The organism is Antribacter sp. NEAU-D49, assembly GCF_057158775.1.
Genome location: NZ_JBXTSN010000005.1, coordinates 1 through 54,889, shown reverse-complemented (window position 1 = coordinate 54,889; position 54,889 = coordinate 1). Strand labels below are relative to the sequence as shown.

Below are 54,889 nucleotides of genomic sequence, written 5' to 3'. Positions count from 1 at the left end.
TGAACGTCTCGGCGATGTTCCTCTCCCCGCACGACGCCTCGGTGGTGCGCCTGGTGCTCGGCACGGCGTCGGTCCTCGCGGTCGTGCTCGCCCTGGCGCTCGGCCGGGACGTCGCGCGCGAGGTCCGGCTCCTCGTCGACGGCGCACGGCGGCTCGCGCACGGCACCGAGGACCCCGGCCCGACGTCGGCCCCCGCCACCGCCGAGCTGGCTCAGGTCGTGGCCGAGCTGGAGACCACCCGCGGCCGGCTGGCCGAGGCCCGCGACGCGGAGCGGCGGGCGCAGGACGCGCGCCGGGAGATCGTCGGCTTCGTGAGCCACGACCTGCTGTCCCCGCTGGCCGGCATCCGGGCGGCGACGGACGGCCTGCGGGCCGGGGTCTTCCCTGAGCCTGCGACCGCCCTCGACGGGATCGCGGCGGCGGTGGACCGCATGTCGCGCATGATCGCGGACCTGGGCGAGCTGTCCCGGTCCGATGCCCCGCCGGCGCGCCCGGAGGCTCAGCGGGTCGACGTCGGCGACGTGCTCCGCGGCGTCCTGGCGCACGCGACCCCCGCTGCGGCGGAGGGCGGCGTGGTCGTGGAGGCGCGCATCGAGGACGAGGTGACCGTCCAGGGCGACCCGGGCGAGCTGGGCCGGGTGCTCGACAACCTCGTCGCGAACGCGATCCGGTCCAGCGGGCGTGGCGGCCGGGTCGTGGTGGGCGTCGCCCGGGCCGACGGCGTCGCGCGCGTCACCGTCCAGGACACCTGCGGCGGCATTCCCGACGAGGATGTGCCGCACCTGTTCCGCCCCGGCTACCAGGGATCGGGCACCGGGGCCTCGAAGGGCGAGGCCGGGCTGGGTCTCGCGTTCGTGGACCGGGTCGTGGACGAGCACGGGGGCCGCGTCGCCGTGTCCAGCACGGACGCCGGCTGCAACGTGGAGGTCCGGCTCCCGGTCACCGACCCGGCCGATCGGTAGTTTGGTGCGTGATCGGCAACTCGAACTGCCGATCACGCACCGAATTGCCGATCACGCGCGCGGTGCCGGCCGATCACGTGCCGGCGGCTCCGGTCCCCAGCGTCGCCAGACCGTCCCGCAGCCTCGTGCGCGCCCGCCAGCCCAGCGCCGCGGCAGCCGCCTCGCTCGACGCCGTCACGTGCCGCACGTCGCCGAGCCGGAACTGCCCCGTCACCACAGGCTCGGGACCACCGAGCAGGCCGGACGTCACCCGCGCCATCTCGCCCACCGTCGTGACCACGCCCGACCCGACGTTGAGCGGGGTCACCACCCCGGCCCCCAGGGGCTGTTCGACGGCGGCCCGCACCGCCGCCGCGACGTCGGACACGTGCACGAAGTCGCGGCGCTGCCGCCCGTCCTCGAACACCCGCGGCGCCTCGCCTCGCAGCACCGCCGACCGGAACAGCGCCGCCACGCCCGCGTACGGGGTGTCGCGCGGCATGCCCGGCCCGTAGACGTTGTGGAAGCGCAGGGCAGTTGCCGTCGCACCGGTCTCCTGCGCCCACGCGCCGAGCAGCGCCTCACCGTGCGCCTTGGTCGCGGCGTAGACGTTCCGAGGGTCGAGCGGTGCATCCTCGCCCACCAGGCCGGGGTTCAGCGGAGCGCCGCACACCGGGCAGGGCGGTTCGAACCGGCCCGCGGCCAGGTCCTCCGCCCGTCGCGCGGGCGGCGCCACGCGCCCGTGCTCCGGGCAGTCGTACCGGCCCTCGCCGTAGACCACCATCGAGCTCGCGTACACCACGTGCCCCACCCGGCCCGCCGCCGCGCGCAGCAGCACCGCGGTCCCCAGGTCGTTCGACGAGACGTAGTCCTCCAGGTCGCCCAGGTCCACGCCCAGCCCCACCTTCGCCGCCAGATGCACGACGACGTCGCAGCCCGCCAGGGCGGTCGTCGTCGCCTCGGCGTCCCGGACGTCCGCGACGACCAGGCCGCCGGGGTGCACCCGGGCGAGCAGGCGGCGTCGGGCGCCCGAGGGGTCCGGGTGCACGTCCGCGCGGAGCGAGTCCAGGACCACCACCTCGTGGCCCGCCCCGGTGAGCTCGCCGAGGGTCGCCGAGCCGATGAACCCGGCACCGCCGGTGAGCAGGATGCGCATTCCCCCAGCATCGCCGGAGCCGGCCCTCCGGGGCGGGCGGCGCACCTGACCGGTGCCTGACGGTGCGGGCGAGCCGGTCCCGCCACGCCCAGCACCCTCGCTACCGTGCGGAGCATGAGCGAACCCATCGGGATCATCGGCGGCTCCGGCATGTACCGCCTGCTGGCGGACGCGGAGGCCGTGCCCGTCGAGACGCCGTACGGGCCGCCTTCGGAGGCGCCGGCCCGCGGGATGCTCGGCGGGCGCGAGGTCGTCTTCGTCCCCCGGCACGGCGCCGACCACAGGTTCCCGCCCCACCGCGTCCCCTCCCGCGCCAACCTGTGGGCGCTCCGGGCGCTCGGCGTGCGGCAGGTGGTGACCACCTGCGCCGTCGGCGGGCTCGTGCCCGAGACCCCCGCCGGCACGCTCGTGGTGCCCGACCAGGTGATCGACCGGACCTGGGGCCGCGAGCACACCTACTACGACGCGCCCGGCCCTGTGGTCCACGTGCCCTTCGCCGACCCCTACTGCCCCCGCGGCCGGGCCGTCGCGCTCGACGCCGCGCGGCCCGGGCCGCTCCCGGTCGTGGACGGCGGCACCATGGTGGTGATCCAGGGACCGCGGTTCTCGTCCCGTGCCGAGTCCGTCCGCAACGCCCGCGACGGCGGCACGATCGTCAACATGACGGCCATGCCCGAGACAGCCCTCGCCCGCGAGCTCGCGCTCTGCTGCACCACGCTCGCCCTGGTCACCGACGCCGACGCGGGGGTCGACGGCGGCGCCCACGTCACCCAGGAGGCCGTGTTCGCCGCGTTCGCGCGGAACGTCGCGGCGCTCGCCGGTATCGTCGAGGCGGCCGTCGCGGCCCTGCCCGACGACGACTGCGCATGCCGCCACGTCCTCGACGGGCTCACGCTGCCGATCGTGCTGCCGTAGCCGGAGGTCCCGGACCCTGAGGGCCGCCGCATGTGTCAAGGTGGAGCCGATGAGCGTCCCACCTGCACCCTCGCACCAGCACTCGCAGCGCCCGCACGTCGCGGCGGTCCTCGAGGACCGGTTCCTCACGGCGGCTGCCGTGCCGCTGCGTCGTGCGGGCTGGACCCCCCGGGTGGACCCGTACACGGGGTACGGCACCACCCGCAGCGTGCGGATCCTCGCGCGGATGCTGCTCGCGCCCCGTGACTACCGCCCCAGCGCCGCGGACCGTCGCGGGTTCCGCGCCTACCTGGGCTTCCCCGCTCCGGGTGAGCGCGTGCGGGTCACCGTGGGCTCGCTGACCACGGAGGTCGCCGCCGACCGCGCCGGCTACGTCGACACCGTTCTCGACGTCGCGCTCGAGCCGGGCGTCCACCAGGTCGTGTTCGAGCCCGCCGGCCCGCCGCCGGGCGGCGGACCCGAGCCGGGCCGCCCGGCCGCGACCCCGACCGTCGGCACCGTCCACGTCGTGGCCGACGACGTCACGTTCGGCGTCGTGAGCGACATCGACGACACGGTGATGATCACCGCCGTCCCGCGTCCGCTGCTGGCTGTGTGGAACACGTTCCTGCGCTCCACGAAGTCGCGTCGGGCCGTTCCCGGGATGCCCGAGCTGTACCAGCGCATCGCGGAGGAGCACCCGGAGTCGCCGTTCGTGTACGTGTCCACAGGCGCGTGGAACACGTCGTCGGTGCTCCAGCGGTTCCTCCGCCGGAACGGCTACCCGCCCGGCCCGATGCTGCTCACCGACTGGGGTCCCACCAACACCGGCTGGTTCCGCAGCGGCCCTGAGCACAAGGACACCTCGCTCGACCATCTCTTCGCGATGTTCCCGCACGTCAGGTGGCTGCTGATCGGCGACGACGGCCAGCACGACCCCGACATCTACCGGCGTGCCGACGCCCGGCACCCGGGCCGGATCGCGGCCGTCGCGATCCGGCAGCTCACGTTCGCCCAGCAGGTGCTGTCGCACGGCGGGCCCGTACCGCTGTCCGATCCCCGCGCGCCGGGCGAGGACGGCTACCGCGAGGTGCTGAGCGTGGGCGCGCCCACCGTCGTCGGACCGGACGGTGAGGCGCTCGCCGCCGAGCTGGAGCGGGTGCTGGACTGAGAGCCGCGACCTAGTCTGGGCGTATGGTCCGTCCCAGCTCCGAGGCCGTGGGTGACGACGCCGTCGTCGCAGCCACCGGGCAGCCGCGCCAGTACTGGTTCGAGCTCCTCGACGCGCACGATGCCGCGTCGTGGACCCACAAGCAGATCGCGGCCTGGCTCGTCGCCGAGCAGGGCATCGACGGGTGGTGGGCGCAGTCGCTCACCGTGGCGTACGAGCAGGCCCACGGGCGGCGCGAGCCGGGGCAGCGGGAGGACGGCACCTTCGAGGTGAGCCCGTCCAAGACGCTCGACTGCAGCCTGGTCCGGGCGTACGAGCTCGTGGCCGACGACGCGGAGCGCGCCCGCTGGCTCGACCCCGCCCTCGTCGAGGTGCGCGCGGGCGACCGCTCGGAGGTGCTGGGCGCCACGCCCTCGTCGTCGGTGCGCCTCGCCTGGCCGCCCGGGGCCCTGGGGGCGCCGGAGGGACGGAACGGCCGGGTGACGGTGACCTTCTACCAGCCCACCGACGGCACCGGTGCCCCGGCGGGGAAGGTGCGCGTGAGCGTCGCGCACGGCGGTCTCACCAGTCCCGAGGACGCCGAGACGCTGAGGTCGTTCTGGAAGGGACGGCTGGACGCCCTCGCCGAGGCCTGCCAGGACGGCTGAGGAATAGCCCACCCGCGGGTGGCGTTCTCGCCGCTATGACGCCGATCACTGGGCCGGCAACCCTGGTCGACTCACTGGACCGGGCCCTCGCCTCCATCGACTGGTCGCTGCTCGAGTCGCGCCGGGACCTGCTGGCCCCGGACGACCGGGTCGACCGCGACCCCGGCTCCGCGGGACTCGTCTACCTGGTGCGCGGGAGTGCCCAGCTCGTCATCGGCTCGGAACGGCAGGAGCTGGCCGCGGACGACGTCGTGTTCTTCCCCCGCGCCCAGCGGTACACCCTGCGGGCGCGCACGGACGTGGAGCTCAACAGCGTGGTCTTCGTCCCCGGCACGCGCAGCCGGGCGCTCGACGTGCTGCCGGCCTCGTTGCTGGTGCGGCGGTTCACCGAGCACGAGCCGAACATGACCAGCCTGGTCCGCAGCATCGGGTGCGGCGGGTCCGGCGCCCAGCCGTCGCAGCGCCCGGGCGACACCGTGGTGTGCGGCAGGATCGCCAGCGCGATCGTCACGGCCGCTGTCCGCTCGTGGAGCGAGCTCGGCTGCGCCCCGGACCTGTGGCTGCACCAGGTGGACGACCCGTACGTGGCCCAGGCGCTCGAGGCGCTGCACCAGGACCTGGCCTCCGCCTGGACCGTCGAGGACCTCGCCCGGGTCGCCGCCATGTCGCGCTCGGCGTTCGCCGAGCGCTTCCGCGCGGTGGTCGGTACGTCGCCGGCGAGCTACCTGACGGCTGTCCGCATGGACGCCGGGATGGAGCTGCTGGCCCGCGAGGGCGTGAGCGTGGCGGAGGCCGCGCGCCGCCTCGGCTACGAGTCCGAGGCGGGGTTCAGCCGGGCCTTCCGGCGGCACACGGGCTCGCCGCCGGCGCTGTGGCGGCGCGGTGCCTCGGAGTCGGGCGTACCCACGACGCCGAAGCACCGCGCGACCTCACCGCGTGCTGCCGGGCGCCGGGCTGCCGACGGGCGTGTCGCCGACCAGCGCGTCCTGCCGCTCCGGGGCGGAACCGAACAAGAGGCCGCCCGCCAGGGCTGACACCGCGGCGGCGACCAGGGTCACCTGGATGCCCACGGTGTCCACGAGGAGCCCGCCCACACCGGCACCCACCGTGATCGCGAGCTGGAAGCCGGCCACGAGCAGCCCGCCACCGGCCTCCATGCGCGTGGGGGCGAGCCGGCCCATCCAGGTGGTGACCACGATCAGCCAGGCGCCGAACGCGAATCCCCAGACGCCCACCGCCGTGTAGACCACCCCGAGGACGCCGGGGAACGCGGCGAGCAGCAGGATGCCGACCCCGGTCAGGAGGGGTACAGCGTAGCGCAGGGCGCGCAGGTGCTTGTCGATCGCGAGCCCGATCAGAGCGTTGCCGACCACGCCGCCCATCCCGAAGATCACCAGCATGACGGAGATTCCCGCGGCGTCCAGACCCGGCACCTCGCCGAGCGCGAGGCGGATGTAGGCGAACGCGGCGAAGTGGCCCACGATCGTGAGGACGTGTCCCGCCAGGCCGACCGCCATGCCGGGGACGCGGAAGGTCTCCAGGAGCGTCCGGACCCCGGTGACCGCTGCGGGCGCGACCGGCGGCAGCACCACGCGAAGGGTCACGGCGACCACCGCCGTGATCACGGCCACGCCCGCGAACACGAGCCGCCAGTCGAGGATCGACCCGAGGTAGGCGCCCAGGGGTACGCCCGCGACCGTGGCGACGGTCGTGCCCGTGTTGACCAGCATGAGTGCCCGGCCCAGGTGCTGCGGAGCGGCGAGGCGGGCGGCCACGGCGAGCGACATGGCCCAGAAGCCGCCGAGGGCGGCACCCAGCAGGAGACGTGCCAGGAGGAGAAGCCAGAGGCTGCCGGACACCGCCACGAGCAGGCTGGACACCGCTGCCGCGACCGTCAGGACGGAGAGCAGGGTGCGGCGGTCCAGCCGGGGGAACAGGAGCGCGATCGTCGGCGCGGTGAAGAACCCGGCGATCGCCGTGGCCGTGACGGCCTGGCCTGCCTGGCCCTCGGTGACGCCGAGCGTGCCCGCCATCAGGGTGAGGAGGCCGGGCGGGAGGAACTCGGCGAGGACCATGACAAAGCTGGTCGACATCATGACGGCGACGGCAGCCCACGCGGTGCGGGCGCCGGGAGCCGAGGGGGCGGGGGGCGGGGTCGTGGAGGGGCCGGCGGAGGAGGGCCCGGAGGAGGCCGGGTCCGCGGCGCCGGCCCCCGGAAGAAGATCTGTCGTCATGTCGCCGAGTCTCGCCGCCGCCCGGCGGCCGGATGTGACGGAACGTCCGGCATCCCTGACCGGTCGTCCAGAACTCTCAGCTGGCGAGCTCCTGGCCGCTCATCTCGTGGATCGACGACATGATCTCGTCGGTCAGCTCCCGCCGAGCCTGCGCGGGCTTGGTACCGGCCGTGAGCTGCCGGGACGGGTCGATCGGCGTGCCGAACTGCACCTCGACGCGGGCGAGGCGGGGCATCTTGCCGATCGGGTTCACCCTGTCCGTGCCCTTGAGGGCGACGGGGACCACGGGGACCCCGGCCGTGAGCGCCAGCCAGGCCACGCCGGTGTGGCCCTTGTGGAGCTTGCCGTCCCGGGACCGCGTGCCCTCGGGGTAGATGCCGAACGCCCCGCCGCGCCGGAGCACGACGAGCGCGTCCTCCAGCGAGCGCTGGCCGGCACGCGGGTCGTCGCGCTGCACGGGGATGTTGCCCATCGTGGTGAAGAACCACCGGGAGATGCGGCCCTTGATGCCCTTGCCGGTGAAGTACTCCGCCTTGGCGAGGAACGCGACGTGCCGCGGCGTGACGATCGGGATGATCAGCGAGTCGATGAATGACAGGTGGTTGCTCGCGAGGATGACCGGCCCGCGGACGGGGATGTTCTGCAGCCCGGTGATCCGCGGACGCAGGAGCACGAGGGCCACCAGCGAGAGCAGCAGCTTGAGGATGCGATACGTCACGAGGTCATTGTGCCCTGGTAGGGCGACGGCGTGGGAGTGTCGAACATCTCGCCCTGAAGCCCCAAGACCAGGGCAACGCAGACTTTCCAGGGCGCGTCGTCGGCGGGTCGTGGGCCGTCGCGGCTCCCGCCCGGCCCGTAGGGTGGCAGGCATGGACACCGAAGAACGCCTCGCAGTCTTCATCGACTACGAGAACCTGGCACTGGGCGCCCGGGAGCACCTGGGCGGCATGCAGTTCGACTTCGGGCCGGTCGCCGACGCCCTCGCCGCGCGCGGCCGGGTCGTCGCTCGTCGTGCGTACGCGGACTGGTCGTACTTCGACGAGGACCGCCGCATGCTGACGCGCCACCAGGTCGAGCTGATCGAGATGACGCAGCGCATGGGCGCGTCCCGCAAGAACGCCGCCGACATCAAGATGGTGGTCGACGCCATCGAGATGGCCTTCGAGCGCGACTACATCTCCACCTTCGTCATGTGCACCGGGGACAGCGACTTCTCGCCGCTCGTGCACAAGCTCCGCGAGCTGAACAAGCGCGTCATCGGGGTGGGCGTGGAGAAGTCGACCTCCCGCCTCCTGCCCGCGTCCTGCGACGAGTTCCTCTTCTACGACCGCCTCGAGGGCGTCGACGTCCCCGACGAGGCGGACCGTCCGGCACCGGTCCGCGGTCGGCGCGGCCGCGGCACGACGGCGGAGCGCACGCCCGCGCAGACCGCACCTGCCGTCGAGCTCCCCCCGGCCGAGCCGGCTCCCGCCCCGGGCGTGCCGGACGCGGAGGCGACCGTGCCGTCGTCGGGCACCAAGACCCCGCGCAGGCGCAAGCCGAAGGCCGAGCCCGAGCCCGTCGCCGAGGCGGTGGAGCCCGTCGAGGAGCCAGCCTTCGAGGACGACGCCCCCGGGGAGGAGAGCACCATGGAGGTTCGCGTCGCGCAGACGCTCGCCGACCTGGAGGCCTCCACGAGCGGGCCGGTCACCGCGTCCGCGCTCAAGCGGACGCTGCTCCGCAAGGACCCCACCTTCAGCGAGTCCGACTACGGCTTCCGCACGTTCGGCGAGTTCCTGCGGTTCCTGGCCGACCGCGACTTCGTGGTGCTGGCCGCGGGACCGTCGACCGGCGACCCCGAGGTCTCGCTCCCCGAGCAGGGCAGCACCGACACCGCGTTCGCGCTGCTGCAGTCCGTGGTGCAGGAGGCCGGCGGCTCCGCGGCCCTGTCCGGGCTGAAGAACGCCGTCCGCAAGAAGCGTCCGGACTTCTCCGAGAAGGCGCTCGGGTACCGGGGCTTCCTCCAGTTCTGCAAGGCGGCCAACGCGGCAGGCGCCGTGGCGCTCAACTGGGACGACGCGGCGGACGACTACCTGGTGTCGGTGGCCTGAGCCACCTCTTCAGGATGAGCGGTGCCCCTGTGGTGCGGGTCTTCGGCCCCCGCCACAGGGGCACCGTCGTGTGCGGGTACGGGCCGGGGTACGGGTGTGAGCAGGTACGGGCAGGGTATGGGCGCTGGCGCGCAGCACCCGCTCCCTAACTTTTCCGTCATGAGCCCGGGACAGTCCCGGGGCCTCGACGGAAGAAGTGATGAGATGTCCATCCCTCCCAGCATCCAGACCCGATGGAGCCGCCGGACGAACGGCGCGAGCCGTGCCGGGACCGTGGGCGTGGTGAGCGCCGTGCTGGCCGCCCTGCTCCTGGCCGGCACGTCGACCGCCGCCTCGGCGGTCGACACGCAGACCAACCCCGACGGGACCCTGTTCGCCTCCACACCGGCTCCCGAGGGCTACGTGCCGCAGGCGGCGACGGGGGCCACGGTCCAGTCGCTCTCCAGCAGCCTGTCGCTGACGCGAAGCCAGATCCTGGAGCGCGGCAAGTCGTGGGTCGACCCCAACATCAAGTACAACCGGGCCTACTCGCACACGAACACCCACGGGACGTACCGTCGTGACTGCTCGGGCTTCGTGTCGATGGCGTGGGGCCTGCAGCCTGACGGGCAGTCGGCACCGAGCACGCGCAGCATCGCGGACTGGACGGTCCCGATCTCCTACTCCGACCTGCGACCGGGCGACGCGCTGAACGCCTACGACAACCACGTCGTCCTCTTCCTCAAGTGGGGTGACGCCGCCCGCACGACCGTTGTCACCTATGAGATGAGGTCGAACGGTCCGGTGGCGGGTGGCTACGACCCCAACCCCGGGGCGATCGAGGGCACCTGGCGGGTCTCGACGCTGCAGTCCCAGGGATACCAGGCGCTCCGGTACAGGAACCTGGTGGCGAGCCCGGACCCGGCCCCGGAGCCCGAGCCCGAGCCGACGCACCTCCCGTTCGCGCGGCAGGCGGACGGCACCTCCGTGGCGTTCGTCAACCCGGACGGTGTCCTCGTGCACGACTTCCGCCAGGACGGTGAGTGGAAGGGCCCCCACACCCTGACCGACCACCCGGTGCGTGCCGACTCGCCGCTGGTGCACAACGACGGCCACGTCTTCTTCATCGACGCCGCCGGCTACGTGGGGAACGCGAGCTGGACCTCGGCCGGCGGCTGGCAGTATCACCGGATCGGCGGCAAGGCTCGGGCCGGTTCGGGCCTGTCCGCCAAGCCTGAGGGTGGGTCGGTGACCTACGTCAACACCAGCGGCAAGCTCGTGCGCGTCTACTACGCGGACGGTGCCTGGCAGGGCCCCAGCGTGCTGACCGACAAGGCGGTGCGCGCCGACTCCCCGCTGGTCCACCTGGACGGCAAGGTCTACTACATCGACGCCGCCGGCTACGTCTCCAGCGCCTACTGGACCTCGGGTGAGGGCTGGCAGGACGGCATGCCCGGCGGCGGCAAGGCGCGAGCCGGCTCCGACCTGGCCTACTACGACGGGCGGATCGCCTACGTGAACCCCAGCGGCAAGCTGGTGCGGTACATCTACCAGGACGGTGCCTGGCAGGGTCCCGCCGTGCTGACCGAGCACCCGGTGCGTGCCGACTCCCCGCTGGTCCACATCGACAAGCACGTCTTCTTCATCGACACCGAGGGTTACGTGGGGAACGCGAGCTGGACCTCGACGGGCGGCTGGGACTACCACCGGATCGGTGGCCGGGCCAAGGCCGGCTCCGGTCTGGGGGTTCCCGACGCCGGCGGGTCGGTGGCCTTCGTCGACCCCAGCTCCTGGGTTGTGCACGTCTACTACTCGAACGGTACGTGGAACGGCCCGGGTCGTCTCGGCGGGCAGGCCGGCTGAGACGCTCAGCCCCGTAGCCGATCCCTCCCCCTGCGCGATGCGGGGGGAGGGATCACCCGTTACCCGGGGGACACAGGTTGACCAGTCCCTGTGGTGTGCCGTACCTGTGCTCTACGATCCAGGGGTGCCCGGGACAGAGCGCGCCACCGTCGAAGCGTCCGGTCCCCTTCCAGGTCTCGGTGAGCTCGTGCGATGGCACAGGCGCCGTCTCGGCCTCACGCAGAGGGACCTTGCCACGCGCGCGGGTCTGAGCCTCGCGGCACTCCGGGACCTGGAGCAGGGCCGGAGCCGCCACCCCCGCCGGGACAGTCTCGATGCGCTCGCCGCGGCCCTCGAGCTCGATCCGGTCGAGTCCGCCGCGCTCCGCGACGTGGCTAACCCCCATCGGGACCGGCCAGCACCGGCGGTTGCCCGCGCAGCCGGCACGCTGAGCATCGACGTGCTGGGCCCGCTCGTCATCCGGCTCGATGACGTGCCGGTCGCGCTCCAGTCCGACGCGCAGCGCAAGATCCTTGCGCGGCTGGCGTTCGGGGCGGGGGACGTCGTCGGCGAGGAGGAGCTGTCGGAGCTGGTGTGGGGGTCGGAGCCCCCGGCGCGGGCGTCCCGGTTGCTGAGCACGCACGTGGGCCGCCTTCGTGGTGTGTGCCCGGACGAGCTCGACGAGGCCCTGCAGTTCGTCCCAGGGTTTCGCGGGTACCGCCTGAACCTGCCCACCGACCAGCTCGATCTCCTCAGGTTCCGGGACCGGGTCGCGGCGGCGCCTCACGCGGAACCCCAGGAGGTCGCACTGCTGCTCGAGGAGGCCGTCGGGCTCTGGCGCGGTGAGACCGACATCGACGAGCTGCGGGCGACCCCGGTCGTGGAGGCGGTCACCGAGGAGTACGTCACGGCCCTGCGCCAGTACGCGCACCTGTCGCGCGATCTCGGCCACCCGGACCGCCCGCTCCCGAGGCTGCGCGAGCTGACCGCGCGACTCGAGCTGCACGAGCCCCTGCACACGGACCTCGTCATCTCGCTCGCAGCCTCCGGACGGCAGGCCGAAGCGCTCTCGGCGTACGAACGGATCCGTGCCGCGCTCGACGACCAGCTCGGTCTCGATCCAGGGCCGGACCTCCGTGAGGCCCACCTCGGGGCTCTCCAGCAGCGCTGGCGGGCCCAGGGCCCCTCACGACTTACCGTGATCCAGCAGGTTCCCGCGCCCCCGGCGCCCTTCATCGGGCGGGCTGACGAGAGCCGGCAGCTGGCCGGCGCCCTGAGCCTGGGCAGCTCGCCCGACTCGGCCGACGGGTCGTCCGTCACCGTGCTGATCCACGGACCCGCCGGTTCAGGAAAGACGGCTCTGGCGCACTCCCTCGCCCTCCGGATGCGCACCGAGTACCCGGACGGGCAGCTCTATGCCGACCTGGGCGGTTCGAGCGGCGAGAAGGTCGAGCCCGTCCAGGTGCTGGAACGGTTCCTGCGCGCGCTGGGCGTCCCCCCGCACCAGATGGGGCTCGATCTCGCCGAGCTCTCCGGCCAGCTCCGGAGCGAGCTGGCCGACCGGAGGATGCTCCTGGTCATCGACAACGCGCGCGACCACACCCAGGTGCGTCCCCTGCTGCCGGGCGCGGGCACCAGCGACGTGCTCGTGACGAGCCGACGTCACCTCAGCGGGCTCCAGGCTGCCGTGTCCGTGGCGCTCGAGACCTTGGACACTGCGGAGGCGGTCGACCTGATCGCGGCGGCCGTCGGAGCCGACCGGGTGTCGGGCCACGAGGCCGATGCGCGCGAGATCGCCGAGCTGTGCGGGCATCTTCCGCTCGCCCTCCGCATCGTGTCGGCCCGGCTGCGGAGCAGACCGCTGTGGACGCTGCCCGACCTGCTCGACCGCCTCCGGGACGAGAACAGCCGGCTCAACCAGCTCCTGGACGGCGAGTCCAGCGTGCTCGCCAGCTTTCAGCTCAGCTACGACGCGCTCGGCGAGGAGGCCAGACGCGCGTTCCGGCTCTGCGGGCTCCATCCCGGCCTCGACTTCGGCGTCCCGGCCACGGCTGCCCTCCTCGGCGTGGACGAGGCCTCTGCGGAGGCGTATCTCGACGAGCTGCTCAACGCCCACATGCTGCTGCAGTACGACGTGGACCGGTTCCGGTTCCACGACCTCCTTCGGCTCTATGCCGCACGGCTCGTCGGTGCGGAACCCGAACGCGATGCTGCTCTTCTCCGCCTCCTGGAGTGGGCGTCGGACTGCACCACCGCGGCGATCGAGTGGATCTCGTCGCACCCCGTCCGACTGTCCGTGCACCCCGACCGCAGCCGGCACTTCCGGGACGAGGTGCAGGCGCTCGACTGGCTCGACACCGAGGTTCCCGGACTTCTCCCGCTGATCGAGCAGGTCGCCGACGACGCCGAGTACCACCGGTTCGCCTGGATCCTGGCCGACCAGCTCCGCGGCTACTTCTTCTACTACCGGCAGCATGCCGACGGATGGCTTCGCGCTGCGCGCGCCGGCCTTCGCGCCGCCGACTCGACGGACGACCGGCGAGCGCGGACCGCGATGTACATCTGTCGATCGCAGGCGCACGGGGCGATCGGTCACGAGGACGAGTCGTTCGACGACACCCTTGCCGGGATCGACGTCGCGGAGGACGCCGGCTGGCCGGTCGCAGCCTGCTACCTGGCGCACAACCTGGGATGGCACTTCTACGAGTGGGGCCGGTTCGACGACGCCGATCGTGCCTTCGAGCAGGCCCTCGGACTCAGCCGGGACCTGCCCGGTGGGCTGCTCCAGGCTGCCGCCCTGAACGGCCTCGGCATGACGTCCCTGGAGCGGGGGAGGTTCGACGCGTCGATCGACTACTTCGAGCGTGCACTGGCGATCAACCTCCAGGCCGGGCGACCGAATGCTGCCCTGACGAATCGCGGCAACCTGGCGAGCGCGCTCCGGCAGACGGGGCGACGCACCGAGGCCGGCGATCACCTCGCCGCCGCCCTCGCGGGCTACCAGAGCCGCGGTCATCTCCGGGCGGAGCTCTCCACCTTGGACGAGCTGAGCAAGCTGGAGCTCGACCACGGCCGGGTGTCGAGTGCGATCGACCTCGCCCGCCAGGCCCACGATCTCGCGGTCGGTGTCCGCGACCCCAGGGCGCGGGCGATGGTCAGCATCACGCTGGCGGAGTCGCTCCTCCAGGACGGCAGCGTGGCGGAGGCGACCGGACACCTGAGGACGGCCCTCGACATCGCAGACGAGCGGAAGTTCGCCTACCTGTCCGCGCGATCACGGCTCCGGCTCGCCTCGGCCCTGGAAGCCGCCGACCGCCTCGACGACGCAGCTGCTGAGGCGACGGAGGCTCTGCGTCTGGCGACCGACCTCGGCTATGAGGTGATTCGCGCCGAGGCCTCGACCGTGCTCGACCGGTGCGGAGCCCAGGTGCGCGAGCCCGCGTCAGGTGATCCCGCAGCGAAGGCACCCATCTAGGGGGGCTGCCCGGCCGGTGCCCGTCACCCCGACGCCGGTCCGAAGCGCTCCGTCCGGACCCGGGCGGGGTCGTGGCCCTGCGCGACGAGCATCCGGCTGATCGCCTCGACGAAGCCCGTCGGGCCGCACACGTACACCCGTGGCTCCAGCTCGGGCGGCCATCCCCACGCGGTCAGCTCGGCGGCGGTGAGCCGCCGCGGGCCCCGGAGGGCGCTCAGCTGGACGGCTCGGGTGTAGACCGTCTGTACGTCGAGGCCGTCGATGCCGCGCGCGAGGGCCTCGAGCTCGTCGACATAGAGCCGGTCCTCCCCTGTGCGGACCGAGTAGATCAGCCGTGCCGGGGTACGGTCACCGGCGGCCCGGCGGGCGCGCACCATCGACATGAGGGGTACCAGGCCGGAGCCGCCCGCGACGAGGAGGACCGGCGTGCCGGTGTCCTGCTCCGGGGACCAGACGAACCAGCCGCCCACGGGACCTCGCACCTCGACGGCGGTGCCGACCGGGAAGCCGTCGACCAGGTAGGGGGACACCTCGCCGTCGGGCACGCGCTGGACGGTGATCTCGACGCGGGTGGCGGAGCCGTCGAGTCCCGGGCCCGGGGCGCTGGCGATCGAGTAGGACCGCTCGGCGGTGTAGCCGTCCGGCGCGGTGAGCCGGAGGTCCACGTGCTGGCCGGCGACGTGGCCGGGCCAGCCGGCCACGTCCAGCACGAGCGTCGCGGCCGACGCGCTCTCCGCTCGTCGGGCGACGAGCGTCGCGAGCTGCCATCCGGACGGGACTGCGTACCGCGAGCCGAGGCGTGCGCCCTGCGTCGCCTCAGTCACCCTGGTACCGCTGCTCGCGCCACGGGTCGCCCAGGTCGTGGTAGCCGAGCTTCTCCCAGAAGCCCGGCCGGTCCACCGGCATCAGGGTGATCGACCGGACCCACTTGGCCGACTTCCAGAAGTACAGGTGGGGCACGAGCAGCCGCGCGGGCCCGCCGTGCTCGGGGTGCAGGGGCTTGCCGTCGAAGGTGTGGGCGACCCACGCCTTCCCGCCCAGGAGGTCGGCGACGGGCACGTTCGTGGTGTAGCCGCCGTAGGAGCCGATCATCGCGTAGTCGGCGGCGGACTCGACGTCGGCCAGGAGCGTGTCGAGCGAGACGCCGCGCCACCGCGTGCCGAACTTGGACCAGCGGGTGACGCAGTGGATGTCCACCTCCGGCTCGTCCTGCGGCAGGGCCATCAGCTGGTCCCACGTCCACGAGGTCGTCACTCCCGCCTCGGTCGTCAGGTCGAGGCGCCAGGTGCGCGAGTCCACGTTGGGTGTCGGCCCGGCCGAGAGCACGGGGAAGCCTTCTTCCACGTACTGCCCCGGCGGGAGGTTCACGCCCTCGGGCCGTGGCCGGCCACGGAAGCCGGGGGTGAGGGGTGGTCGCTCGGTGGTCATGGCTCACCGTAGGACTGCACAGGTGCCCGCGTCATCTGTCGGGTGGCGCGGGATGGTCGACGGGTGTGCGCGCCCCCATAGGATGCTCCGCATGGTCGCGCCCGGGGGTCCCCACGACGACGACACCACCCGCGCCCGGATCCTGGCTTCGGCTGCCCGCCTCACGTGCGCCGACGGTTGGTCCAAGGTCACGATGGCACGCCTCGCGGCCGAGGCGGGGGTCAGCCGGCAGACGGTCTACAACGCGGTGGGCAGCAGGTCCGAGCTCGCCGAGGCGATGGTGCTCACCGAGGTGGCCCACTTCCTCCTCCGGGTCGTCGACGCGTTCGACACCCATCCCGGGGACCTCCGCGCGGCCGTCCGGGAAGCCGCCCGGGGAGTGCTCGAGCTCGCCCAGGAGAACGCGCTGCTCCGGGCGGTCGTGTCGGCGACGCACGGCGCGGACACCGAGCTGCTGCCCCTGCTCACCACGCACGCGGAGCCGCTGCTCAGCACTGTGAAGACCGTCGTCGCCGAGCGCGTCCTCACGTACGAGACGGGCCTGGCCCCTGAGCAGGTCGCCGTCGCGGTCGACGTCGTGGTGCGTACGGTGCTCAGCCACGTCATGCAGCCCACGGGCACCCCGGCCGAGACGGCGGAGGCGGTCGTCTGGCTCGTCGGCCGGATCCTGGGCGACGACCAGGTCAGCGTTCGCTGACCGACCGCCGGATGTCACCGGTGGCCCGTGGCCACCGCCGGGCAGGTCGCGAGGTGGTCGTCCACCACGCCGCACGCCTGCATCGCGGCGTACATCGTCGTGGGGCCCACGAACCGGAAGCCCGCCTTCTTGAGCGCCTTGCTGAGCGCGAGCGACTCGGGGCTCGTGGCCGGGACGTCGGCCCACACGGTCGGCCGTGCGTGCGGCCGTGCGGCGGGGGCGAACGACCAGAACAGGTCGTCGAGGGTGCGGCCGTCCTCGTGGAGCGCCAGCAGCGCACGGGCGTTGCCGATGGTGGCCTCGATCTTCATCCGGTTCCGGATGATCCGCGCATCGCCGAGCAGGCGCTCCACGTCCGCCTCGCCGAACGCCGCCACGGCTTCCGGGTCGAAGCCCGCGAACGCCTCGCGGAACGCGGGCCGCTTGCGCAGCACGGTGATCCAGGAGAGCCCCGACTGGAACCCTTCGAGGGCGATGCGCTCGAACAGCTCGGTGTCGCCGTGGACGGCGACGCCCCACTCGGTGTCGTGGTAGGCCTCGTACAGCGGGTCGCCGTCGCCGAAGCACCGGAGGCCGGTGCTCGCGCTGGTGATGGTCGTCATGCCCACACTCTCCCCTGCGTCTCCCACACCGTGCCGCCCTTCCCCGGGTGCCTGTGGACAACCCGCCGCGAACGGGTTGTGTGGTCGTCCTCGCGACGGCGGGGCGCCGTCAGCCGCGACCCTGGCGGGCGAGGTACGCCTCGACGCCGTCGAGGAGGACCTCGATCCCGAAGAAGACGTCGTCGTCGCTGGCGACGCCCGGCAACGGTGCCTCCGGCTCCCAGGTCGACAAGGCCTCGAAGAGGTGCGGGTAGGTGTCGGGGCGTGCGTACCTCGCCAGCACCGTCTCGAACTCGGCGAAGGGCTCGGCCTGGGCGAGGGCGGTGGGGTCCAGGTCGGACGCAGGGGTGTCTGCCGCGACGCCGGTCTCGCGCCGCACCCTGTCAGCGGCCGCGCGCCGGCTCTCCACCCACACCCGGGACACGCCGAGCACGTGCTGGGCCAGCAGCCCGATCACATTCAGCTTGGTCTCGACGGACACGTCGAGCGACCGCATGACCCCGAACGCCTGGTCCAGCCACCGGACCCGGTTGGGGCCCACCGGCACGGCGGAGAGTGGCAGGTCGAGCATCCACGGCCGCGCGAGCGCCAGGTCGACCTGGGCACGGGTCCAGATCCGCAGCCCGGTACGCCAGTCGCTGTCGGGGTCGATGGCAGGGAGGTCTGCGGAGATGGCGTCGGCCATGAGTGACAGCAGCTCGTCCTTGCTCTCGACATGCCGGTACAAGGCCATCGCCGAGAAGCCGAGGTGCTTTCCGACGCGCGCCATCGACACGGCGGCGAGCCCGTCCTCGTCGGCCAGCTCGATCGCTGCGCGCACGATCCGCGCCACGGTCAGCGCAGGCTTGGGACCCCGCTTGCCGGGCGTGGTCCCTTCCCACAACCGCTGCACGGTCGTGGGCAGGGCGCTGGGGTTCTCGGTGCTCATCGGTCCCATCCTGCCCTGTCGACGGACGGGTCGTCGCAGTCGGCCCTAGTCAGGACCACCGAACTGCGTATAGCGTCAGCAGTGCGTACTTCATAAACAGTATTCGTCATAAACACTATCCGTACAGAGAGCGGAGCGACGCATGGACGCCATCGTGACCGCCGAAGGGCTGCGCAAGTCCTACGGCAGACGGGCCAGGTCCGTACCGGTCCTCGACGGGCTCGACCTCACCCTCCACCGAGGCGAGGTCCTGGCCCTCCTCGGCCCCAACGGGGCCGGCAAGACCACCACGGTCCGGATCCTCACCACGTTGCTCACCCCCGACGCCGGGCGTGCCACCGTGGCGGGCTTCGACGTCGCCCGCGAACCGCGCCGCGTCCGAGAGGTCATCAGCCTCACCGGGCAGCAGGCCGCCGTCGACCACCGGCTGACCGGCCGCGAGAACCTGACGATGATGGGCGCCCTCGCGCACCTGCCGCGCCGGGTGGTGCGGTCCAGGGTGGCCGAGCTCCTCGCCGCGTTCGAGCTGGAGCAGGCGGCAGGCCGCCAGGCCGGGACGTACTCCGGCGGCATGCGCCGCCGTCTCGACCTGGCCGCCGGGCTCCTCGTCCGACCCCAGGTGATGTTCCTCGACGAGCCCACCACCGGCCTCGACCCCCGGTCGAGGCAGGCCCTCTGGGAGGTCATCCGCGGCGTCGTCGCCGACGGCACCAGCCTCTTCCTCACCACGCAGTACCTGGAGGAGGCCGACCGGCTCGCCGACCGCGTCGCCCTGGTCGACGGTGGCCGCGTCGTCGCCGACGGTACGCCGTCGGCCCTCAAGGCCCGCATCGGTGACGCGGGCATCGAGCTCACCCTCACCACGGTGGCCGACGCCGGGCTGGTCGCCACCGCGCTCGGCGTCACCCCCGACGGGACGCACCTGCGGGTACCGACCGACGGGTCCGTGGCCCACGTCAGCTCCGTGCTCCGGGCCGTCGAAGACACAGGCGTCACCGTGGAGAGCTGGGTCGTGCGCGCGCCCACCCTCGACGACGTCTTTCTCACGCTCACCGGCCACTCCGCCCGCCCCACCCGAACCGAGGAGGTGGCGGCATGAGCGCCGTCGCTCTGACCAAGGACGCCACCACGATGGTGGGGCGGTCCCTCCGGCTCGTCACGCGCGACGTCGACGCGATGATCACCGCCGTGGTGCTGCCCGTCATGATCCTCGTGCTGTTCACGTACGTCTTCGGCGGCGCCATGTCCGTGGGCACCACCTACATCACCTACATCACCCCCGGCGTCATCCTGCTCTGCGCAGGGTTCGGGGCCGGCAACACCGCGCTCTCCGTCGAGCACGACATGTCGAGCGGGATGGTCGAGCGGTTCCGCTCCATGCCCGTCGCGGCGTGGACGGTGCTCACGGGCCACGTCGTCGCGAGCCTCGCCAAGACACTCGTGACCACCGCCATCGTCTTCGGGCTGGCGCTGCTCATGGGCTTCCGGCCCACGGCGTCGCTGCTCGACTGGCTCGCGGCCGTCGGCATCATCCTCCTGTTCGTGCACTGGGTGACGTGGCTCGCCACGCTCGTGGGCGTCCTCGTGAGGTCGCCCGACGCGGCCGGCGGGTTCTCCTTCTTCGTGATGTTCCTGCCGTACGTGTCCAGCGCGTTCGTGCCCGTGGAGACCATGCCCACCTGGATGCGCGGCTTCGCCGAGCACCAGCCGGTCACCCCGGTGATCGAGACCGTCCGCGGGCTGCTCGTCGGCGGCACTCCCGGCGCGCCTACCGGTGACGCCCTCGCAGGCTCCGCGTTGGCAGCGGTCGTGTGGTGCGTGGCGCTCGCGGCGGTCTTCGCCACGGCGGCCGGTCTCGCGTTCCGGGTGCGGCGATAAGGCCTCGCCCGTGTCGGCGGCCGCGGGGAGACTGGCCTGCATGACCCTCGACCCGGATCACAAGACCATCCTCAAGTCCTACCTCCAGCGCCCGCGCGAGTCGCTGCTCTGGAAGCTGGACGGACTGTCGGAGCGGGAGGCGCGACTCCCGCGCACGCCCACCGGCACCAGCCTCCTCGGGATCGTCAAGCACGCGGCCACGGTGGAGATCGGATACCTCGGCGAGACGTTCGGCCGGCCCTGGCCCACGCCCGAGGAGATCGGTTGGTACGACTCCGAGGACCCGCAGGCGGACTGGTACGCCACCCCCGACGAGTCCATGGAGGGGATCGTCGACCTGTACCGGCGCGTCTGGGAGTTCGGGGACGCGACCATCGACGAGCTGCCGCTCGACGCGCCGGGCCACGTCCCGTGGTGGGGCGAGGACGTCACGCTGTTCCGGATCATCGTGCACCTCACCTCGGACCTCACCCAGCACGCCGGGCACGCTGACATCCTGCGGGAGCTGGCGGACGGCACCGCGGGGCTCAGCCCCCGCGCGATGAACCTGCCGGGCTGGGACGACGCGGAACAGCGCGCGTATGTGGCAAAGCTGACGGCGATCGCCGACGGCTTCGTCGAGCGGTGAGTGCGGGCGGCCGGTGTGATGCTGGACGACGGAGGTGATGCCCATGTCGCAGTCCGAGTCCGGTGTCTCGCCGGTCCCCCGCATCCGCCAGGTCGTCCTCGACACCACCGACGCCCGGGGTCTGGCGGAGTTCTACCGCCAGCTGTTCGACCTCGGGTACCGGCCGGGCGACGAGCCGCCGGCGCCCGGCGAGCCCGACCCGAAGGGTGTGGACTGGCTCGTGCTCACCGGCCCCGTCCCGCTCGCGTTCCAGCAGGTCGAGGACCTGCCGGCCAGCACCTGGCCCGACGCGGAGGTGCCCCAGCAGCTGCACCTGGACTGCACGGTCCCCGACCGGGAGGCGCTCGACGCCGGCCACGAGAAGGCACTCGATCTGGGCGCGCGTCTCCTGCTCGACCGCTCCGACGACGAGGACGAGCCGCTGCGCGTCTACGCCGACCCGTCAGGGCACCCGTTCTGCCTGTTCGTGGGCTGAGGTACCGCGGCACGGGGTGACCCACGTCGCTGCTCCGTCCCGGGCGCCCGGGAGACAATAGAGCGTGCAGTGCCACCACTTCGACGCCGGCCGCTGTCACTCCTGTACCCTCCTGGCGATCCCGTACCCCACCCAGGTGCTCGACAAGGAGGGGCACGTCGCGGCGCTCCTCGCCTCCTACGCCGACACCCTGTCCTGGCTCCCGCCCGTCACCGGCGCCGAGTCCGCCTTCCGCAACAAGGCGAAGATGGTGGTGAGCGGCACCGTCGACGCGCCCGTCCTCGGCATCCTCGACCGGGAGGGGCACGGGATCGACCTGACGGACTGCGGCCTCTACCCCGACGAGCTCCAGGCGGCCCTCCCCGTCCTCGCCGAGTTCGTCACGCGGGCGCGGGTGGAGCCCTATGCGGTGTCGCTGCCGGGGCCCGCCGTCGAGACTGAGTCCGAGTCCGAGTCCGAGTCCGAGTCCGAGTCCGCGGCCGCCCAGGCGCCCGCCGTCCGGCGGACGAAGAAGCGCGCGCCCTACCGCGGCGAGCTGAAGTACCTGCTGGTCACGCTCTCGCCCGACGGCGACCTGATGGTGCGGTTCGTGCTGCGGTCGCAGGAACCGATCGCCCGGCTCCGGAAGCACCTGCCCTGGCTGATCGACGCCCTGCCCCGGCTGGTCGTCGCCACAGCCAACATCCAGCCCGCGCACGCCGCCGTCCTGGAGGGCGACCTGGAGATCCCGCTGACGGACCGCACCGCGCTGCCCATGCGGATCGACGGCATCACGCTGAACCTCCGCCCGCAGAGCTTCTTCCAGACCAACACCGAGGTGGCTGCCGCGCTGTACCGGCAGGCGCGCGAGTGGGTGGATGCCGTCGACCCCGCCTCGCTGTGGGACCTCTACTGCGGGGTCGGCGGGTTCGCGCTGCACTGCGCGGCCCCCGGACGGTCCGTGACCGGGGTGGAGCTCAGCGCGGAGGCCATCGCGGCAGCGGAGGAGTCCCGCGACGCTCTCGTCGCCTCCGGCCCGGACGGCGCCGCCCGGTTCGGCGGGGTGCGCTTCGCGGCAGGGGACGCGACAGCGGTCGGCATGCCCGCGCTCGCGGGCGACGACCCCGACATGGTCATCGTGAACCCGCCGCGGCGCGGGATCGGGCCCGACCTGGCTCGGCGGCTCGAAGGGGCCACCGGTGTGCGGCACGTCCTGTACTCGAGCTGCAACGCCACCACGTTGGCGAAGGACCTGGCGGAGATGCCGTCGTTCGTGCCGCGCCGCGCCCGCCTCCTGGACATGTTCCCGCAGACGTCCCACTACGAGGTGCTGGTCCTCCTCGAGCGAGGTACGCCCGAGGAGGACCGGCCGGGTTAGTTCTTGCCCGTCAGCGCGTCCGTCAGCTCGCCCACCGTGTCGGTGGTGCCGGTCACGGTGTCGGTGACCCCGCCGACGACGCCGTCCAGGGTCTCCTCGGTGCCGTCAAGGAGACCGCCGACCCCGCCGAGCAGGCCGCCCTGGCCGTCGGGCGACCCGAGCAGCGTCGTGATGAGGTCGAGCAGGCCGAGCTGCTCGGCCTCGCTCGGGGAGACCGCCGACAGGTCCACTCCAGCGCCGTCGGGGCCGATCAGCGTGACCGTCGCCGCGACGTCGCCCGGCACGACGACGCCCTTGAGCGGGATCACGTAGTAGAAGCCGCCCACCTTGGTGATGACCGCGAGGTCCTCGTTCACCTTGACGGCCTTCACCACCGCGTCGTCGAGCGGCACGATCTTGTATGCCAGGGCAAGGACGCTGCCGTCCGCGTGGACGGTCACGTTCGCCTCGATTGAGCCGTCGTTGATCCCGACGTCGACGCCCGCGTCCACGTCGACGAGCTCCGTGCCCAGCTCCACGCCGAGCGACGCCGCGACGGACGGGAGCGGCAGCGGTGCCTGCAGGGACTCCTCGGGCTCCGGTTCCGGATCCTGCGGCACGGCGCCGGGGTCGGTCGCCGGCTCGGCGGCCTGGGCGGCGGGATCCGGCGAGCCCGGTGCAGCCTCCGGACGGCTCTCGGGTGCAGGCCTCACCACCGCGGCCGGCTGCTCGAGGAACGGCAGAGTCAGCGCGTCCGCCTGGTAGGCAACTCCCGTCACACCCGCCGAGGTGACCACGAGACCGCTCACCACGGCTGCGGTGACGCCGACCGGGTCGGTCGCGACCGACCGCACCACGACCGCCACCTTCTGGGCGACGTCGGCGACCAGGCCGCTCAGCCCAGCACCGCCCGCCTTCCCGGCCGCACCGCCCAGGGCGGCGGCACCGGTCGCGGCCCCGGCGCCCGCGACGAGGGCCCCGGTCTTCCCGGCTGCAGCGGTACCGAGGAGCAGGACCGGGGCGGCGGCACGCAGCATCCAGTAGGACTCGCGCACGTCCACGAACGCCCGGGTGCACCCGGAGCAGCTCGTCAGGTGGTCCTCGAACCGCCTCTGGCGCCGCGGCAGGAGCCGGTGCCGGATGTAGTCGTGCATCGCGGCGCGCGTGCTGCGGCAGAGCTGGTCCTCCGCGCTGAGCGCGTGCGCCTCGGCGAAGCCCGCCGCCAGCCGGTTCTCGGCCCGCCGCAGCCGGCGCCGCGCGGCGTACGGCAGCACGCCCACCCGGCGTGCGATCTGCTCGACCGGCGTGTCCTGGACGTGCCGGTCCCACAGGAGCTCCTGCTCCTGGGTGGGGAGCTTCTCCATGGCGGTCTGCAACCGCTCGAAGTCCAGCGCCCGCGCCACCGGCGCGGTGAGCGTCCTGCGATGGCCGGCGCCCCGTGCCCCGGCGCGCTCGGCGCCGGCCCGTGCCCCGGCCGCCGCCGCGAGGCTCGGGCTGACGGTGGCCGGAAGGCTGAAGCGTGGCGCGGCCGACGCCTCCTTCACCATGGCCAGTGCGGCGTCCACCGCCGCGTGGCTCCAGAACGCCACCGGCTCGTCCACCGCCCCGTGCGCCACGATCTCGCGGCACAGCGCCTCCAGGCCGCGGCTCGCGGCCAGCTCCGGGTCGACGCCCGGTACCCTCCGGGACACCGTGAACACCACGGCACGCCGGTGTGCAGCCCATTCGCTCAGGTCCGTGCTGAGTGCGGCCACCCTGTCCTCCTCCTGCACGTGGCCGACGGCCCGTGCCCTGCCTGATGCGGCGCCTGCACATGCTCGCACTCGCTGCGAAGGCATGGAAGCGTCCTGACCATCACGTCTGTGAACCCTGGGCACCCGCCCAGACGAGTTATGCGCACGCCCAGAGACGGGCGGCGCGGAGGGGCGTCAGAGCCCGAAGACCTGGCCGAGAGGCGTCAGGATGCCGTCGAGGAGCCCGCCCACGCTGTCCACCGGTGGGGTGCCACCGAGGTCGGACTTCTTGAGCTTGGCGTGCGCGGTGGGCGGACCCTCGAGGGTGACCGGGACCGACACCTTCTCGTTGCGGTCCGCGGCGACCGGGATCACGTACCAGGTGCCGCTCATCTGGAAGGCGTAGCCCGTCTCGCTGGAGCCGACGTCGACGATCGTGGCGCCCTGGGTGGCCTCGACCTCGAACCACCTGCCCCCGCTCGAGCTGTTGGGAGCCGTCGCCGTGACCACCCTGGTCTCGGCCGGCGGAGGCGTGCTCGGGGCCGGGCTGGGGGCCGGCGCCGGGGCAGGCGTGACGGGGGCCGGCGGGGCTACGGGTGCCGGCGCCGGGGCCGGTTCGGCCTGGACGGGCGGTGCGGGCGCGGGGGCAGGGGGCGCCGGTGCCGGCTCCGTGCGGGGTGCGGGCGGTTCGACCGGTTCGGGCGCGGGTGCGACGGGCTCGGGGGCCGGCTCGTCCACGGGCGTGGCCGGTGCGGGGGTGGGTGCGGCGGGTGCGGGCGCCGCGGGCGGAGGTGCTGCGGGGGCGTTCGCCGGCTGCTGGGAGTGGTCGGCGCGTGCCTGGTTGTTGTCGGCCGGCTGGTTGAGGACGAAGGCCGCTGCCGCACCTGCCAGCGCGACGGCGGCGACGACCCCGGCGGTGATCGCTGTCTGCTTGCCCGGGGACTTGGGCTTGGGAGCCAGGCCGGCGCCCGCGAGGGCCGCACCGCCACCAGCGGCACCCGCGACGTATCCGCCGGCGATGAGGTGCTGTCCTGCCTCGCGCAGCATCCACGAGACCTCGCGGACGTCGATGAACGCCCGTGTGCAGTCGCCGCAGCCGTCCATGTGGAGCTCGACGCGCTTCTGCCGGCGAGGCAGCAGGCGACCCTTGAGGTAGTCGTGCATCGCGCCACGCGTGGTGCGGCACTCCGGCTCGTTGACCTCGCGCGCGTGCGCGGCGGCGAAGCCGGCGGCCAGCCGCTCCTCGGCCCGCCGCAGGCGCATGGTCACGGCGTGGGGACGCACGCCGAGGTCGTCGGCGATATCGCTGACGGCGCGGTCGTGCACGTGCCGCTCGAAGAGGATCTTGCGGTCGTCGTCGGCCAGCGTCGCCAGGGCGGAGCGGAGCATCTTGACGTCCTCGGTGCGCTCCGCCGTGAGCTCGGCACCGTCCACGGACGGGGCGAGCTCGACGAGGGCGACGTCCTCGACCGGCTGGGCCCGCCCGGCCTCGCGCGTCATCGAGATCGCCTCGTTCACGGCCGCCCGGCGCCAGTACGGAGCCGGGTCGTCGATGGTGCCGCCGGACGAGACCAGGCGGATCATCTTCTCGAGGGCGCGGCTCGTGGCCTCCTCGGCGTCGATGCCGGGCACGCGGGCCGCCACGGAGCGCACGACGTTGGGTCGATGAATGACCCAGTCGTCGAGGCGGACATCCGTCACCGACACGCGAGCTCCCCTTGACATCCGACCCCCTCGTGTCGACAGACACGCCGCCCCATGATTCCACCCTGGGAACAGGATTGCGCAAGCTGTCGCCCGTGATGTCGGTCGAGATCGTCTGCTGAGACATGGTGGCGGTCACCTCCGGGACCGGTTGAACGCGTCGGACACGGCGTCGAGGCCGCGCGGCCCGACCGTCGAGTGGATGACCGCCAGGGCGACCTCGCAGGTGGCGGCGCACAGGTCGCTCGCCCCCCAGGCGTCGGCCAGGCGGTAGAGATTGACGGCGTCCCCCTCGGCGTAAGCGCGCAGGTACTGGGCGCCGAGGCGGACGAGCTCGGGGTGCTCCGTATGGGTCATGCCTCCTACACGCGCGAGGACCCCGGATGTCACAGCACTTCGGAGGGAAATTTTGGGGAATTGGGACAAGTTCCTCCGAAGTCGCGGCTGACCGGTCGAGGGCCGTCCGGACTGTGACCCAGGTCACACGAGTTTGCGGCGGGAACCGCTGTGACCTTTCGCCGCCTGGGGCGTCAAAGGTGCGACGCGAGCGGCAGCTCGGACCGCGCTGGGGGCGGGCCGATCGCCGTCGGGTCAGGGGCACGGAGTCGTTCGGAGCGCGCTGGGGGCGCGCCGAGCGCTCCGTGTCCCGTCACGGCAGACGCCGGTTCGGACTGCGCTGGGGGCAGGCCGAACCGGCGTCGTCGTGTCCCGGACCTGGACCGGGACCTCGGCCCGCTGTTACCGTCGATCTATGCGCTGTGCACGCTCGCTCCTTATCGGGCCGCGTCGGCCCCGCCCCTGATCGGGCACGAACCGACGCGGCGGCCCCTCGGTGTCCGAGGGGCTTTTTCGTGCCCGGAACCGATCACCCCGGCGGCCACGTGCCCCGGGCGAGACCAGGAGCCGAGCCATGCGCACCCCAGCACACCAGCACGACCGGACCGCAGAGCACGACGAGACCGCACCCCGCGACGACCCCGCCCAGCGCCGGGAGGCCGCGGAGGAGGGGGTCCGCCGGCTCTGGGAGACCCGGCGCTCCTTCGAGGCCCGCGACGACGGCACCCGCCCGAGGCGCTATCTGCTGACGATGTTCCCGTACCCCTCGGGCGACCTGCACATGGGCCATGCCGAGGTGCTCGCCCTGGAGGACGTCGTCGCGCGCTGGTGGCGCGCCAAGGGCTTCGACGTGCTGAACCCGGTGGGGTGGGACAGCTTCGGGCTGCCGGCCGAGAACGCCGCGATCCGGCGTGACGAGCACCCGGCGCGCTACACGGAGGCGAACATCGCCACGCAGGCGGCCTCGATCCGCCGGTACGGCGTCTCGTTCGACTGGTCGCGCCGCCTGCACACGCACGACCCGGGGTACTACCGCTGGACGCAGTGGCTGTTCCTGCGGCTGCACGCCCACGGCCTGGCGTACCGCGCGGCGGCCGAGGTGAACTGGTGCCCGCAGGACGCGACGGTCCTGGCGAACGAGCAGGTCGTGGACGGCCGGTGCGAGCGCTGCGGCGCGGAGGTCACCCGCCGCACCCTCACCCAGTGGTTCGTCCGCACCACCGCCTACGCCGACCGCCTGCTGGACGACATGGCCCTGATCGAGGACGGCTGGCCCGCCCACGTGCTGCAGATGCAGCGGAACTGGGTGGGCCGTGAGGCCGGTCCCGACGGCCCGCGCTACCGCCTGCACGACTGGCTGGTCTCCCGGCAGCGGTACTGGGGAGCGCCGGTCCCGATCGTGCACTGCTCCGCCTGTGGCGAGGTTCCGGTTCCCGACGCCCAGCTCCCCGTGACGCTGCCGCACCTGGAGGGTCAGGAGCTGCGGCCGCGCGGCACCTCGCCCCTGGCGGGCGCCCGCGAGTGGGTCGAGACGGCGTGCCCGCGGTGCGGTGGGCCCGCAGAGCGGGACACCGACACGCTGGACACGTTCGTGGACTCGAGCTGGTACCACCTGCGCTACCTGTCCCCGGGGTTCGCCGGTGGCCCCTTCCGCCCGGAGGACGCCGACCGGTGGACGCCCGTGTCCCTGTACGTGGGCGGGGTGGAGCACGCGACGATGCACCTGCTCTACGTGCGCTTCGTCCACAAGTTCCTGTTCGACCTGGGGATGGTGCCTACGCCCGAGCCGTTCGCCGCGCTCCTCAACCAGGGGCAGGTGGTCAACCAGGGCCGCGCGATGAGCAAGTCCCTCGGCAACGGCGTGGACCTGGGCGCGGAGCTGGACCGCTACGGCGTCGACGCGGTCCGGCTCGCCATGGTCTTCGCCGGCCCGCCCGAGGACGACGTGGACTGGGCGGACGTGTCGCCCGCCGCCATGCGGCGGTTCCTCTCCCGCGCGCTCCGGCTGGCAGACCTGGTGCCCGACGGCGCCTCGGCCGCCCCGGGCGGTGACGCCCCGAAGGCCACGGGGCAGTCCGGGCTGCGGGCCGCTGTCCACAGGGTTGTGCACGAGTGCGACGAGCTGCTGGAGGCCCGGCGGTTCAACGTGGTGGTGGCCCGGTTGATGGCGCTCGTCACGACGATCCGGCGTGCGGCGGAGGCGGGTGCCGCGGAGGTGGCCCCCGCGGACGCGACCCCCGTGGAGGCGAGCGGCGCGCCCGGCCCGGGCTCCGTCGTCGGGCCGCGGGAGGTGCGTGAGGCCGTGGAGGTCGTGGCCGTGCTGCTGAGCCTGTTCGCGCCGTACACCGCGGAGGAGCTGTGGGCCCGGCTGGGCCATAGGACGCCCGTCGCCGAGACCCCCTGGCCCGAGGTGGATCCCGGGCTGCTCGGCGCGGAGGCGGTCGAGGCGGTGGTGCAGGTCGGGGGCAAGGTGCGGGCGCGGCTCGAGGTGGACCCGGACGTGTCGGCGGCGGAGCTGGAGGCGGCGGCGCTCGCGCTGCCCGAGGTGGTCCGGGCGCTGGGCGGACGCCCGGTGCGGCGCGCCGTCGTGCGGCCGCCGCACCTGGTCAGCCTGGTGCCGGGCTAGGTACCTCGTCCCGGGCCTCGGCACCCGGGGCCTCGGCTCCCGAGATCTCAGGGCTCGAGGTCTCGGGGCTCGAGGTCGCGGCGCGTAGTGCGGCGAGCTCGGCCCGGATCGCCCGGAGCTCGTCGAGCATGACGGCGTCGGTGCTGGCCTCGTGCTCGGCGAGCTCGCCCACGCCCTCCATGCCGCTCACGATCACGGCGATGAAGAGGTTCAGCACCGCGAAGCCGACCACGAGGATGTAGACGACGAAGAAGACCCACGCCATGGGCTGCTCGGCCATGACGTCGCGGGCGACGTCGGGCCAGGCCTCGCCCGTCATGGTCTGGAACAGGGTGAACAGCGTGGCGCCCAGGTTGCCGAAGTGCTCGGGCGACGTCTCGCCGTACAGGTTGGTGCCGATCACCGCCGACACGTAGATCACGAGTGCCAGGAGGGCTCCCACCGAGGCCATGCCGGGCACCGCCGCGAGGAGGCCGTCCACCACGCGACGCATCGACGGAACGGCGGAGACGAGCCGGAGCACGCGCAGGATCCGGAGGGCGCGGAGCACGGCGATCTCGCCCGTGGCGGGGACGAGGGAGATGCTCACCACCAGCAGGTCGAACACGTTCCAGGCGTTCAGGAAGAACCGCCAGCCGTACGCGTAGAGGCGCAGGCCGAGCTCGACCACGAAGAACGCGAGCATCGCGCGGTCGAGCGCGTGCAGCGCCGGGCCGGCCGCGCCGGTCAGCGTCTCGGACGTCTCCAGGCCCAGCAGCACCGCGTTGGCCGTGATGACCCAGATGACCACGCGCTGGAACCGGTCGTTCTCGACGAACGCACGGACCAGCGCACGGGCCCCCGGACGGACGCTCGATGGGGCATCCACAGGCGCATACCTCCTCTTCGGGATGAACGAGTCGGAGCGTAGCGCGTGGTTCGACAGGCGAAGCGAGCCGATCAGTGACAACGTAGTAAGGGTCAGATCCGGACAGAACCACCGACAGGAGGAAATCCCATGGGGTTCTTCGCCTTCATCGTTCTCGGTCTCATCGCAGGTGCTATCGCTCGAGCGATCCTGCCCGGCCGGCAGCCCGGGGGCTGGTTCGTGACCCTCATCCTCGGCGTCCTCGGCGCTTTCCTGGGTGGGTGGCTCGGCGGGCTCCTGTTCAACGCCGACTTCAACGAGTTCTTCTCGCTCGTGACGTGGCTCTGGGCCATCATCGGCGCCCTCATCGTCGTCTTCATCTACCAGGCGATCCGTAACCGTTCGCGCGCCTGACGGCGCCGCGCCCGCACCCGTCGAGGCCGTGGTCTCCCCGTGAGGGGAGGCCGCGGCCTCGCCGCGCCTGCACCGGTGCCGCGCCTGCACCGGTGCCGCGCCTGTACCGGTGCCGTACCTGCACCGGTCTCGGCCGGCGCCTAACCGATGATCGGGGCACTCTCCGGTAGCCGGTAGAAACGGCTCCGGTTCCGCAGGGCGAGCGACGTGCCGAGCGTGATGGGACCGAGCCGGCCGATGAACATCAGCACCACGAGGATGAGCTGGTGGTACCACTCCAGGCCTGCCGTGATGCCGGTGGACAGCCCTGTGGTGGAGAAGGCCGAGACCACCTCGAAGAGCACCTCGTCGGAGGTGTAGGGCGAGCTCGTGGTGATGTAGAGCGTCGGGAGGATGACGATCGCGACGCCGAGCAGGGCCACAGTGAGCGCCTGGCGCTGCGTGGCCAGGGAGATCCTCCGGTCGAAGACCGAGGCGTCCGGGTCGCCGCGCAGCTCGGACCAGATGACGATCGCGAGGATGGCGAACGTCGTCACCTTGATGCCGCCGGCCGTGCCGGCGGACCCCGCGCCGATGAACATGAGGACGTCCGTGCCCAGCCAGGTCTCCGTGTTCATCTGCGACGTGTCGAGCGAGTTGAAGCCCGCGGTACGCGCCATCACGGACTGCGTGAACGCCGACAGCAGCTTGCCCGGCAGGTCCATCGGCCCGAGGGTGGCCGGGTTTCCCCACTCGGTCGCGAGGAAGAAGGGCGTGCCGACGAGCACCAGCGCCGTCGTCATCCACAGGGTGATCTTGGTGTGCAGGCTCCACCGGCTGGGCCGGCGGTGCTGCCGCAGCAGCTCCATGATCACGGGAAAGCCGATCCCGCCCAGGACCACGGCGGCACAGAGGGGCACGCAGATCCACGGATCGGTGCCGAGACTGATCAGCGAGTCGCTGAAGAGGGCGAAGCCGGCGTTGTTGAACGCTGAGACCGCGTGGAAGACGCCGAGCCACAGCGCCCGGCCGGGCGGCTCCCCGTAGCCGACGGCGAACCGTGCGGCGAGAGCCAGCGCCGTCACCGCCTCGATGACGAGCGAGATGCAGATGGCACCCAGCAGGACGGCCCGCAGGTCGCCGAGCCCCACGGCACGGGTCGAGGCCGCCGCAACGAGGCGGGTGCTCAGGTCGAGCCGGCGCGACAGCAGCAGGCCGAGGGTGGAGGCGACGGCCATGACGCCGAGCCCGCCCACCTGGATCAGGACCAGGATCACGACGTGCCCGAACGTGGTCCAGAAGACCGGGGTGTCGGTGACGATCAGCCCGGTCACGCAGACGGCGGACGTGGCGGTGAAGAGCGCCTCGACGAAGCTCGCGTTGCGGTCCGTCGAGGCGACGGGCAGCGACAGGAGGGCCGTACCGGCGGCGATGGCGGCGAGGAACCCGAGCACCACGAGCTGCCCGGGCCGACGGCGGAGAGACGCAGCGCTCGTCACCTTCTGCTCGGTACGCGTGCTGTACCGCATGTTCCTCCCGGGCCGGCTCGACGGCCGGGTGCTGTTGTGGACACCTGGCGTCAGCGCCGACGAGTACGGTACTCGCGCGCACGACGAAGGGCCCGCCCGGGGTAGGGCGAGCCCTTCGTCAGTACGCCGCCGCGGTGGGGCCGCGGGGAGGTCAGGTGACGCGGATGAACGTAGCGGACGACCAGTTCAGCTCGACGTACCGGACGGGTACGCCCGGCTGGCTCGCCTCGACGATCATGCCGTTGCCTGCGTAGAGGGCGACGTGCCCGGATCGCCAGACGATGTCGCCCGGGCGCGGGTTCGACACGACGGTGCCCGCGTACCGCAGCTGCGACGACGTGCGCGGCAGGTCCACGCCCAGCTGGTCGTAGACGTAGTTGATGAGGCCGGAGCAGTCGAAGCCGGTCGAGGGCTTGGTGCCGCCCCAGGTGTACCGGATGCCCACGTATTCCAGGGCGATGGAGACGGCCTGGTTGCCGATCGGCACCGCCTTGCGCTCGGCGGTCACCGAGACGGGCGCGTGCTCCACGGTGAACCCGGCGTCGGCGGGCACGCTGACCGTGGGGGCCAGGGCGAGCGACGAGCGCGCCTGAGAGGTGATGGCCTCGAGGTCGAGGGTCTTGATGGCCCCTCCGACGTCGTTGGCCACCGGGGCGGCGGAGGCCGTCGGGGCGAACGTCGAGACGAGGACTCCGGCGCCGGCTGCGGCCATCGCGCCCTTGCGGGCGAGGGCTCCGGCGTTCTCGGCCGCCGCGCGGGCGACGATCGTGATGGGCGTCGTAACGGGGCGGTCCGCACGATGGCGGCCGCGAGGGGTGGCTGTCGTCACCTGATGGTCTCCTGTGACCGCCTGCGAGGTGAGCTGTCGGGTTCGGGTGGGAGATGCTGCACCCGGCCGGACGGTCGCTGAGCTCCCGTTCGGCTTCACCCCGAGGACGCCTCCGGCGCCCGAAGGTGGTTCCCCCGTCCCCGTCATGTTCTTCCTGGTCGTGGGGCGGTTGACAGGGCTCGGCGGCCCGTCCCACGGCTCCACCGGGCGGCGGAGCGATTCAGACCGTACACCTGGACCTCGCAAAAGTCACGATCGTGTCACGGCGGGCAACCATCCCCGGTGGTCCGGCACGTGGGCCCACCCCCTGCCGCGACCCCCTGTCGCGACCCCCTGCGGGGCGGCCGCGTACGCTGCCTGATCATGGAATCTCCCCGCTCCGCGGCCGGTGCGCCCGTCTTCCGGTGCCCCGCCTGCGAGGAACCCCTCCCGCGACAGGGGCCGGGATACCGCTGCTCTGAGGGTCACACCTACGACGTGGCCAAGGAGGGGTACGTCAACCTGCTCCTCGCCCAGCACCGCAGCTCGAAGGATCCCGGGTACAGCAAGGAGATGATCGCCGGACGGCGGGACTTCTTCGACGCCGGCCACTACGAGCCGCTCGCCGACGGCGTGGCCGAGGTGTTCGCCGGGCACCTCCCGGACGGCTCGGCGACGGTCCTGGACGCCGGCTGCGGCGAGGGGTACTACCTCCGCCGGCTGCGGGAGCACCTGGGCGGGCTGCCGCAGGGTCGCGACCACCTGCTCGTGGGCACCGACGTGTCCAAGCACGCCGTGCGGGTCGCGGCCAAGCGGGACCCCCTCGGCACGTACGCCGTGGCGGGGACGTTCCGGATGCCCGTCCTCGCGGACCGGGTCGACGTGCTGCTCACCCACTTCTCCCCGGTGTCACCCGCCGACTTCCGGCGCGTCGTCCGGCCGGGCGGCGTGGTGCTCGTCGGGGGACCCGGCGAGGGCCACCTGTACTCCTTCAAGGAGCTGCTCTACGACCGGGCGGTGACGCACGAGCCGGGGGACGCCCTGGCCGGTGAGCCGGGCTTCGAGCCGCTGGGCGTTCACCACGTGCGCTACCCGCTCCGCCTGCGCGGGCCAGGTCAGGTGGCGAACCTGCTCCTGATGACGCCCTACAACTGGTCGGTCCCCGCGGACCTGCGCGAACGCCTGACCGGGCTCGACAGCCTCGACACCGACGTCGACGTGCTGGTCCGGGCGTACCGGGTGGTGTGACGCCGACGGGTCGCCTCCTGGGGGAGGCGACCCGTTCGCCGTCGGCCGGCCTGGCGTGTCAGTAGACGCGCAGGTAGACCGGGTTGTCCTGCCAGATCGGCGCGTAGCGCGAGGGGGTGCCCGCGTACACGGCCTCCACCTGCATGCCGTCGCCCATGTAGATCGAGATGTGCCCGGGAGACCAGATGAGGTCGCCGGGCCGGGCCTGGGCGGCCGAGACGACCTGTCCGACGTTCCTGATGCTCGATGACGAGTGCGGCAGCGAGATGCCGACCTGGGCGTACGCGTACGACACGAGGCCCGAGCAGTCCAGGCCGGACGACGGCGTGGAGCCGCCGCTGACGTAGCGGATGCCGGTGAGACCGCGCGCGATCGAGGCCACGCGGGCACCGATCGAGCCGTCGGAAGCGGGGGCCGCGGCCGGGGCAGCTGCCTCGGTCCCGGCCTCCGTGGCGGTCGTGGTCGTGGTGGCGGCGCGGGTGGTGGTCCGCGACGTGGTCTCCGTGCGGGTGGCCCGCTCGGGCTCGGGTTCCGGCACGGGCTCCGGCTTCGGAGCCGGCGTGACGGCGATGGTCCCCGTCTCGACGGTGAGCGTCGAGTCCGCGGCGACCGTGACGGCCGGCGACGTGGCGAGCTGGGCGCGGGCCGCGGCGGTCAGCGCGTCGACATCGACGGTGCTGATCCGGGCGGCGGGCTTGTCGGCGGCGTGCGCGCTGGGAGCCAGCGCGGAGACGAGGAGCCCGGAGGCGGCGGCGACGAACGCACCCTTGCGGGCGAGGCCGGTCGCGCTGCGGGACAGCTCGGTCAGAGGCGTGATGGTGCGGCGGTCAGCGCGATGTCGACCGCGCCGTTCGGACGTGCTCACCCATGGTCTCCAGTTGCCTGTGAGGGTTCGAGGAGCGCCTGGCCGTGTCCGGCCCGAGGCCCCTCGACCGCGTCACGGGCCGACGCGGCGGTGTCGACGGTAACAACATTCCGACGGTCGTGTCACAACCAGATAACGATTGTTGGTGATTGTCTTGACGGACGCCGCCCTTGCAAGTTGAGAACTCGCCGCGAACCGGGCATCTGACCGGTCGGGCGCGGTGAGCCGAAGGGCGAGCGCCGAGGCACGGGCACATGCTGTATCGCATGTCAGGCGCCCCTGGACGGGCGGAACGGTTCGAGGCCCACGGCCTCACGACCGTCGCCCACATGACGACCTCCCTCGGGGAGGCGCGTCGCGCCGTCGTGCTGGTGCACGGCGTGGGCTCGTCGTCCCGGGCGTTCCGCACCGTCGTCCCTCGTCTCGCCCCGCACGGCGACGTCCACGCGCTGGACCTGCCGGGGTTCGGATCTGCTCCCTGGCCCCGCCGGGACGTCACCGTCGCGGACCATGCCGCCGTGGTCGCGGCCTACGTGCGCGAGCGGATCCTCGGCGCCGGGCTGCCCGCCCCAATCCTCGTGGGTCACTCCATGGGGACGCAGGTGGTGGGCCAGGTCCTGGCCGAGAACCCCGGCGCCGCGAGCGCCGGCATCCTCATCGGCCCGACGGCGGAGCCCGGCTCCCGCTCCATCGCCCGCCAGGCGGTCCGGCTGGCCCGGGACGCCGTCGGTGAACGGCCGTCGGCGATGGCGGTCCTGCTCGTGGACGCCCTGGTCCGCTGCGGGTTCCCGTACTACCTGGCCCAGCTGCGGCACGTCGTCGGGCACCGGCTGGAGCACGTGCTGCCGCTCGCGGACGCGCCGCTCCTCGTGGTGCGGGGGCACCGGGACCCGGTGGCCGGCGACGCGTGGGTGGGGGAGCTCGCCCGGCTGGCCCCGCGGGGTGAGCCTCGCACGCTGCGCGGGCGGCACCACGCGATGGACTCGGACCCGGACGGTCTGGTGGCGCTCGTCCTCGAGGCGTGGCAGGCGGCCGGACGAGGGGCCCGATGACGGGGAGTCGCCGGTCTCGCGCCCGCAGGGCAGGGCGTGGCGCGAGCGGTCTCGCCGCCCGGCTGCGCGCCTGGGCCGCGGACTACGCCTACGCCACCGATCAGCAGGTGCGGCACCTGGTGCGGCGCTCACCCGTGCCGACAGCGCCCGGGGGCCGCGCGCCCGTCGTGCTCCTGCCGGGCATCTACGAGACGTGGGAGTTCCTCGCCCCGGTCGCGACGGCGCTCGCCCGGGCGGGGCACCCGGTCCGCGTGGTCCCCGGGCTCGGGTACAACCGGCGGCCGGTGCTGGAGGGCGCCGACCTCACCGCGCGCTACCTGGACGGGGCCGGCCTGGACGGCGTCGTCCTCGTGGCGCACAGCAAGGGCGGCCTCATCGGCAAGCACGTCATGCTGTCCCCCGCAGGCGAGCGGGTGGCGGGGATGGTCGCGATCGCGACGCCGTTCGCGGGGTCGCGCTGGGCGCGATACCTGGCGGGACGGTCCCTCCGGTCGTTCCGGCCGGACGACCCGGTGCTCCTCGCCCTCGCGGGGGAGCTGCTCGTCAACGAGCGCATCACCGCCGTCTACCCGGCGTTCGACCCGCACATCCCCGAGACCGGTCATCTGGTGGGCGCCACCAACATCGAGCTCCCGCTGTCGGGCCACTTCCGCCCGCTCGGAGACCCGGTGCTGGTGGACTGCGTGGTCGGCGAGGTGGCCCGGATCGCCGCTGCCGCCGACACGACCGGCTGATACTCAACCTCCGCGCACCGGCCGATCGTGCCGCCGAGTTCACGATCCGGGAGGTGCGCGCCAGACTGCCTCCAGGTCCGTCTACGGTGTCGCAGGCGCACCTGGAAGCAGTCTGGCGCGCACACCTCGCGCGCTGGGCGGTCGTCGCCCCGCGTAGCCTCGGGACCATGGCTCCCCTGCGGCTGTCCGTCGAGCAGGCCCGGCGGCTGGCGGCGCGCGCCCAGCTGCTCGACGCGCGCCGCCCCACCGACCTGCTGCCGATGGTCGAGCACCTGACGTACCTTCCGGTGGACCCCACCTCGGCGGTGGCGCCGGCCGTCGACCTGATCTCCTGGTCGCGGCTCGGCGATGCCTACTGGCAGGGCGCGGTCGACGACGCCGTCCGCGACCGCATGATGCTTCAGCTGGTGGGGACGGTGCGATCCATGGCCGACATCGGGCTGTACCTCGCCGAGATGGCGGCGTGGCCCCCGCCGGGGCCGTACGGGCAGTCGTGGGTGGAGGCCAACGACGCGTTCCGCCGGGACGTCCTGGCGCTCCTGCGCGACGACGGCCCGCTCCTCGCCCGCGAGATCCCCGACACGAGCCAGGTCCCCTGGCAGTCGACCGGCTGGACCGGGAACCGGAACGTGAACCAGATGCTCGAGCTGCTCAGCCGCCGGGGTCAGGTGGCGATCGCCGGCCGGGAGGGCCGCGAGCGGCTGTGGGACCTCGCGGAGCGGGTCTACCCGCCCGTCGACCCGGTCCCGTTCGACGAGGCGCGGGCCGAACGGGAGCGCCGCCGCATCCGGGCGGCCGGGATCAGCCGGCTGCGGCAGCCGGGCGTGGCGGGCGACCCCTGGTACGTCGAGGTCGGCGGGGTGCCGGCCGTCGTGGACGGCGTCGACGGCGAGTGGCGGGTGGACGCCGAGGCGCTGGAGACCCTCGGCGACTTCGAGGGCCGCACGGCCCTGCTCTCGCCGTTCGACCGCCTCGTGGCCGACCGCGACCGGCTCCTTCAGCTCTTCGACTTCGAGTACCTGGTCGAGATGTTCAAGCCGCGCGCCAAACGGCGCTGGGGCTACTTCGCGCTCCCAGTGCTGCACCACGACCGGTTCGTCGGGAAGGTCGACGTCACGGCCGACCGCAAGGCTGGGCTCCTACGCGTGAACGCCATCCACGAGGACCTCCCGTTCTCGGCGGAGGTGGAGGCCGCCGTGGACGCCGAGCTGGAGTCGCTCGCCCGGTGGTTGCGCCTGGAGCTCGTGAGCGTCTGAACACGCCGTGCCGGGTGCGACCCGCCGGTCCGGTGCGTTCTCACCTGGCAGGATGCGCGCCATGACGATTGACGCGCCTGCGTCTGACGGCGGGATGACGCCCGGCCTGGCCTCGGTCGGACGGGTCTATGCCGGCTGGCTGCAGCGCGTGGCCGCCTCGGTCCTGGACAGTGCCGTCCTGATGGGGACCGCCTGGGTCACCGCGGACCCGGCGAACTACCAGGCACCGGAGCTGCTTCGCGGCTGGGTGCTAGGCGTGTTTGCCGTCCTGGTGGGGCTGCAGGCGTGGACCGGCTACACCCCGGGAAAAGTCCTCATGGGGATCGCCGTCGTCCGCGAGGACACCGGTCGGCCGCTGGGACTCCTTGGAACTCTTCTGCGGCTTCTCGCTCACACGCTCGACGCGGTCCTGCTGATCGGCTTTGCCCGTCCCCTCTGGGAGTCCCGCCGCCGGACCTTCGCCGACTCGCTCCTCGGCACCGTCGTGGTGCTGCGGCGACCCGCCCTGCCCCCGGCCCGGCGGAGGCTGGTCACCACGTCCGCGCTCGCCACGTGCGTGTTCGGGCTCTGCTTTGGCTTCCTGCCCTGGAACAGCGTCGGGGCGGTGGAGGGCGAGACCGTGCGGTGCGTGCCGGCGACCGACGACGACGGCGTCGCGACGGGGCACGGATTTTCCCTTACCCCGTCCCGCCATCAGTTCTGGGAGAGGCGGCTGTGGGTCCGTCGGGCCGCCCCTGACACATTGTGGCTGGACGCCGAGTGGAACTGGACGACCGGGCGCGGACCGGACCAGGGATACGACGTCGAGGTCGCCGTCGCGGAGACAGGGGGCGACGACGTCCTGGGGTCGCCCTGGACGGCGGGCCTCCATGAGATCCCGTACGGCGCGATGGGCCTCGAGGAGACCGAGGACTTCGGTGACGGGAGGCTCGTGGGCCAGCACGACGTCCAGGACTCGGCGGCCGGGACGCTCCACACCGTCACGCTCCAGCTCGCGCTCGTTCCCATCCCCGACGGTGTGGAGGCTGTGGACGTCACGGTCCGCGTAGTGCCCCACGATGAGCGCACCCGCGGGCGGACGGTGGCGTCCTGCTCCACCACCGTCCGCCTCGCCGAGCTGCAGGCCGCGCCCTGACCCGTCAGGGCACCAGGATCACCTTGCCGCCCGCACGCCCGGAGTCCACCAGCCGGTGGGCCTCGGGAGCCTCCTCGAACGGGAGGACCTTCGTCACGGGGACGGTGACCGCTCCGCTGCCGACGAGGTCGATCAGCTCGGCAAGGTCCTCCGCGGACGGCGACGCCTGCTCGGAGAACTCGACGCCGAGCTCGAACGCCGCGTTGTCGGCAAGGGTGAGGATCCGGTCGGTGCCTCCGCGCAGCTCGATGCTCTCGGGCAGCGCACCGCGCCCGGCAGCGTCCAGGACGGCGTCCACCCCCTGCGGGGCCGCCGCACGCACGCGCTCCACGAGCCGTTCGCCGTACTCGACGGCGGTGGCCCCGTACTTCTCGACCCGGTCGAGGCGCTCCGCGGAGGCGGTGCCGATCACCGTGACGCTCGCGGCGACGGCGAGCTGGACGGCGATGCCGCCCACGGCGCCGCTCGCCCCGTGCACCAGCAGGGTCTCGCCCGGCTGAATGCCCAGGGCGCGCAGCCCGCGTCGCGCGGCCTCGCCGACCGACGGCAGGCCCGCGGCCTGGGTCACGTCGAACCCGTCCGGTACCACCGTCCAGTGGCTGAGGACGGCGAGCTCGGCGTAGCCGCCGCCGCTCCAGCCGACCACCCGCGTGCCGGGCTCCACGTCGGCACCCTCCCCGGCGGCGACGACGGCCCCGGCCGCCTCGAGCCCCAGGACCTTCGGCAGCGGGGTGCGGAAGAACGGCTCCATCCGGCCGGAGCGGATCTTCCCGTCGAACGGGTTGACGCCCGCTGCCTCCACCCGGACCAGGACCTGCCCGGGACCGGGCTCCGGGTCGGGGACCTCGGCGACGTGCAGGACCTCGGGTCCGCCGAACTGCTCGATGACGATGGCGCGCATGGACGTGTCCTCTCAGAAAGGCACTTGCTGTTCGAGACAGGTAACTGCGGCTGACCCGTCGGCATTCCCGCTCGCACACGCGGACGAACGTGCCGGTCGTACGCTGAGAGCATGACACTTGACCCGAGCAGCGATCTCCCCAGGGCGCAGCACGCCGGCCCGGTGAGCCTCGCAGTCTTCCGGCTCGCGCGCGCCCACAAGGCGTTCGCGGCCGACCTCCTGCGCATGGTGGGACTCCACCCGGGTCAGGAGCTGCTCCTCATGTACCTGTGGGAGAACGGGCCGCAGCGGCAGACAGACCTCGCCCGCCTCGTCGACACGGACTCCGCATCGATGACGAGGACGGTGCAGCGGCTGGAACGCTCGGGCTTCGTGCGCCGGATCCCGTGCCCGGGCGACCGCCGCGTCACCCTCGTCGAGCCCACCCCCGCGAGCCTCGCCCTCCGGCCCCGCGTCGAGGAGCTGTGGGCCCGTCTCGAGGACGCGACAGCCGGCGGCCTGGGCCTCGCGGAGCGCCGGTCGACCGTGGAGCTGCTCGCCCGGCTCGAACGGAACGTCGCCGAGGCGGCCTGCGCGTGGGGTGACGCGGTGCACCCGGGTGACACGCCGGCGTCGGGCACCCCGGGCGGGCACCGTCCTGCGAGTGGCGGCGGCGTTTCCTAGCGTCGGGAGGGAACCCGCCCCGGCCCCCGGGGCGCTCACCACCGGAGGTCGACCATGAACACGACAGAGATCCTCGAGGCCTATCCCACCGAGGTCGAGACCGACGTGGCGCTCATCGCCGACGCGATCGACGCACTCCAGCAGTGCGCGCTCGCCTGTACGGCCTGTGCCGACGCCTGCCTGGCCGAGGACATGATCGGCGACCTCCGCCTCTGCATCCGCACCGACCTCGACTGCGCCGACAGCTGTGCCGCGCTCGCCCGCATCCTCACCCGCAGGCTCGGCTACCCGGGCGCGGTGATCCGGGCGCACCTGCAGGCCTGCATCATCGCCTGCAGCACCTGCGGTGACGAGTGCGCCCAGCATGCCGACATGCACGAGCACTGCCGCCTCTGCGCCGAGGCGTGCCGGGCCTGCGAGGCCGCGTGCCGGGCACTGCTGTCGGCCGCGGAGACCTCCGAGAAGGCCATGCCGGCCTGACCGTCGTCGCCGTCGTCCCGTCGCGCCGGCCGCACCGGAGGGTCAGCCCTCAGCCCACCTGCAGGACCGCCTCGACCGCACCGTCGGACCCCGGGGTGAGCGTGAAGCCTGCCGCCGTCAGCAGCCCCACGGCGGGGGTGTTGTCCGCCGTGGTGCGCGCGAGCAGCCGCTCCGCCTCCATCACGCGCGCCGACACGGCGGCGCGCACCAGCACCTGCGCCGCCACCCCCCGACCGCGGAACCTGCGCCCCAGCCAGAGCCCCACCTCCCGGGCCGCCGGGTCGCCGTCGACCTGCGCGAGCCGGGCCGATCCCGCGACCTCGCCGCCCGCCAGCACCCCGAACGTGACCTCCGTGGTGGTGGTGTCCCGGGTGAGCTGCCGGGCCCGGTGGTAGGCGCGGAAGGCATCGCGGCGCTCCTCCGTCCAGCCCGGATCACCGGCCAGCGGTGGCATGACCTCGCCCGGCTCGGCCTCGGTCTCGGCGAGAGCGAGGAGCTGGACGAGGACGTGGTCGTCCACCGGCACCAGGTCGACGGTGAGCTGGGTCGTCATGGCGCCGCATCGTAACGGTGCCGGGCGACGCTCAAGGTGCCGACGACGACGCGCTGTCGAGGAGCGCGGCGACCGGCCCCACGAGGATCAGGTAGAAGATCGCCAGGAACGCCGTGTGCAGCAGGCAGAACGCCGCCGCGGTGAGGCGGTTGCGGCGCTCGCGAAAGTGCGAGAAGAGCTTGCTCGCGAACGACCGCGGGTGCAGCAGGTCCCAGCTGTTGAAGCGCACGTAGCGGCCCAGGTAGATGCCCAGGGTTACGAGCAGCAGGGTGGCCAGCGCGAGGAGCCACGAGTCCACGTGGTCCAGGGGCGCGTCGTCGTTCGGCCGCACCACCAGGACGTACCCCACCTGCACCACGAGCACGTTGACCAGTGTGTTCACCACGCCGGACAGGGCGAGGGTCAGCACGGCGACGATGTCGTACCAGAGGGGCACGGGGTCGTCCTCGCGCCGGTGCGAGAAGTTCAGCTCGGTGATGAGGTAGCCGGCGTTGGGCAGCAGCAGCACCCAGACCAGGCCGCCCACGACGAGGACGGCGAACAGCAGGAGCGGGCTGGGCGCGAGCGTCACCACCCCGTAGGCGGCGACCGCGGTCACGAGCACGACCACAGCGGGCGCGACCGAGAGCCCGATGTTGAGCAGCATGGGCCGGTACACAGGCACGCGGAACATCGCGGCACGCAGCAGCACGAGCATGAGCGCGTACGCGTTGAGCAGGACCACGCCCAGTGGCAGGAGGAGGGTCATCGCGCCCCATGCTGCCCGGGCGGCCGACGTGGCGCGCGGCGAGCATCGTCCGAAAGTCGGACGCCGGCGGCGTCCCGGGGGGAACCATCGTCCGAAAGGTGGACTCGCGCCGCGGGGTCGCCCTGCGACGATGCCTTACATGGATCTTGCCTCGGCCGACCTGGGGACCGCCGCGCTGCTCGGGCCCCTCGTCCTCCTCGCCCTCGTGGACTCCACGAGCTTCGGCACCTTGCTCATCCCGGTGTGGCTGCTCATGGCGCCGGGGCGCCCACGGGCGGGCCGGATGCTGGTCTACCTGGGTACGGTCGCCGTCTTCTACCTGGCGGTGGGGATCGCCGTGATGTTCGGGGCGGGGTTCGTCCTCGACCGGTTCGGTGACGCGCTCGAGAGCCAGGCCGCGTACGTGGTCCAGCTGGTCCTCGGCGTGGGTCTCTTCGTGCTGAGCTTCCGGTTCGACCGCAAGCGGTCCGAGGCGCGGCGGGCGCGCCAGCAGGCGGCGGGCGAGCAGGGCCGCCTCTCCCGCTGGCGCGAGCGGGCGCTCGGGGCCGACGGCGGCCCTGCCTCCAGCTCCGCGCTCCCGCTCATGGGGCTGGCCCTGGGCGCCGTGTCGCTCGAGGTGGCGACGATGCTGCCGTACCTCGCGGCGATCGGGATCCTGGCGACGTCGGGCCTGACGCCGGGGGTGTCGGTGGCCGTCCTGGCGGGCTACTGCGTGGTGATGGTGCTGCCCGCGCTCCTGCTGCTGGTGGGGCGGCTGGCGGCGGCCCGCGCGGTGGACCCGCTGCTCCGCCGGCTCGACGGGTGGCTGACGAAGAACGCGGAGGAGATGACCGGCTGGGTGCTGGCCATCCTGGGCGTGCTGCTCACGCTCGACGCGGCGGGGAACCTCGGCCTGACGGACGTGATGGTCCGGCTCTGACCGCTCGGTCGGCTGTCATGAGCGACAGTGTGGCAGCGCTGCTAGCGTCGGGACGGAAGACGCCGGGGCAGGGGAGCCGACGATCCGTCCCGGGAAGTGCTGTGACATCCGGGGGGGTCTGCGCGTCTGTGCTACATGACCATGACGCACCTTCACTTTGCGCCCGTCCGTCACGACGCCGGCGCACGGTCCGCACACTGTGCAAACGCATGAACGGCCGCCGAGTTCACGGTACATTTCGGGCTGATCCACTGGATGTAGGGCGATCCTCCGTGCAGACGCGGGGGGAAGAGCGAGGTGAGCCGATGTTGTCGGACGAACAGCTGGTCCCGGCCCGGGTGCGCACCGCGCCGCCCGCGCTCGTGGCGCTGGACATCGACGGCACGCTCTTCGACCGCGACATGCGGCTCCCCATCGTGACCGTCGACGCCGTCGACCGGGTGCGCGCCGCCGGGCACCATGTCGTCCTGGCGTCCGGACGGTCCCTCGTCGGGATCCTCCCGGTCGCTGCGGGGCTCGGGATCCTGGACGGGTGGGTCGTCGCCTCGAACGGTGCCGTCACCGCACGTCTGAGCAGCACGCGCCCCGGAGGTTACGCGCTCCAGGACGTCCGGACGTTCGACGTCGGCCCGGTGGTCAAGCTCGCGCAGACCGTGCTGCCGCGCGTGCAGGTGGCGGTCGAGGTGATCGGCTGGGGCTACCGCGTCTCCTCGCTCTTCGGGGACGACGAGGTCAACGGCGAGCAGCGCGTCGTGCCCGCCGACGAGCTGGGCGACGTCCCGGTGTCCCGCGCCATCCTGCGGGGAGCAGGGGTGCTCTCCCTGCTGGAGCCGCTGCGGGCCCTCGGCGTCACCGCCACGCCGGCCGGCCCCGACTGGATCGACGTCACGGCAGTGCGGCTGAGCAAGGCGACGGCACTGGAGAACGTGCGTCGTGCGCTGGGCGTGGACGCGGCGCGCACCGTCGCCGTGGGCGACGGCGTCAACGACCTCGAGATGATCACCTGGTCCGCGCGCGGCGTCGCGATGGGCCACGCACCGGGCGTCGTCAAGGAGGCCGCCGACGAGGTCACCGGGACCATCACCGAGCACGGCGTGGTGGCGGTGCTGAACTCGCTCCTCTGACCTGCCCGTCCGCTGTGGGTACACGAATGGTCGCCTCTCACGCCCGAGAGGCGACCATTCGCGTACCCACAGCGGGAGGGCGGGTCAGCGGGTGCGCAGCACCTCGGCGACGAACCGGGCGGACCGCTCACGCAGCCCGGCGATCCGCCGCTCGACCATCAGCTCGCGGACCGACGGGTCGTTGCCCGCCTCGGAGTACGTCGGGGGCCGGCGGACGTTCCGTGAGCACAGGAAGTCGGTGCAGATCAGCGTGCCGACGGTGTTGCCGTTCTTGCCGGAGGCGCCGCCACGGCGGGCGACGTACAGGCTGACGTCGTCGGTCACGACCACGTCCTCGCACCAGGCGCACACGCCCTTGCGGCGGGCACGGCCCGCCTTCTCGTCGCCGGCGCGCAGCAGCACGCCGACGGGCTCGTCGTCGATCTCCAGCACCACGTACGCCGACAGCGGTGCCTTGCGGTCGCGCCAGCCCAGGTACTCGAGGCGGTCCCACGGGACGGTCTCGAGGTCGGGCAGGGTCGCCTGGGCGGCTTCACGCTTGGACGCGTTCACGAAGGACGCGCGGATCTGCTTCTCGGTCAGGGGGTTCATCAGGGTTCTCGGCTTCCGGTGGGTTCGGAGGCCGCCGCTCGACGCCGGGCACGGTGCGGCAGGCACGGTGCACGACGACGCCACGGTCACCCGAGCGGTCGGGGCACCGGAGCGAGGCGGCGGCAGGGCAGGGGACGTGCAGGCATGCCCGAGCAAGCCGAGACGGCCACCCCGCATCCTGCGATGCCCTGCATCCGCGTGCTCCTCGTCGCTCTGTGTGGGCCGGCCCGCTGCGTTCCGCGCGGTCACCGGCCCTTCGATGCTACGCCCGCTGGGCCCCCGGGTCAGCGTGATTCTGGGCACGGTGGTTGCCTCGGGCGTCGTCAGATCGACGTGACCTCGGCCTCGAGCGAGGCGATCGCCTCGGTGGCTTCCAGGTCGCCCACGAGCACCCGGAGGGTCAGGCCGTCCGCGAGGGCCAGGAGGCGACGAGCCTGCTGGTGAGCCTCGTCGGCGCCGGCCGGGCGTGCGGCGAGGACGAGGCGGGCGCACTCGTCCTCCGCGCCTCGCCGGGCCTCGGCCAGGAGTCGCCGGATCTCGGGGTGGCTGATCGCCTTGGCGACGTAGGAGTACCAGACGCTCACGCCGATCCGTCCCGCCTCGTCGTGGGGCACCTGCTGCGTGACGACGCGCAGCAGCCGGTCGCGCGGGGGCGCGCCCTCCGTCTCGAGGTGGCCGGCGTAGGCGCCGTTGATGAGTGCCTCGCAGCCGGCGATCACCAGGGTCTCCTTGGTGCCGAAGTAGTGCTGGATCCGCCCGGCGGACACCCCGGCCGCGGCGGCCACATGGCGCAGGCTGACGCCCTCGATGCCGTGCCCGGCGATCACGGACCAGAGGGCATGGACGATCTCGGTGCGGCGCTCTTGGTGGTCGACGACTCGGGGCATGCGGACACTGTAGCAATACGATCGCATCGCATCTGTTACGATGCGATCGTATTGTCAAACGCCCTCACTGTGGGAGTCCTCATGAGCAAGCGCACTGCGACCGGCACCAAGCGCCGGCGCTGGCCGACAGTCCTGCTGGCCGCCGCCGCGCTGGCCTCGACCTGCGCGGCGGTGCTCCTGGCGTCGGGCGGCCCCGGCGTCGGGCACTTCCGCACCCTCGAAGGCCGCGAGGCCTACGAAACTGCCTATGCCGATGCGCTCGCCCGCCTGCCCGTGCCCACAGAGGTGCACGACGTCGAGACGAGCTTCGGTACCGTTCGCGCCTACGCCTGGGTCCGCGAGGGCAGGCCGGGCTCGGCCCCGGTGGTCCTGCTGCCCGGCCGGTCCGCTGCTGTGCCGATGTGGGCCGACAACCTGACGCACTATGCCGAGGACCGGACGGTGTACGCGTTCGACACCCTGGGTGACACCGGGCTGTCGGTGCAGACCGTCCCGATGCGCGACATCGCCGACTCGGCGCGCTGGGTCGAGGAGACCATGGCCGGGCTGGGCATCGACAGGGCGCACCTCGTGGGCCACTCCCAGGGCGGAGGTCTCGCGGCCTCCGTCGCAGTCCATCACCCCGAGCGGCTGGCGAGCCTCACGCTCGTCGAGCCGATCCTCACCCTCGGGATGCTGCCGCTGTCTGCCGTCCTCGCCTCGATCCCCGCTTCTCTGCCGTGGGTGCCGGAGTCCTGGCGCACGGCGGCGCTGAACAGCATCGGAGGGGTCGAGCCCGCAGAGGTCGACCCGGACGACCCGCTGGCCCGGATGATCGCCGTCGGGTCGCGCCAGTTCAGCTCGTCGTCGCTGCCCAACCCGGTGCAGCTCGACGACTCCCAGCTCCAGGGCCTGGGGATGCCGGTGTACGTGGCGATCGCCGAGCGCTCGCTCGCGGGTGGCGACGGCGCGGCGGAGCGGGCCGGTCTCATCCCTGGCGCCGAGGTCCGGGTCTGGCCCGGCACCACCCACTCGCTCCCGATGCAGGTCGCACCGGAGCTGGATGCGGAGCTGGACGCCTTCTGGTCGAGGAGCGAGCGGCCGGCCGGCTGACCGGAGTCAGTCTGGGCCGGGTGCCACCAAGGACTCGTCGTGGCCGGCACGGCGGAGCGACTCCGCCACGAGCCCGCCCGCACGGCACTCCTCGACGACCCGGCTCAGCCAGGCGAGGGCAGGCCCCGACCGGTCCCTGCTGACGCCGACCGCCTGCCGGATCTGCATGAACGCCTCGTCGAGGACCCGCCGGTCGTCGCGGCCCACCGCGTAGGCCTCGACGGGCTGCCGGATACCGGCGCCGACGTCGAGGCACTGCTCGTCGAACACCGTGACGCCCTCCGCGCCGCGTACCACCTCGGCGTGCTCCAGCGTGCGGCTCAGGTGCAGGTCGTACGCCGAACCGGTCTTGACGCCGACGCGCACGCCCGGGCGGTCGACGTCGGCCACCGAGCGGATCGGGGAGCCCGCCGGGACGACGTACGCCCCCTCGATGACGACGTACGGCGCAGTGAAGGCGACGTCGGCCTCCCGGGCCGGGTCGACGGCCAGGAAGCCGAGGTCGGCACGACCGTCGACCAACGCCTGGAGGGACTTCCGGGCGGCGTCGAAGCACAGCAGCTCCGCGGGCACCCCGAGCCTGCGGGCCACCTCGCGCGCCAGGTCGACGGTGACGCCGGCCGGATCCTCCGGCGTGCCGTGCGCCAGCACGGCGTTGCCGAGGTTGATGGAGGCGCGCAGAGGGCCGGCCGGGGCGAGCGCGGCACGGAGGTCGGCGAGGTCCATCCGAGGATGCTCTCGCGCCGCGCCGCGTGGGCGCCACCCCCGCCGTGCGCTTTCGCGCCGCGGTGGGAGGCTGAGGTGATCGGCACGCCTCACGAAGGAGCGGACAGCGATGGTCACCATTGGGCGCGGGTTCTCCAGCTTCTCTGTGGACAACCTCGACGCGGCGCGCGCGTTCTACACCGACACCCTCGGCCTGGTCACGACCGTCCCGGACGACGTCGGCGGCCTCGAGCTGCACCTGCCCGGAGGCGGTGAGGTGTTCGTCTACCCGAAGGACGACCACACCCCGGCGACGTTCACGGTGATGCACCTGGTCGTGGACGACCTCGACGCCGCGGTCGACGAGCTCGTCCGGAAGGGCGTGACCTTCGAGCGGTACGAGGGCTTCCGCCAGGACGAGAAGGGCGTCGCCCGCGGGGTCATGGGACGCGGGGGCGACGGGGCCTGGCTCCAGGACCCGGCGGGGAACATCATCGGCCTGCTGAGCGGCCAGAGCTAGACGAGCCGGTCTCCATCCTGCGAATTACGCCGGAATGCGCCACTGTGTACGGAGTCGCCGTCTGCGCGGCCCGACGGAGGTGCGTGTGTCTGCCAAGTCCTTCTCACCCGGCGCTGCACGGCGTGCCCAGCACAGCGGAGCCGTCCGCGCCCTCGCCCGAGGAGGCTACGTCGCCTCCGGGATGCTGCACCTGCTGATCGCCTGGCTCGCCGCTCAGCTTGCGCTCGGCCGTCCGGCCGACCAGGCCGACGGCGCAGGCGCGTTCCGTACGCTCGCTCAGCTACCCGGTGGTGAGGCGCTGCTCTGGGCGGTCGCCGTCGGATTCGCGGCGCTCGCGGTGTGGCAGCTCGCCACGGCTGTCCTGGGCGTGCCGAGCGCGGAGAACCAGGCGGGCGCGCGGGCGAAGAGCGCGGCCAAGGGCGTGCTCTACGGAGTCCTGGCCGCCATGAGCGTCCGGTACGCGTCCGGCGCAGAGGGCGGGGGCGGCAGCGAGGAGAGCATGACGGCCGGGGTCCTGAGCGTCCCGGGTGGCACCTGGCTCGTCGGTGCGGTCGGCCTGGTGATCGTCGCTGTCGGCGGCTACCACGTGGTCAAGGGAGCGCGGAAGAAGTTCCTGGACGACCTTGCAGGGGGGAGCGGTGGTTCCGTCGGGCCCGTGGTGGTGCGGCTCGGTCAGGCCGGGTACATCGCCAAGGGGATCGCGCTCGGCGTCGTCGGCGGACTGGTCGTGGCCGCCGCGGTGACCGCGGACGCCACGCGCGCGGGCGGGCTCGACGAGGCGCTGCGCACGATCCGGGACCAGCCGTTCGGCATGGCGCTGCTCCTGGTCACGGGTCTGGGCATCGCCGCCTTCGGTGCGTACTCCTTCGCGCGCGCCCGTTTTGCGCGACTCTGAGGTGGCCTGCTCGGATGGTCTGCGGAGAATGCCGCCGGCCCGGCCGTCGAACGCTTGGGGGTGGCTCGACGGCCAGGCCGACGGGTGCTGCTCAGTGCGTCAGGAGCTCGTGCACGTGAGGGCCGGTGCGGGCGCCGTGCCGCTGCCGACCAGGCCGAAGGTCGCGGTGCCGCCGGCCGCGAGACGGCCGTTCCAGTCCACGCTCCGGACGACGAAGAGGTCACCCTGGGTCGTCAGCGTGCCGTTCCAGACCTGGTCCACGCGCTCGCCCGACGAGCGCCAGGCCACGCTCCACGACGTCGACGGGGAGCCGGCCCTGACCGTGACCTCACCCTGGAAGCCGCCGGGCCACGAGTTCACGGTGCGGTAGGTCGCCGTGCAGGCCCCGGCGGGGGGCGGGGTCACCGTGGGCGTGGGGGTCGGGGTGGGGGTCGGGGTCGGGGTCGGGGTGGGAGTCGGCGTGGGCGTGGGGGTCGGCGTGGGGGTCGGCGTCGTCGACGTCAACGACGAGAAGAACCGCCAGACCTCGCCGGGCACCCACGACTGCGACTGGCCGCGGTCCTTGGCGTCCCACTGGTGGCCGCTGTCGGACGCGATCCACACGACCGGGTAGCCGTCGCGGCACGTGTAGTCGGTGCGCGTGTGGGTGCCGCTGCCCGCGGCGGGCTCGGGTGCCTGCTTGGCCTGGCACCCGTTCGTCTGCAGGAAGCGGTCCCGCAGCGCGCGGCCCTGGGAGATGTTGAGGACGTCGTCGACCACACCGTGGGAGCCGAGGTACGCGATGGGCTGCGTGCCGCCGGCGCAGCCGGACAGCTGGGCCCCGTTGAGGATCGCGACCGCGCGGAAGACGTCGGCGCGCGCGCAGGCCAGGGCGTTGCTCATGCCGCCGCCGTAGCTGAAGCCGGTCGCGAACCGCTGGGTCGTGTCGATGCAGAGGGCGGACTCGACGGTGCGCAGCACGTTGTCCACGAAGGTGACGTCCTGGCCGTTGGTGTTGGGCCACGCGTTGTCGATGCCCTGGGGGGCCACGAACACTGTGCTCTGGCCCGCCAGCGGCTTGAGGCCGTAGAAGCCCTGGTTGACGACGTCGGCGGACGTGCCGTGCCACCAGTGCAGCCCCACGACGAGACGGTAAGGCCGGTTCGGGTCGTACCCCGACGGCACGTCGAGGCGGAACGTGCGGGACTGGCCGCCGCTCGTGATGGTGTGGGTGCCGGTCGCGAGCCCGGCGGGCCGGCCGCAGCCGGCGGTCGCGGCGGTCGTGACCGGGGCGGTGTCCAGCAGTGCGGACGCAGGTACGGTCAGCCCGCCCAGGGCGAGCAGGGCGGCCGCCGTCGCCAGCAGGACCCGGCGGCCTCGGGATGGTCTGGGGTGTCGCATGGTGTCGCTCCCTCCAGCAGGTCCCCGGCCGCTCTGCCGGGGACGGTGTCTGCGGGCCGACGCCCGCCAGTCGGGCGAATGTAACGATAAACCTATGGCGATCTGTAGGCCGTTAAACGTTTCACGACGGCTGCGTCCGGCGTTTCCCGGGCGGGGCGGGACTCGGGATGCTCGCGGGCCGTCCGGGGTCTAGCGTGCGCTCACACGGCTACCTGCCGTCATCCCCCATGGAGGCACTGTGCGCAAGTCACTTCTGGCGGCCATCGCGCTCGCCGGCCTGGTCATCGCGTCGGCGTCACCCGCCGCCGCGATCACCGGCAACTACGTCGAGGACCACGAGCACCCGTACGTCGGCCTGGTCACCACCTTCGACGCCGAGGGTGAGTTCCTGGGTCGCTGCTCCGGTTCCCTGCTCACCCCCACCGTGTTCCTCACGGCCGGTCACTGCACGGACGGCGTCGCGACGGCGGTCGTCTACTTCCAGCAGGACGCAGGCGTCAACTACGACCCCGAGACGGGCCTCGACCCGGTCACCGGCTACCCCGAGGTCTGTGCGGGCGACACCCTCGGCGACGTCTGTGCGACGTCCGACGAGGCCTACAACTGGGGCTTCGACGAGTTCGCCGGCTTCCCCGACACGAAGGACCTCGGGCTGGTGATCCTCGACCAGCCGATCCTGCTCGAGGAGTACGGCTCGCTCGCGGCCGTGGGCTCCCTGGACGGCCTCGCTACGCAGCAAGGCGTGCAGGACGTCGTGTTCACGGCCAGCGGCTACGGCCTCTCGTACAGCAGCCCCGTCGAGGTCGAGTCGTTCCGCGAGCGGCTGATGGCGTCTGCCCGTCTGACGAACCTGACGAGCAACAACACCGGCGGGTTCAACCTCCAGACCACCGGGAATGGCAAGGACAAGGGCGGCACCTGCTCGGGCGACTCCGGCGGTCCGGTCTTCTACGGTGGCCACACGTCGAACACGGTCGTGGCCGTGACGTCGTTCGGCCTCAACTCCTACTGCCGCGGTACCGACTTCAGCTACCGCGTCGACACCCAGGCGGCGCACGACTGGATCCGGTCCGTCATCGGCGAGGACGAGTTCGCCCAGATCGACGTCGTCGCGATCTGACCCGCTCAAGCCTCTCCCTCGGGACCCGTCGTTCCCGAGGGAGGGGCCGAGCCGTCGTCGGGCCGCGTTCTCAGACGGTCTCCGGCCGCTTCTTCCGGGCGAACCGCGCCGGGAGGTCGGGCCCGTCCCAGACCTGGATCGCGTGCCAGATCGACGCGGCGATCGGTACGGCGAGCACGGCGCCGGTGATGCCGACGAGCACGGTGCCCGCGGTCAGGGCGAACAGGATGACGAGCGGATGCAGGCGCAGGGTGCGGCCCATGACGATGGGCTGGAGGAAGTCGCCCTCGAGCTGGTTCACGACGACGACGATTGCGACGACGATCAGCGCCTCGACCGGCCCGACGGCGACGAGCGTGACCAGGGCGGCGAGGATGCCGGCCAGGGTCGCGCCGACCAGCGGGATGAAGGCGAGCAGGAAGACGAGCACCGACAGCGGGATGACGAGCGGCACGCCCACGATCGCGAGGCCGATCCCGATGCCGACGGCGTCGACGATCGCGATGATCGCCGTCCCCCGCACGTAGCCGCCGAGCGTGCGGATGGTCGCTGCTCCGACGCGCTGCCCCCGCTCGTACCGGTGACCCTCGAACGGGCGCAGCAGGAACTCCCACATCGCCGGGCCGTCCTTGAGGAAGAAGAACAGGACGACGATCATGATGAAGAAGCCCGCCAGGAAGTCCGCGGTCTGCGAGACGCCCGCGATGGCGCCCGAGCCCACCGCGTCGGACTGCAGCAGGTTCATGGCGGACTCCCGCACCGAGGCGATCTGCTCGTCCGTGATGTCGAACGGCAGCTGCTGGAGGTAGGCCTGAAGGGAGTCGAATCCCTGGAGGGCCTGGTCCCGCAGCTCGTCCCACTGGTCCACCACGGCTCGTACGACGAGCCACACGATCGCCGACAGCAGGGCGACCAGCGCCAGGAGCGCGATCCACGTAGCGAGCATCGACGGCAGGCCGCGGCGGCGGAGGAGCGCCACCAGGGGGGAGATCGCCGCGGCGAGCACGAGCGCGATGAGGACCGGGATCACGACGAGGGTCAGGCGCGTGCCGACGAAGCCGAAGACGGCGATGACCGCGACCACCGCGAGGATCTGCAGCGACCGCGTCCCGACGCGGCCGAAGCCGTCCGACCACAGCCCGGTGGTTCGGTGGCCCGCTGACGCCTCGGGATCCGCGTTTGGCTCCTCGAAGCGGCTGGTCTCGGCGCTCGGGCCGGCAGGGCGGTTCTCACGGCGGCCGAAGAGGCCCATCGTCTGTCCTCCTTGTGCTCGGTCCGGCGAGCACCGGACGTGCCGACGCTATTGCGGCCCGCCGCCGGTCGCGCGGCGGTGCGACGCCGAGACAGAGCGATGCCGGGGGCAGGACCGTCTCACGACCTGGTCCTACCCCCGGCAGGGGTGTGCTGCTTCTCGTGCGTGGGCGCTCAGGCCGTGCGGCGTCGGCGGGCGAGCAGGAGGAGGCCCGTGCCGGCGAGCAGAGCGGTCGCGGCGATCACAGCCACCGTGGTCGCGGTGGAGGGCCCGGTCGCGGGCAGCATCTCGGGGCGGTCGGCCGCTGTGGTCGGCGTGGCGACCCGCCCGGGCAGCGGAGCGGCAGCGGGTGCGGCGGCCGGGGCGGCCGACGCCGTGGCAGTGGGTGCGGCCGACGCCGTGGGCGTCGCCGTGGGCGCGGCCTGCGCGTCGAGCGCGCGTGCTGCGAACTGGCCGTTCACGATGAACTCGCGAAGCTCGGCGGGCGTGCCCGCAAGCGCGGCCTGCGCCGCGGCGTCGAGTGCCGGACCGCTGTTGTTCGCGTCACCGGTCAGCATCGACGCCGCTGCCAGGCGGTCGTCGGCACACTGGGCCTGGGCGAAGCCGGACGAGAGGAACTCCGCCAGTACGGTGGGTCGCTGCTGGCGAGGGCGGCGAACCAGCCCAGGTCCCGTGCCAGCACACGGGACTTGGGATTCGTAGCCCGAACTGACTCCAGCGCCTCCCTCACCAGCAACTTCAGCCGGCTCTTCTGCGCGATTCCGTTCCAGGCCGGCATCTCCCCGCGGGAGTTGAGGAATCCCCGAGCGAAGCGCCCGTACGTCTCGATCGTGATCTGGCTTGCGGCCGTCGGGCTGATGTGCCGGAGGTAGGCAACCAGGGTGTTGTTGTACGTCACGAGCAGGACGGGCCCGTGATTCGCGGTGGACGGCGCCGCCAGGTGGACGGCTCGGTGCATCGCCATCGTGGTCTTGCCGGTCCCGGCAGTGCCGAGTACTACGTTGTGCTCGTCCGAACTCAGGTACACCACGTCCCGTTGCCGGCCGACCGGCTGCGGAAGTGCCAACTCGCACCCCTCTTCTTCCATGTTCTTGGGCCATGAAACCGGCTGCGTTGGGTGGCTCCGTGGCGCGCTCATCGTTCCACGGGCACGCGACGACAATCGACGCACGGTGAGTGTCGCTGTAGCGATTCACCCGTTCCTGGCGCCGTCGTCTCTATCTGCGATACCAAATTGGACCGAGGAGTCGGCTGATTTGGTCAGGAGCGAGGGCCGCGGCCGCCCTCATCCTTGATCACCAAGATCGGGTGAGCGTTGGATTCCCAGTATGCCAGCCAGTTCGACAGCACGGCTGGGTCGCTCACCCGTCCGCCGACGGCGATCTCACCGAAGCCGGAGTTCGTTTCAACCTTGCTCCACCCGCCGAGCGTCGCGACGAATCCGTTGACGAGGTCGCTCCACGTGGGATCTCGGTAGATGAAATCAGCCTCGTCCTTGGAAGGGATCGGCACCCCGGTCATTGCACAGCGGACAGGACCGGCGGCGAAGGCGGCGTCGCGCTTAGCCACCCGCCTGTCGTTGACCGCCAAGCGCAGAGCGTCCTTGAAGTTCGTCCGAAGTCCCGGCTTCTTGATCGCAGTCTGATAGCTCCAGTCAACGACCGTGCCATCGATGCGACGGATCCAGATGCCCCGGGCGTTCGCGGAGACGAAGCCGTAGTCCCCCGCATCGGTCTTGTTGACGAAGAACCTCGAGATTCCAACACCGGTCTTTTCAGCCGCGTCTGGGTGGCGGTCAGACAACTCGCGCAGCATCGTGTCGTGCGTTGGGTCCGAGACGTCCTCACCTACGTCGTAGGTGTACAGAATGCCCTTGAAGTACTCCAGGGCCGCGCTCTGGGTTGGGAAACTCATGCTGGGCAGGTTGACCTGCTTGGCCATGTTGTGCTCCTTGTTACGTTGCTCGGGCGTGTCGTGGGGGTTGTGAGAAGCAGGTTGCGTGATTGCTAGCTCCGTCGTCGAGGCTTGCTCGGTCTTCCGATGGGTGACCCGTAGCCGACGACGTGCCACCATCCGCAGTACGGGCAACGGAGCGCCTGCGCACCCTTGGCGACCCGGGCCGCGATGCCGGCCGCTTCGGACCACGACTGGAAGGCAGGCCTAGGGCCTGTCCTGTGAATGGCCTGGTCACTGGTTCTGTAATGTCCGGGTTGTGGGTGTTGGTCGGGGTGAGTTGACGGATGCGGCGTGGGCGCGGATCGAGCCGCTGCTGCCGGTCTCGTCCGGGGGCGTGGCGGGCAGTGGCGTGATCACCGGCAGGTGATCAACGGGATTTTGTGGCGGCTGCGGGCCGGGACGCCGTGGCGGGACGTGCCTGCGAAGTACGGGCCGT

55 protein-coding genes and 1 riboswitch (1 of these 56 cut by a window edge) are annotated in these 54,889 nt (G+C 72.6%); of the genes, 30 read left to right on the top strand and 25 right to left on the bottom strand.

Features of this window, described 5'->3' with window-relative positions:
• Positions 1-962, top strand: the 3' portion of a protein-coding gene (locus tag AC060K_RS06075; RefSeq protein ID WP_483764531.1) for a sensor histidine kinase. 163 nt of this gene lie to the left of the window's left edge; the window shows 962 of its 1,125 coding nt (coding positions 164-1,125); its start codon lies off the left edge, out of view; it ends in the stop codon at positions 960-962.
• 73 nt (positions 963-1,035) lie between these two features.
• On the opposite strand, the gene AC060K_RS06070 is transcribed toward AC060K_RS06075, so the two are convergent.
• Positions 1,036-2,097: an NAD-dependent epimerase/dehydratase family protein gene (locus tag AC060K_RS06070; RefSeq protein ID WP_483764530.1), complete on the bottom strand. Its 1,062-nt coding sequence runs from the start codon at positions 2,095-2,097 to the stop codon at positions 1,036-1,038.
• Positions 2,098-2,211: 114 nt separating this feature from the next.
• Here AC060K_RS06070 and AC060K_RS06065 point away from each other — a divergent pair, with 114 nt between their 5' ends.
• From AC060K_RS06065 to AC060K_RS06050, 4 genes are read left to right on the top strand one after another with little or no spacing between them, the layout of a single operon-like run.
• Positions 2,212-3,012, top strand: coding sequence for an S-methyl-5'-thioadenosine phosphorylase (locus AC060K_RS06065; protein ID WP_483764529.1), 801 nt, complete (start codon positions 2,212-2,214; stop codon positions 3,010-3,012).
• A 49-nt stretch (positions 3,013-3,061) separates the two neighbouring features.
• Positions 3,062-4,162, top strand: a complete 1,101-nt coding sequence (locus tag AC060K_RS06060) for an App1 family protein (RefSeq protein ID WP_483764528.1) — start codon at positions 3,062-3,064, stop codon at positions 4,160-4,162.
• Positions 4,163-4,185: 23 nt separating this feature from the next.
• The gene (locus tag AC060K_RS06055) at positions 4,186-4,809 is read left to right on the top strand and encodes a hypothetical protein (RefSeq protein ID WP_483764527.1); all 624 of its coding nucleotides are present in this window, start codon (positions 4,186-4,188) and stop codon (positions 4,807-4,809) included.
• Positions 4,810-4,844: 35 nt separating this feature from the next.
• Complete coding sequence (locus AC060K_RS06050; protein WP_483764526.1) at positions 4,845-5,843, top strand: helix-turn-helix domain-containing protein; 999 nt, start codon at positions 4,845-4,847, stop codon at positions 5,841-5,843.
• Here the strand turns inward: AC060K_RS06050 and AC060K_RS06045 are convergent.
• Positions 5,739-7,043 (bottom strand): MFS transporter, encoded by a 1,305-nt coding sequence (locus AC060K_RS06045; RefSeq protein ID WP_483764525.1) that lies wholly within the window; start codon positions 7,041-7,043, stop codon positions 5,739-5,741. The genes AC060K_RS06050 and AC060K_RS06045 overlap by 105 nt on opposite strands.
• A gap of 76 nt (positions 7,044-7,119) precedes the next feature.
• Positions 7,120-7,761 (bottom strand): lysophospholipid acyltransferase family protein, encoded by a 642-nt coding sequence (locus AC060K_RS06040; protein ID WP_483764524.1) that lies wholly within the window; start codon positions 7,759-7,761, stop codon positions 7,120-7,122.
• A 151-nt stretch (positions 7,762-7,912) separates the two neighbouring features.
• On the opposite strand from AC060K_RS06040, the gene AC060K_RS06035 reads away from it, so the two are divergent.
• The 3 genes from AC060K_RS06035 (at position 7,913) to AC060K_RS06025 (ending at position 14,429) form a co-directional block, all read left to right on the top strand.
• Positions 7,913-9,133: an NYN domain-containing protein gene (locus AC060K_RS06035; protein ID WP_483764523.1), complete on the top strand. Its 1,221-nt coding sequence runs from the start codon at positions 7,913-7,915 to the stop codon at positions 9,131-9,133.
• Between the two features lie 204 nt (positions 9,134-9,337).
• Positions 9,338-10,975, top strand: coding sequence for an NlpC/P60 family protein (locus AC060K_RS06030; protein ID WP_483764522.1), 1,638 nt, complete (start codon positions 9,338-9,340; stop codon positions 10,973-10,975).
• A gap of 124 nt (positions 10,976-11,099) precedes the next feature.
• On the top strand, positions 11,100-14,429 hold the full coding sequence (locus AC060K_RS06025) for a BTAD domain-containing putative transcriptional regulator (protein WP_483764521.1): 3,330 nt from the start codon (positions 11,100-11,102) through the stop codon (positions 14,427-14,429).
• 23 nt (positions 14,430-14,452) lie between these two features.
• Here AC060K_RS06025 and AC060K_RS06020 read toward each other — a convergent pair whose 3' ends face one another.
• Together AC060K_RS06020 and AC060K_RS06015 are read right to left on the bottom strand one after the other, a co-directional pair.
• Positions 14,453-15,253, bottom strand: a complete 801-nt coding sequence (locus AC060K_RS06020) for a ferredoxin reductase (protein ID WP_483764520.1) — start codon at positions 15,251-15,253, stop codon at positions 14,453-14,455.
• The gene (locus AC060K_RS06015) at positions 15,246-15,857 is read right to left on the bottom strand and encodes a sulfite oxidase-like oxidoreductase (RefSeq protein ID WP_483764519.1); all 612 of its coding nucleotides are present in this window, start codon (positions 15,855-15,857) and stop codon (positions 15,246-15,248) included. Before AC060K_RS06015 ends, AC060K_RS06020 begins: the two co-directional genes overlap by 8 nt.
• Positions 15,858-15,948: 91 nt before the next feature.
• On the opposite strand from AC060K_RS06015, the gene AC060K_RS06010 reads away from it, so the two are divergent.
• Entirely contained in the window at positions 15,949-16,554 is a 606-nt protein-coding gene (locus AC060K_RS06010) for a TetR/AcrR family transcriptional regulator (RefSeq protein ID WP_483764518.1), read from the top strand.
• A 14-nt stretch (positions 16,555-16,568) separates the two neighbouring features.
• Here AC060K_RS06010 and AC060K_RS06005 read toward each other — a convergent pair whose 3' ends face one another.
• Positions 16,569-17,156: a DNA-3-methyladenine glycosylase I gene (locus tag AC060K_RS06005; protein WP_483764517.1), complete on the bottom strand. Its 588-nt coding sequence runs from the start codon at positions 17,154-17,156 to the stop codon at positions 16,569-16,571.
• A 109-nt stretch (positions 17,157-17,265) separates the two neighbouring features.
• Positions 17,266-18,084: a TetR/AcrR family transcriptional regulator gene (locus AC060K_RS06000; protein ID WP_483764516.1), complete on the bottom strand. Its 819-nt coding sequence runs from the start codon at positions 18,082-18,084 to the stop codon at positions 17,266-17,268.
• 142 nt (positions 18,085-18,226) lie between these two features.
• Here AC060K_RS06000 and AC060K_RS05995 point away from each other — a divergent pair, with 142 nt between their 5' ends.
• The 5 genes from AC060K_RS05995 (at position 18,227) to rlmC (ending at position 22,422) form a co-directional block, all read left to right on the top strand.
• Positions 18,227-19,183: an ATP-binding cassette domain-containing protein gene (locus tag AC060K_RS05995; RefSeq protein ID WP_483764515.1), complete on the top strand. Its 957-nt coding sequence runs from the start codon at positions 18,227-18,229 to the stop codon at positions 19,181-19,183.
• A complete protein-coding gene (locus AC060K_RS05990; RefSeq protein ID WP_483764514.1) occupies positions 19,180-19,962 on the top strand; it encodes an ABC transporter permease in 783 nt (260 codons plus the stop codon). The genes AC060K_RS05995 and AC060K_RS05990 overlap by 4 nt, the downstream gene beginning before the upstream one ends.
• Before the next feature lie 40 nt (positions 19,963-20,002).
• On the top strand, positions 20,003-20,590 hold the full coding sequence (locus AC060K_RS05985) for a DinB family protein (protein WP_483764513.1): 588 nt from the start codon (positions 20,003-20,005) through the stop codon (positions 20,588-20,590).
• A 43-nt stretch (positions 20,591-20,633) separates the two neighbouring features.
• The gene (locus tag AC060K_RS05980; protein ID WP_483764512.1) at positions 20,634-21,065 is read left to right on the top strand and encodes a VOC family protein; all 432 of its coding nucleotides are present in this window, start codon (positions 20,634-20,636) and stop codon (positions 21,063-21,065) included.
• A 64-nt stretch (positions 21,066-21,129) separates the two neighbouring features.
• Positions 21,130-22,422, top strand: a complete 1,293-nt coding sequence (gene rlmC, locus AC060K_RS05975) for a 23S rRNA (uracil(747)-C(5))-methyltransferase RlmC (protein ID WP_483764511.1) — start codon at positions 21,130-21,132, stop codon at positions 22,420-22,422.
• Here rlmC and AC060K_RS05970 read toward each other — a convergent pair.
• The 3 genes from AC060K_RS05970 to AC060K_RS05960 form a co-directional block, all read right to left on the bottom strand.
• The gene (locus AC060K_RS05970) at positions 22,419-24,155 is read right to left on the bottom strand and encodes a zf-HC2 domain-containing protein (RefSeq protein ID WP_483764510.1); all 1,737 of its coding nucleotides are present in this window, start codon (positions 24,153-24,155) and stop codon (positions 22,419-22,421) included. The two genes, rlmC and AC060K_RS05970, sit on opposite strands and share 4 nt — an antisense overlap.
• A 174-nt stretch (positions 24,156-24,329) precedes the next feature.
• Positions 24,330-25,841 (bottom strand): sigma-70 family RNA polymerase sigma factor, encoded by a 1,512-nt coding sequence (locus AC060K_RS05965; protein ID WP_483764509.1) that lies wholly within the window; start codon positions 25,839-25,841, stop codon positions 24,330-24,332.
• A gap of 132 nt (positions 25,842-25,973) precedes the next feature.
• Entirely contained in the window at positions 25,974-26,195 is a 222-nt protein-coding gene (locus AC060K_RS05960) for a hypothetical protein (RefSeq protein WP_125778350.1), read from the bottom strand.
• Between the two features lie 553 nt (positions 26,196-26,748).
• On the opposite strand from AC060K_RS05960, the gene AC060K_RS05955 reads away from it, so the two are divergent.
• Positions 26,749-28,800 carry a class I tRNA ligase family protein gene (locus AC060K_RS05955; RefSeq protein ID WP_483764508.1) on the top strand — a complete coding sequence of 684 codons (2,052 nt, stop codon included), beginning with the start codon at positions 26,749-26,751 and terminating at the stop codon, positions 28,798-28,800.
• Here the strand turns inward: AC060K_RS05955 and AC060K_RS05950 are convergent.
• On the bottom strand, positions 28,781-29,668 hold the full coding sequence (locus AC060K_RS05950) for an ion transporter (RefSeq protein WP_483764507.1): 888 nt from the start codon (positions 29,666-29,668) through the stop codon (positions 28,781-28,783). The two genes, AC060K_RS05955 and AC060K_RS05950, sit on opposite strands and share 20 nt — an antisense overlap.
• 129 nt (positions 29,669-29,797) lie before the next feature.
• On the opposite strand from AC060K_RS05950, the gene AC060K_RS05945 reads away from it, so the two are divergent.
• Entirely contained in the window at positions 29,798-30,061 is a 264-nt protein-coding gene (locus AC060K_RS05945; protein ID WP_483764506.1) for a GlsB/YeaQ/YmgE family stress response membrane protein, read from the top strand.
• A gap of 140 nt (positions 30,062-30,201) precedes the next feature.
• On the opposite strand, the gene AC060K_RS05940 is transcribed toward AC060K_RS05945, so the two are convergent.
• Positions 30,202-31,569 (bottom strand): TrkH family potassium uptake protein, encoded by a 1,368-nt coding sequence (locus AC060K_RS05940; protein WP_483764505.1) that lies wholly within the window; start codon positions 31,567-31,569, stop codon positions 30,202-30,204.
• A 151-nt stretch (positions 31,570-31,720) separates the two neighbouring features.
• Positions 31,721-32,398 (bottom strand): C40 family peptidase, encoded by a 678-nt coding sequence (locus AC060K_RS05935; protein WP_483764504.1) that lies wholly within the window; start codon positions 32,396-32,398, stop codon positions 31,721-31,723.
• A 3-nt stretch (positions 32,399-32,401) separates the two neighbouring features.
• A riboswitch (cyclic di-AMP (ydaO/yuaA leader) is annotated at positions 32,402-32,576 on the bottom strand.
• Between the two features lie 185 nt (positions 32,577-32,761).
• Between AC060K_RS05935 and AC060K_RS05930 the strand changes: the two genes are divergently transcribed.
• On the top strand, positions 32,762-33,625 hold the full coding sequence (locus AC060K_RS05930) for a putative RNA methyltransferase (RefSeq protein ID WP_483764503.1): 864 nt from the start codon (positions 32,762-32,764) through the stop codon (positions 33,623-33,625).
• A 58-nt stretch (positions 33,626-33,683) separates the two neighbouring features.
• On the opposite strand, the gene AC060K_RS05925 is transcribed toward AC060K_RS05930, so the two are convergent.
• Positions 33,684-34,490: a C40 family peptidase gene (locus tag AC060K_RS05925; RefSeq protein WP_483764502.1), complete on the bottom strand. Its 807-nt coding sequence runs from the start codon at positions 34,488-34,490 to the stop codon at positions 33,684-33,686.
• Between the two features lie 329 nt (positions 34,491-34,819).
• Here AC060K_RS05925 and AC060K_RS05920 point away from each other — a divergent pair, with 329 nt between their 5' ends.
• The 4 genes from AC060K_RS05920 (at position 34,820) to AC060K_RS05905 (ending at position 38,667) form a co-directional block, all read left to right on the top strand.
• Positions 34,820-35,542 (top strand): alpha/beta fold hydrolase, encoded by a 723-nt coding sequence (locus tag AC060K_RS05920; protein WP_483764501.1) that lies wholly within the window; start codon positions 34,820-34,822, stop codon positions 35,540-35,542.
• The gene (locus AC060K_RS05915) at positions 35,539-36,276 is read left to right on the top strand and encodes an esterase/lipase family protein (protein ID WP_483764500.1); all 738 of its coding nucleotides are present in this window, start codon (positions 35,539-35,541) and stop codon (positions 36,274-36,276) included. Before AC060K_RS05920 ends, AC060K_RS05915 begins: the two co-directional genes overlap by 4 nt.
• Before the next feature lie 167 nt (positions 36,277-36,443).
• The gene (locus tag AC060K_RS05910; RefSeq protein WP_483764499.1) at positions 36,444-37,532 is read left to right on the top strand and encodes a DNA glycosylase AlkZ-like family protein; all 1,089 of its coding nucleotides are present in this window, start codon (positions 36,444-36,446) and stop codon (positions 37,530-37,532) included.
• A 61-nt stretch (positions 37,533-37,593) separates the two neighbouring features.
• Positions 37,594-38,667 carry an RDD family protein gene (locus AC060K_RS05905; protein ID WP_483764498.1) on the top strand — a complete coding sequence of 358 codons (1,074 nt, stop codon included), beginning with the start codon at positions 37,594-37,596 and terminating at the stop codon, positions 38,665-38,667.
• Positions 38,668-38,671: 4 nt separating this feature from the next.
• On the opposite strand, the gene AC060K_RS05900 is transcribed toward AC060K_RS05905, so the two are convergent.
• Positions 38,672-39,568, bottom strand: a complete 897-nt coding sequence (locus AC060K_RS05900) for an NADP-dependent oxidoreductase (protein WP_483764497.1) — start codon at positions 39,566-39,568, stop codon at positions 38,672-38,674.
• Between the two features lie 111 nt (positions 39,569-39,679).
• On the opposite strand from AC060K_RS05900, the gene AC060K_RS05895 reads away from it, so the two are divergent.
• Positions 39,680-40,231, top strand: coding sequence for a MarR family winged helix-turn-helix transcriptional regulator (locus tag AC060K_RS05895; protein WP_483764496.1), 552 nt, complete (start codon positions 39,680-39,682; stop codon positions 40,229-40,231).
• A 54-nt stretch (positions 40,232-40,285) separates the two neighbouring features.
• Complete coding sequence (locus AC060K_RS05890; RefSeq protein ID WP_483764495.1) at positions 40,286-40,711, top strand: four-helix bundle copper-binding protein; 426 nt, start codon at positions 40,286-40,288, stop codon at positions 40,709-40,711.
• A gap of 49 nt (positions 40,712-40,760) precedes the next feature.
• Here the strand turns inward: AC060K_RS05890 and AC060K_RS05885 are convergent, their stop codons facing one another.
• Together AC060K_RS05885 and AC060K_RS05880 are read right to left on the bottom strand one after the other, a co-directional pair.
• Entirely contained in the window at positions 40,761-41,264 is a 504-nt protein-coding gene (locus tag AC060K_RS05885; RefSeq protein ID WP_483764494.1) for a GNAT family N-acetyltransferase, read from the bottom strand.
• 31 nt (positions 41,265-41,295) lie between these two features.
• Positions 41,296-42,012, bottom strand: coding sequence for a DUF1361 domain-containing protein (locus AC060K_RS05880; RefSeq protein WP_483764493.1), 717 nt, complete (start codon positions 42,010-42,012; stop codon positions 41,296-41,298).
• Between the two features lie 139 nt (positions 42,013-42,151).
• Between AC060K_RS05880 and AC060K_RS05875 the strand changes: the two genes are divergently transcribed.
• Positions 42,152-42,931, top strand: a complete 780-nt coding sequence (locus AC060K_RS05875; protein WP_483764492.1) for a GAP family protein — start codon at positions 42,152-42,154, stop codon at positions 42,929-42,931.
• A 305-nt stretch (positions 42,932-43,236) separates the two neighbouring features.
• Positions 43,237-44,055, top strand: coding sequence for an HAD family hydrolase (locus AC060K_RS05870; protein WP_483764491.1), 819 nt, complete (start codon positions 43,237-43,239; stop codon positions 44,053-44,055).
• A gap of 84 nt (positions 44,056-44,139) precedes the next feature.
• Here the strand turns inward: AC060K_RS05870 and AC060K_RS05865 are convergent, their stop codons facing one another.
• Both AC060K_RS05865 and AC060K_RS05860 read right to left on the bottom strand, forming a co-directional pair.
• Positions 44,140-44,646, bottom strand: coding sequence for an FBP domain-containing protein (locus AC060K_RS05865; RefSeq protein WP_483764490.1), 507 nt, complete (start codon positions 44,644-44,646; stop codon positions 44,140-44,142).
• A 323-nt stretch (positions 44,647-44,969) separates the two neighbouring features.
• A complete protein-coding gene (locus tag AC060K_RS05860) occupies positions 44,970-45,533 on the bottom strand; it encodes a TetR/AcrR family transcriptional regulator (protein WP_483764489.1) in 564 nt (187 codons plus the stop codon).
• Between the two features lie 81 nt (positions 45,534-45,614).
• Between AC060K_RS05860 and AC060K_RS05855 the strand changes: the two genes are divergently transcribed.
• Positions 45,615-46,625, top strand: a complete 1,011-nt coding sequence (locus AC060K_RS05855; RefSeq protein WP_483764488.1) for an alpha/beta fold hydrolase — start codon at positions 45,615-45,617, stop codon at positions 46,623-46,625.
• Positions 46,626-46,631: 6 nt separating this feature from the next.
• On the opposite strand, the gene AC060K_RS05850 is transcribed toward AC060K_RS05855, so the two are convergent.
• A complete protein-coding gene (locus AC060K_RS05850; protein WP_483764487.1) occupies positions 46,632-47,351 on the bottom strand; it encodes a transporter substrate-binding domain-containing protein in 720 nt (239 codons plus the stop codon).
• Positions 47,352-47,460: 109 nt separating this feature from the next.
• Here AC060K_RS05850 and AC060K_RS05845 point away from each other — a divergent pair, with 109 nt between their 5' ends.
• The gene (locus tag AC060K_RS05845) at positions 47,461-47,850 is read left to right on the top strand and encodes a VOC family protein (RefSeq protein WP_483764486.1); all 390 of its coding nucleotides are present in this window, start codon (positions 47,461-47,463) and stop codon (positions 47,848-47,850) included.
• 85 nt (positions 47,851-47,935) lie between these two features.
• Entirely contained in the window at positions 47,936-48,745 is an 810-nt protein-coding gene (locus tag AC060K_RS05840) for a DUF1206 domain-containing protein (protein ID WP_483764485.1), read from the top strand.
• A gap of 99 nt (positions 48,746-48,844) precedes the next feature.
• On the opposite strand, the gene AC060K_RS05835 is transcribed toward AC060K_RS05840, so the two are convergent.
• Positions 48,845-50,125, bottom strand: a complete 1,281-nt coding sequence (locus tag AC060K_RS05835) for a CE1 family esterase (protein WP_483764484.1) — start codon at positions 50,123-50,125, stop codon at positions 48,845-48,847.
• 238 nt (positions 50,126-50,363) lie between these two features.
• Here AC060K_RS05835 and AC060K_RS05830 point away from each other — a divergent pair, with 238 nt between their 5' ends.
• A complete protein-coding gene (locus AC060K_RS05830; protein WP_483764483.1) occupies positions 50,364-51,245 on the top strand; it encodes a trypsin-like serine protease in 882 nt (293 codons plus the stop codon).
• A 70-nt stretch (positions 51,246-51,315) separates the two neighbouring features.
• Here the strand turns inward: AC060K_RS05830 and AC060K_RS05825 are convergent, their stop codons facing one another.
• From AC060K_RS05825 to AC060K_RS05810, 4 genes are all read right to left on the bottom strand, one after another.
• The gene (locus tag AC060K_RS05825) at positions 51,316-52,497 is read right to left on the bottom strand and encodes an AI-2E family transporter (RefSeq protein WP_483764482.1); all 1,182 of its coding nucleotides are present in this window, start codon (positions 52,495-52,497) and stop codon (positions 51,316-51,318) included.
• A 173-nt stretch (positions 52,498-52,670) separates the two neighbouring features.
• Positions 52,671-53,054, bottom strand: a complete 384-nt coding sequence (locus tag AC060K_RS05820; RefSeq protein ID WP_483764481.1) for an LPXTG cell wall anchor domain-containing protein — start codon at positions 53,052-53,054, stop codon at positions 52,671-52,673.
• The gene (locus tag AC060K_RS05815; RefSeq protein ID WP_483764480.1) at positions 53,048-53,563 is read right to left on the bottom strand and encodes a UvrD-helicase domain-containing protein; all 516 of its coding nucleotides are present in this window, start codon (positions 53,561-53,563) and stop codon (positions 53,048-53,050) included. Before AC060K_RS05815 ends, AC060K_RS05820 begins: the two co-directional genes overlap by 7 nt.
• A 194-nt stretch (positions 53,564-53,757) precedes the next feature.
• On the bottom strand, positions 53,758-54,438 hold the full coding sequence (locus AC060K_RS05810; RefSeq protein WP_483764479.1) for a DCL family protein: 681 nt from the start codon (positions 54,436-54,438) through the stop codon (positions 53,758-53,760).
• A 306-nt stretch (positions 54,439-54,744) separates the two neighbouring features.
• Here AC060K_RS05810 and AC060K_RS05805 point away from each other — a divergent pair.
• Positions 54,745-54,889 (top strand): transposase (locus AC060K_RS05805; RefSeq protein ID WP_483764652.1); only part of this gene is annotated, 145 nt, incomplete at its 3' end.

Coding starts and splice junctions, on each gene's coding strand:
- AC060K_RS06070 (WP_483764530.1), bottom strand. CDS start 2,097: ATGCGCATCCTGCTCACCGGCGGTGCCGGGTTCATCGGCTCGGCGACC.
- AC060K_RS06065 (WP_483764529.1), top strand. CDS start 2,212: ATGAGCGAACCCATCGGGATCATCGGCGGCTCCGGCATGTACCGCCTG.
- AC060K_RS06060 (WP_483764528.1), top strand. CDS start 3,062: ATGAGCGTCCCACCTGCACCCTCGCACCAGCACTCGCAGCGCCCGCAC.
- AC060K_RS06055 (WP_483764527.1), top strand. CDS start 4,186: ATGGTCCGTCCCAGCTCCGAGGCCGTGGGTGACGACGCCGTCGTCGCA.
- AC060K_RS06050 (WP_483764526.1), top strand. CDS start 4,845: ATGACGCCGATCACTGGGCCGGCAACCCTGGTCGACTCACTGGACCGG.
- AC060K_RS06045 (WP_483764525.1), bottom strand. CDS start 7,043: ATGACGACAGATCTTCTTCCGGGGGCCGGCGCCGCGGACCCGGCCTCC.
- AC060K_RS06035 (WP_483764523.1), top strand. CDS start 7,913: ATGGACACCGAAGAACGCCTCGCAGTCTTCATCGACTACGAGAACCTG.
- AC060K_RS06030 (WP_483764522.1), top strand. CDS start 9,338: ATGTCCATCCCTCCCAGCATCCAGACCCGATGGAGCCGCCGGACGAAC.
- AC060K_RS06015 (WP_483764519.1), bottom strand. CDS start 15,857: ATGACCACCGAGCGACCACCCCTCACCCCCGGCTTCCGTGGCCGGCCA.
- AC060K_RS06010 (WP_483764518.1), top strand. CDS start 15,949: ATGGTCGCGCCCGGGGGTCCCCACGACGACGACACCACCCGCGCCCGG.
- AC060K_RS06005 (WP_483764517.1), bottom strand. CDS start 17,156: ATGACGACCATCACCAGCGCGAGCACCGGCCTCCGGTGCTTCGGCGAC.
- AC060K_RS06000 (WP_483764516.1), bottom strand. CDS start 18,084: ATGAGCACCGAGAACCCCAGCGCCCTGCCCACGACCGTGCAGCGGTTG.
- AC060K_RS05995 (WP_483764515.1), top strand. CDS start 18,227: ATGGACGCCATCGTGACCGCCGAAGGGCTGCGCAAGTCCTACGGCAGA.
- AC060K_RS05990 (WP_483764514.1), top strand. CDS start 19,180: ATGAGCGCCGTCGCTCTGACCAAGGACGCCACCACGATGGTGGGGCGG.
- AC060K_RS05985 (WP_483764513.1), top strand. CDS start 20,003: ATGACCCTCGACCCGGATCACAAGACCATCCTCAAGTCCTACCTCCAG.
- AC060K_RS05980 (WP_483764512.1), top strand. CDS start 20,634: ATGTCGCAGTCCGAGTCCGGTGTCTCGCCGGTCCCCCGCATCCGCCAG.
- AC060K_RS05960 (WP_125778350.1), bottom strand. CDS start 26,195: ATGACCCATACGGAGCACCCCGAGCTCGTCCGCCTCGGCGCCCAGTAC.
- AC060K_RS05955 (WP_483764508.1), top strand. CDS start 26,749: ATGCGCACCCCAGCACACCAGCACGACCGGACCGCAGAGCACGACGAG.
- AC060K_RS05945 (WP_483764506.1), top strand. CDS start 29,798: ATGGGGTTCTTCGCCTTCATCGTTCTCGGTCTCATCGCAGGTGCTATC.
- AC060K_RS05940 (WP_483764505.1), bottom strand. CDS start 31,569: ATGCGGTACAGCACGCGTACCGAGCAGAAGGTGACGAGCGCTGCGTCT.
- AC060K_RS05930 (WP_483764503.1), top strand. CDS start 32,762: ATGGAATCTCCCCGCTCCGCGGCCGGTGCGCCCGTCTTCCGGTGCCCC.
- AC060K_RS05920 (WP_483764501.1), top strand. CDS start 34,820: ATGACGACCTCCCTCGGGGAGGCGCGTCGCGCCGTCGTGCTGGTGCAC.
- AC060K_RS05915 (WP_483764500.1), top strand. CDS start 35,539: ATGACGGGGAGTCGCCGGTCTCGCGCCCGCAGGGCAGGGCGTGGCGCG.
- AC060K_RS05910 (WP_483764499.1), top strand. CDS start 36,444: ATGGCTCCCCTGCGGCTGTCCGTCGAGCAGGCCCGGCGGCTGGCGGCG.
- AC060K_RS05905 (WP_483764498.1), top strand. CDS start 37,594: ATGACGATTGACGCGCCTGCGTCTGACGGCGGGATGACGCCCGGCCTG.
- AC060K_RS05900 (WP_483764497.1), bottom strand. CDS start 39,568: ATGCGCGCCATCGTCATCGAGCAGTTCGGCGGACCCGAGGTCCTGCAC.
- AC060K_RS05895 (WP_483764496.1), top strand. CDS start 39,680: ATGACACTTGACCCGAGCAGCGATCTCCCCAGGGCGCAGCACGCCGGC.
- AC060K_RS05890 (WP_483764495.1), top strand. CDS start 40,286: ATGAACACGACAGAGATCCTCGAGGCCTATCCCACCGAGGTCGAGACC.
- AC060K_RS05885 (WP_483764494.1), bottom strand. CDS start 41,264: ATGACGACCCAGCTCACCGTCGACCTGGTGCCGGTGGACGACCACGTC.
- AC060K_RS05880 (WP_483764493.1), bottom strand. CDS start 42,012: ATGACCCTCCTCCTGCCACTGGGCGTGGTCCTGCTCAACGCGTACGCG.
- AC060K_RS05875 (WP_483764492.1), top strand. CDS start 42,152: ATGGATCTTGCCTCGGCCGACCTGGGGACCGCCGCGCTGCTCGGGCCC.
- AC060K_RS05870 (WP_483764491.1), top strand. CDS start 43,237: ATGTTGTCGGACGAACAGCTGGTCCCGGCCCGGGTGCGCACCGCGCCG.
- AC060K_RS05865 (WP_483764490.1), bottom strand. CDS start 44,646: ATGAACCCCCTGACCGAGAAGCAGATCCGCGCGTCCTTCGTGAACGCG.
- AC060K_RS05860 (WP_483764489.1), bottom strand. CDS start 45,533: ATGCCCCGAGTCGTCGACCACCAAGAGCGCCGCACCGAGATCGTCCAT.
- AC060K_RS05855 (WP_483764488.1), top strand. CDS start 45,615: ATGAGCAAGCGCACTGCGACCGGCACCAAGCGCCGGCGCTGGCCGACA.
- AC060K_RS05850 (WP_483764487.1), bottom strand. CDS start 47,351: ATGGACCTCGCCGACCTCCGTGCCGCGCTCGCCCCGGCCGGCCCTCTG.
- AC060K_RS05845 (WP_483764486.1), top strand. CDS start 47,461: ATGGTCACCATTGGGCGCGGGTTCTCCAGCTTCTCTGTGGACAACCTC.
- AC060K_RS05835 (WP_483764484.1), bottom strand. CDS start 50,125: ATGCGACACCCCAGACCATCCCGAGGCCGCCGGGTCCTGCTGGCGACG.
- AC060K_RS05825 (WP_483764482.1), bottom strand. CDS start 52,497: ATGGGCCTCTTCGGCCGCCGTGAGAACCGCCCTGCCGGCCCGAGCGCC.
- AC060K_RS05820 (WP_483764481.1), bottom strand. CDS start 53,054: ATGCTGACCGGTGACGCGAACAACAGCGGTCCGGCACTCGACGCCGCG.
- AC060K_RS05810 (WP_483764479.1), bottom strand. CDS start 54,438: ATGGCCAAGCAGGTCAACCTGCCCAGCATGAGTTTCCCAACCCAGAGC.